51 protein-coding genes (1 of these 51 running past the window's edge) are annotated in these 57671 nt (G+C 28.7%); 21 read left to right on the top strand and 30 right to left on the bottom strand.

Annotated features, from left to right (window positions below; translation table 11 throughout):
• From rsmD to KGF52_RS05460, 12 genes are all read left to right on the top strand, one after another.
• On the top strand, positions 1-287 hold the 3' portion of the coding sequence (gene rsmD / locus KGF52_RS05515) for a 16S rRNA (guanine(966)-N(2))-methyltransferase RsmD (RefSeq protein WP_227839421.1). The gene continues 268 nt to the left of window position 1, outside the view; 287 of the gene's 555 nt are visible here — the last part of the coding sequence; its start codon lies beyond the left edge, outside the window; the stop codon is at positions 285-287.
• Between the two features lies 1 nt (position 288).
• Positions 289-786, top strand: a complete 498-nt coding sequence (gene coaD / locus KGF52_RS05510; protein WP_227432495.1) for a pantetheine-phosphate adenylyltransferase — start codon at positions 289-291, stop codon at positions 784-786.
• Positions 787-789: 3 nt separating this feature from the next.
• Positions 790-1314, top strand: a complete 525-nt coding sequence (locus tag KGF52_RS05505) for a hypothetical protein (RefSeq protein WP_227828134.1) — start codon at positions 790-792, stop codon at positions 1312-1314.
• 264 nt (positions 1315-1578) lie between these two features.
• The gene (locus tag KGF52_RS05500; RefSeq protein WP_413927387.1) at positions 1579-2895 is read left to right on the top strand and encodes an ABC transporter substrate-binding protein; all 1317 of its coding nucleotides are present in this window, start codon (positions 1579-1581) and stop codon (positions 2893-2895) included.
• Positions 2896-2993: 98 nt separating this feature from the next.
• Positions 2994-3911: a carbohydrate ABC transporter permease gene (locus KGF52_RS05495; RefSeq protein ID WP_227839420.1), complete on the top strand. Its 918-nt coding sequence runs from the start codon at positions 2994-2996 to the stop codon at positions 3909-3911.
• 15 nt (positions 3912-3926) lie between these two features.
• Positions 3927-4736, top strand: coding sequence for a carbohydrate ABC transporter permease (locus KGF52_RS05490; RefSeq protein ID WP_227828137.1), 810 nt, complete (start codon positions 3927-3929; stop codon positions 4734-4736).
• A 55-nt stretch (positions 4737-4791) separates the two neighbouring features.
• On the top strand, positions 4792-6540 hold the full coding sequence (locus KGF52_RS05485) for a DUF4091 domain-containing protein (protein ID WP_227839419.1): 1749 nt from the start codon (positions 4792-4794) through the stop codon (positions 6538-6540).
• 260 nt (positions 6541-6800) lie between these two features.
• A complete protein-coding gene (locus KGF52_RS05480) occupies positions 6801-7772 on the top strand; it encodes a glycoside hydrolase family 5 protein (protein ID WP_227839418.1) in 972 nt (323 codons plus the stop codon).
• 4 nt (positions 7773-7776) lie between these two features.
• Positions 7777-10080 (top strand): glycosyltransferase, encoded by a 2304-nt coding sequence (locus KGF52_RS05475; protein ID WP_227839417.1) that lies wholly within the window; start codon positions 7777-7779, stop codon positions 10078-10080.
• A gap of 10 nt (positions 10081-10090) precedes the next feature.
• Positions 10091-11167, top strand: a complete 1077-nt coding sequence (locus KGF52_RS05470) for a hypothetical protein (RefSeq protein WP_227839416.1) — start codon at positions 10091-10093, stop codon at positions 11165-11167.
• Between the two features lie 16 nt (positions 11168-11183).
• On the top strand, positions 11184-12572 hold the full coding sequence (locus tag KGF52_RS05465) for an MBOAT family O-acyltransferase (RefSeq protein WP_227839415.1): 1389 nt from the start codon (positions 11184-11186) through the stop codon (positions 12570-12572).
• Positions 12573-12587: 15 nt separating this feature from the next.
• Complete coding sequence (locus KGF52_RS05460; RefSeq protein WP_227839414.1) at positions 12588-13796, top strand: alginate O-acetyltransferase AlgX-related protein; 1209 nt, start codon at positions 12588-12590, stop codon at positions 13794-13796.
• A 59-nt stretch (positions 13797-13855) separates the two neighbouring features.
• Here KGF52_RS05460 and KGF52_RS05455 read toward each other — a convergent pair whose 3' ends face one another.
• Positions 13856-15244, bottom strand: coding sequence for a cation:dicarboxylate symporter family transporter (locus KGF52_RS05455; protein ID WP_227839413.1), 1389 nt, complete (start codon positions 15242-15244; stop codon positions 13856-13858).
• A gap of 339 nt (positions 15245-15583) precedes the next feature.
• Here KGF52_RS05455 and KGF52_RS05450 point away from each other — a divergent pair, with 339 nt between their 5' ends.
• A complete protein-coding gene (locus KGF52_RS05450; RefSeq protein ID WP_227839412.1) occupies positions 15584-16918 on the top strand; it encodes a CoA-disulfide reductase in 1335 nt (444 codons plus the stop codon).
• A gap of 159 nt (positions 16919-17077) precedes the next feature.
• Here KGF52_RS05450 and KGF52_RS05445 read toward each other — a convergent pair whose 3' ends face one another.
• A complete protein-coding gene (locus tag KGF52_RS05445; protein WP_227839411.1) occupies positions 17078-17995 on the bottom strand; it encodes a ribonuclease Z in 918 nt (305 codons plus the stop codon).
• A gap of 206 nt (positions 17996-18201) precedes the next feature.
• Here KGF52_RS05445 and KGF52_RS05440 point away from each other — a divergent pair, with 206 nt between their 5' ends.
• The 8 genes from KGF52_RS05440 (at position 18202) to KGF52_RS05405 (ending at position 28733) form a co-directional block, all read left to right on the top strand.
• Positions 18202-19086 carry a DUF4846 domain-containing protein gene (locus KGF52_RS05440; RefSeq protein ID WP_227839410.1) on the top strand — a complete coding sequence of 295 codons (885 nt, stop codon included), beginning with the start codon at positions 18202-18204 and terminating at the stop codon, positions 19084-19086.
• Between the two features lie 210 nt (positions 19087-19296).
• Positions 19297-21141 (top strand): 5'-nucleotidase C-terminal domain-containing protein, encoded by a 1845-nt coding sequence (locus KGF52_RS05435; RefSeq protein WP_227839409.1) that lies wholly within the window; start codon positions 19297-19299, stop codon positions 21139-21141.
• A gap of 325 nt (positions 21142-21466) precedes the next feature.
• A complete protein-coding gene (locus KGF52_RS05430; protein ID WP_227839408.1) occupies positions 21467-22174 on the top strand; it encodes a response regulator transcription factor in 708 nt (235 codons plus the stop codon).
• Positions 22168-23478, top strand: a complete 1311-nt coding sequence (locus KGF52_RS05425) for a sensor histidine kinase (protein ID WP_227839407.1) — start codon at positions 22168-22170, stop codon at positions 23476-23478. The genes KGF52_RS05430 and KGF52_RS05425 overlap by 7 nt, the downstream gene beginning before the upstream one ends.
• 115 nt (positions 23479-23593) lie before the next feature.
• The gene (locus KGF52_RS05420; protein WP_227828151.1) at positions 23594-24277 is read left to right on the top strand and encodes an ABC transporter ATP-binding protein; all 684 of its coding nucleotides are present in this window, start codon (positions 23594-23596) and stop codon (positions 24275-24277) included.
• Positions 24270-26654 (top strand): FtsX-like permease family protein, encoded by a 2385-nt coding sequence (locus KGF52_RS05415; RefSeq protein WP_227839406.1) that lies wholly within the window; start codon positions 24270-24272, stop codon positions 26652-26654. Before KGF52_RS05420 ends, KGF52_RS05415 begins: the two co-directional genes overlap by 8 nt.
• Positions 26655-27040: 386 nt before the next feature.
• Positions 27041-28183, top strand: a complete 1143-nt coding sequence (locus tag KGF52_RS05410) for a pyridoxal-phosphate-dependent aminotransferase family protein (RefSeq protein WP_227839405.1) — start codon at positions 27041-27043, stop codon at positions 28181-28183.
• A 25-nt stretch (positions 28184-28208) separates the two neighbouring features.
• Positions 28209-28733, top strand: coding sequence for an ECF transporter S component (locus KGF52_RS05405; RefSeq protein WP_227839404.1), 525 nt, complete (start codon positions 28209-28211; stop codon positions 28731-28733).
• 299 nt (positions 28734-29032) lie between these two features.
• Here the strand turns inward: KGF52_RS05405 and KGF52_RS05400 are convergent, their stop codons facing one another.
• The 28 genes from KGF52_RS05400 to ptb form a co-directional block, all read right to left on the bottom strand.
• Positions 29033-31036 (bottom strand): alpha-amylase family glycosyl hydrolase, encoded by a 2004-nt coding sequence (locus tag KGF52_RS05400; RefSeq protein ID WP_227839403.1) that lies wholly within the window; start codon positions 31034-31036, stop codon positions 29033-29035.
• 162 nt (positions 31037-31198) lie between these two features.
• Positions 31199-31837, bottom strand: coding sequence for a recombination regulator RecX (recX, locus tag KGF52_RS05395; RefSeq protein ID WP_227432519.1), 639 nt, complete (start codon positions 31835-31837; stop codon positions 31199-31201).
• Between the two features lie 182 nt (positions 31838-32019).
• Complete coding sequence (locus KGF52_RS05390; protein ID WP_227839425.1) at positions 32020-33183, bottom strand: transposase; 1164 nt, start codon at positions 33181-33183, stop codon at positions 32020-32022.
• A complete protein-coding gene (locus KGF52_RS05385) occupies positions 33155-33781 on the bottom strand; it encodes an IS607 family transposase (RefSeq protein ID WP_227839402.1) in 627 nt (208 codons plus the stop codon). Before KGF52_RS05385 ends, KGF52_RS05390 begins: the two co-directional genes overlap by 29 nt.
• Before the next feature lie 82 nt (positions 33782-33863).
• Positions 33864-34883 carry a rod shape-determining protein gene (locus tag KGF52_RS05380; protein WP_003425449.1) on the bottom strand — a complete coding sequence of 340 codons (1020 nt, stop codon included), beginning with the start codon at positions 34881-34883 and terminating at the stop codon, positions 33864-33866.
• Between the two features lie 197 nt (positions 34884-35080).
• Complete coding sequence (gene spoIIID, locus KGF52_RS05375; protein ID WP_044212029.1) at positions 35081-35341, bottom strand: sporulation transcriptional regulator SpoIIID; 261 nt, start codon at positions 35339-35341, stop codon at positions 35081-35083.
• A gap of 97 nt (positions 35342-35438) precedes the next feature.
• Positions 35439-36107 (bottom strand): M23 family metallopeptidase, encoded by a 669-nt coding sequence (locus KGF52_RS05370; protein ID WP_227434544.1) that lies wholly within the window; start codon positions 36105-36107, stop codon positions 35439-35441.
• 65 nt (positions 36108-36172) lie between these two features.
• Positions 36173-37237, bottom strand: a complete 1065-nt coding sequence (gene spoIID / locus KGF52_RS05365) for a stage II sporulation protein D (protein ID WP_227839401.1) — start codon at positions 37235-37237, stop codon at positions 36173-36175.
• 86 nt (positions 37238-37323) lie between these two features.
• Positions 37324-38577, bottom strand: a complete 1254-nt coding sequence (murA, locus tag KGF52_RS05360; protein WP_227839400.1) for a UDP-N-acetylglucosamine 1-carboxyvinyltransferase — start codon at positions 38575-38577, stop codon at positions 37324-37326.
• Between the two features lie 20 nt (positions 38578-38597).
• Complete coding sequence (locus KGF52_RS05355; RefSeq protein WP_227839399.1) at positions 38598-39335, bottom strand: YwmB family TATA-box binding protein; 738 nt, start codon at positions 39333-39335, stop codon at positions 38598-38600.
• Between the two features lie 85 nt (positions 39336-39420).
• Positions 39421-40290, bottom strand: a complete 870-nt coding sequence (locus tag KGF52_RS05350; RefSeq protein WP_227839398.1) for a 4Fe-4S binding protein — start codon at positions 40288-40290, stop codon at positions 39421-39423.
• 185 nt (positions 40291-40475) lie between these two features.
• Positions 40476-41777, bottom strand: a complete 1302-nt coding sequence (locus KGF52_RS05345) for a rhodanese-like domain-containing protein (protein ID WP_227839397.1) — start codon at positions 41775-41777, stop codon at positions 40476-40478.
• A gap of 42 nt (positions 41778-41819) precedes the next feature.
• Positions 41820-42560 carry a rhodanese-like domain-containing protein gene (locus KGF52_RS05340; protein WP_227839396.1) on the bottom strand — a complete coding sequence of 247 codons (741 nt, stop codon included), beginning with the start codon at positions 42558-42560 and terminating at the stop codon, positions 41820-41822.
• 135 nt (positions 42561-42695) lie between these two features.
• Positions 42696-43733 carry an ABC transporter ATP-binding protein gene (locus KGF52_RS05335; protein WP_227839395.1) on the bottom strand — a complete coding sequence of 346 codons (1038 nt, stop codon included), beginning with the start codon at positions 43731-43733 and terminating at the stop codon, positions 42696-42698.
• 20 nt (positions 43734-43753) lie between these two features.
• Positions 43754-44548 (bottom strand): ABC transporter permease subunit, encoded by a 795-nt coding sequence (locus KGF52_RS05330; protein WP_227839394.1) that lies wholly within the window; start codon positions 44546-44548, stop codon positions 43754-43756.
• Positions 44549-44556: 8 nt separating this feature from the next.
• Positions 44557-45432, bottom strand: coding sequence for an ABC transporter permease subunit (locus KGF52_RS05325; protein ID WP_227839393.1), 876 nt, complete (start codon positions 45430-45432; stop codon positions 44557-44559).
• Entirely contained in the window at positions 45422-46639 is a 1218-nt protein-coding gene (locus KGF52_RS05320) for an ABC transporter substrate-binding protein (protein WP_227839392.1), read from the bottom strand. Before KGF52_RS05320 ends, KGF52_RS05325 begins: the two co-directional genes overlap by 11 nt.
• Before the next feature lie 23 nt (positions 46640-46662).
• The gene (locus tag KGF52_RS05315) at positions 46663-47259 is read right to left on the bottom strand and encodes a CDP-alcohol phosphatidyltransferase family protein (protein ID WP_227827891.1); all 597 of its coding nucleotides are present in this window, start codon (positions 47257-47259) and stop codon (positions 46663-46665) included.
• Positions 47260-47287: 28 nt separating this feature from the next.
• Positions 47288-48364: a (Fe-S)-binding protein gene (locus tag KGF52_RS05310; RefSeq protein WP_413927388.1), complete on the bottom strand. Its 1077-nt coding sequence runs from the start codon at positions 48362-48364 to the stop codon at positions 47288-47290.
• A 186-nt stretch (positions 48365-48550) separates the two neighbouring features.
• Positions 48551-50383, bottom strand: a complete 1833-nt coding sequence (glmS, locus tag KGF52_RS05305) for a glutamine--fructose-6-phosphate transaminase (isomerizing) (RefSeq protein WP_227839391.1) — start codon at positions 50381-50383, stop codon at positions 48551-48553.
• A gap of 267 nt (positions 50384-50650) precedes the next feature.
• Positions 50651-51997: a phosphoglucosamine mutase gene (gene glmM, locus KGF52_RS05300; RefSeq protein ID WP_227839390.1), complete on the bottom strand. Its 1347-nt coding sequence runs from the start codon at positions 51995-51997 to the stop codon at positions 50651-50653.
• Positions 51998-52167: 170 nt separating this feature from the next.
• Positions 52168-52725: a 2-oxoacid:acceptor oxidoreductase family protein gene (locus KGF52_RS05295; RefSeq protein ID WP_227839389.1), complete on the bottom strand. Its 558-nt coding sequence runs from the start codon at positions 52723-52725 to the stop codon at positions 52168-52170.
• Positions 52726-53478 (bottom strand): thiamine pyrophosphate-dependent enzyme, encoded by a 753-nt coding sequence (locus KGF52_RS05290; protein WP_227827895.1) that lies wholly within the window; start codon positions 53476-53478, stop codon positions 52726-52728.
• The gene (locus KGF52_RS05285; protein WP_227434529.1) at positions 53478-54557 is read right to left on the bottom strand and encodes a 3-methyl-2-oxobutanoate dehydrogenase subunit VorB; all 1080 of its coding nucleotides are present in this window, start codon (positions 54555-54557) and stop codon (positions 53478-53480) included. The genes KGF52_RS05290 and KGF52_RS05285 overlap by 1 nt, the downstream gene beginning before the upstream one ends.
• A gap of 29 nt (positions 54558-54586) precedes the next feature.
• The gene (locus tag KGF52_RS05280) at positions 54587-54802 is read right to left on the bottom strand and encodes a 4Fe-4S binding protein (protein ID WP_227434528.1); all 216 of its coding nucleotides are present in this window, start codon (positions 54800-54802) and stop codon (positions 54587-54589) included.
• 42 nt (positions 54803-54844) lie between these two features.
• Positions 54845-55522 carry an ATP-binding protein gene (locus tag KGF52_RS05275; RefSeq protein WP_227839388.1) on the bottom strand — a complete coding sequence of 226 codons (678 nt, stop codon included), beginning with the start codon at positions 55520-55522 and terminating at the stop codon, positions 54845-54847.
• Positions 55512-56591: a butyrate kinase gene (buk, locus tag KGF52_RS05270; protein ID WP_227839387.1), complete on the bottom strand. Its 1080-nt coding sequence runs from the start codon at positions 56589-56591 to the stop codon at positions 55512-55514. Before buk ends, KGF52_RS05275 begins: the two co-directional genes overlap by 11 nt.
• A gap of 21 nt (positions 56592-56612) precedes the next feature.
• Positions 56613-57515 (bottom strand): phosphate butyryltransferase, encoded by a 903-nt coding sequence (gene ptb / locus KGF52_RS05265; RefSeq protein WP_227434525.1) that lies wholly within the window; start codon positions 57513-57515, stop codon positions 56613-56615.
• Positions 57516-57671: the final 156 nt, after the last annotated feature.

Genomic DNA, 57671 nt, shown 5'->3' with positions numbered 1-57671 from the left:
AAAATGAGAGTTTTATTTTAAACCTTGATTTTAAAACTGCTATAGATAAGCTTAAGTTACAAAATAGTAAATTTGACATAATTTTTATGGACCCTCCATATTATAAAAATATGTTTATAGAAGCTATTGAAAAAATTGATAATTCCAATTTATTGAATGGAGATGGAATAATAGTTGTAGAGCATGATACTAATGATTTATTTCCAGATAAAATATGTAAGTTACAAAAAACTAAAGATAAAAAATATGGAAATACTACATTAACTTTTTATAAGGTGGAGGCATAAAATGGAAAACAAACCTAGAAAAGCTATATTTGCAGGAAGCTTTGACCCAATTACTAATGGACATTTAGATATTATTTGCAGGGCTTCGAAGTTATTTGACGAATTACAAATAGGAGTCCTAAATAATCCTAATAAAAAAGGTCTATTTAGCTTTGATGAAAGAGTAGAACTTATAAAAAAAAGTACAAGCCATCTAGAGAATATAAAAGTTGTAACTTTTGATGGGCTATTAATAAGTTACTGTCAAGAAAATGGAATTGGAGCATTAGTTAGAGGTGTAAGAAGTGGTGCTGATGTTGATTATGAGCTTCAAATGGCTCATATGAATAGAGAGCTTAATCCAGATATAGAGACTATAATTTTACCAAGTTGTACAAAATATTCATTTATAAGTTCATCTTTAATAAAAGAGGTTTTGCTCTTTGATGCTGATATAAAAAATTTGGTTCCAAAAATTGTTTTGGAAGAATTAAAGAAAAAAACTACTGGGGGTAATTGATATATGAAGATAGATTTAGAAATGATTGAACTATTTGATCAATTAGAGGAGATAATTAGAAGTGCTTCTACAATTCCTTTTTCACATAAATGTACTGTAGATAAGGATGAAGTTTTAGCAATAGTTAATGATATAAGAACTTTAATACCAGAAGAAGTAACACAGGCAGTTTGGATAAATAAAGAAAGAAATAAAATAATAAGCCAAGCTAAACAAGATGCTACAAACATAGTTGAACAAGCACAAAAAGAAGCTGAAAGAATACAACAAGAATATCAGGAAAATATAGAAGAATTAAAGAAAAATTCTGAAGATGTAGTAAAAGCATATGTAGAGTCAAGCGAACCTGTTGTTCAAGCAGACCAAAGAGCTAAGGATATAGTTGACAGAGCTGAAAGAATAGCCAATGAGATAAGAATTGGTTCAATTGAATATGCAGAAGATGTACTTTCTAGTGTTGAGTATAATTTAAAAGAAATATTAGAAGAAATAAAAAGAGATAAAGCTGAACTTAGACCTAAAAAATAAATTTTTTTAAGTAGATAAAAACAGACCATATAATTATATGGTCTGTTTTTTATGGAGCAATTTAATAAAAGAGATTTTAAAATCAAAAATTTCACTAAAAAATTCTAGTTTATCTTAACTATATTGATTACTATAAAAAATAAAAATAGCAACGTTGCTATAGAAAAAAACTATAATAAAAAAAAACATATAGAAAAAACTGATTAGACAAGAAATACATGCTTTGATAATATTTTAAATGGAGTAAAATTATGTAGAATTACAATGAAAAAAGAAAAACCAAACAAGATGGAGGGAATGAAAGTGAGTATGTTGAAAAAATTGTGTTCACTAGCTATGGTGGCAATTATAACTACAACACTTATAACAGGGTGTTCAAGTGGTAGTGGAAAAGATGCAAAAAAGGATGGAGAAAAAGAAAAGCTAGTTCTTTGGATGCCACCAGTAGAAGATAATATGAAGGAAGTTTGGGACCCTATTTTAGATAAATTTGAGGAAAAAAATAACTGTGAAGTAGATTTACAGATAATTCCTTGGGAAAATTATTCAGAAAAATTTGCAACAGCCATAAGTGCTGATGAAGGCCCTGATGTTGGGTATATGTATGCAGAAATGTATCCTCAGTTTATACAAAGTGGAGCAGTAGAAGATTTAACTAACTATGCAACTAAAGAAGATAAAGAACAATCTATTTACATAAAAACATCTGAAATGATGGGTGGAATGTATGGAATGCCATTCCAAGCAGCAAATCCAGGTGTATTATACTATAACAAAGATATTCTAGATAAGATAGGAGAAAAACCTCCTAAAACATGGGAAGACTTTAAAAGAATCTGCCAAAAAGCAACAAAGGATACTGATGGCGATGGAAAAGTAGACCAATGGGGATTAGCTCAAGGATGGGGAGCTAAAACTTTTGGTAACATGAACTGGAACTGGTATCCATATTTATGGCAAGCTGGTGGAGACATATTTAATGACGATTTAAAATCAGTTAAATTTAATGATAAGAGTGGTTTAGACGCGGCTAATTTCTTAAAAGAATTACAAGCATATGTACCTGAAGATTCTTTATCTAAAGATAGTAATGAAATGATAGAAAGTGTATTTGGACCAGGAAAAGCAGCATTTACTATAATGTTGTCTTCTGCTGCAACAAGTGTATTTGATAAGTCATTCCCAGATTTAAATTGGGGATTTGTAACTGGTTTAGAAGATAAGAAAGTTGCAACTTTTGGAGCAGTAGACCATTTATCTTTAATGTCATCAGCAAAAGATAAAAAACTTGCATATAAATTAATACAATATATGTTAAGTGTTGAATCAATGACAGAATTCCATAAAGCAATACCAAGAGCACCAATAACAAAAGGTGAACCATATCAAGGTGATGAAAGATTTAAAGAAATGGTTGAAAATGATAAGGATGTATATAGACCATTAGTAGTAGGACCACATGGTGTTGAAATATATGAATATTTATGGAAAGAACTTCAAACTATGATTTCAGGAGATAAAACTCCAAAACAAGCATTAGATGATGCTGCAAAATATTCAAATGATTTATTAGCACAATAAAAGTTTAAGGCTGTAAGATGTTATAAAATACTTTACAGATTAAAATTAGCATTGTATTTATAAGTACAATGCTAATATTTATATTGGAGAGGATAAAAATGAATAACTTAGTTAGAGAGTTTGAAGAAAATTCAACAAGAAAAAAATTAAAACTAAATATTAAACCATATATATACATATTACCATTGGGCATAATTTTAGTGGCATTTTATGTATTACCAATAATAATGTCAATATACTTTAGTTTTACAAAGTACAATATTATTAGTCCAGCAACATTTATAGGTTTAGAAAATTATAAAAAATTATTCACAGATGAAACATTAAAAGTATCTATTATAAATACAATTAAATTTGCTGTTGTAGTAGTACCTTGCCAGACTATTTTATCATTGATTTTGGCAGTTTGGATTACAGGAAAAGGAAATAGTAAAATAGCTTCATTTGCTAAAGGAGCTATATTTATACCTGTATTATCATCTATGGTTTTGATTGGTATGGTATGGAGAGCTTTATTAAATGGAGAAGGTTCAATTATATATCAATTATTAGGTGCTTTTGGAATAGAATCATCTAAACTTTTGGGTGATAGTAAGACAGCTCTTCCTACACTTATGTTTATATCTATGTGGAAAAACATAGGATATTTTATGGTAATTTATATTTCAGCTATAATGAATTTACCAAAACATTGTTATGAGGTGGCAAAGGTTGATGGAGCTACAAAACTTCAAGAATTTATGAAAATAACAGTTCCCTTACTAAAGCCAACTACAATAATGGTTGTGTTTTTAGGAACAATATGGTCGTTACAAGTGTTTGACTTGGTTTATACTGTGACAGGTGGAGGTCCAGGTATATCTACTATGAGTATAGTTATGCACGCATTTAACTTAAACTTTAAAAATTTCAATTCTGGATATGCAATGACTGTAGCAAATGTATTATTTTTGTTGATAGCAGTAGTTTCAATTTTACAAAATAAGCTTGTAAAACGAGACAGTTCAGATTTTTAGAAAGGTAGGTATAATATGAAAACAACAAAGAGATTATTGAGTGATGGGTTGCTGTTATTTATAGCATGTGCAAGCTTAGTACCATTTATATATATGTTGATAATATCATTAAAGGTAACATATAATTCGTACAATTTGGATATATCTTTTTCAACAGTAACACTTCAAAACTATATAGATATATTTACTAAAAAAGGATTTATGCAATATTTTTTAAACACAACTATAGTATCTTTTTCAGGAGTACTGTTAAACTTAGTATTTAGTACATTAGCAGGGTATTCTTTTGCGAAGATGGATTTTAAAGGTAGTGATAAGTTATTTTTATTTATGATAATGACTTTAATTATACCATCTCAAGTTACAATGATACCACTTTATATAATAATGAAACACTTAGGATGGATAAATAGCTATTTGGCTCTTATTATGCCAATACCAACTGCATTTGGTGTATTTATAATGAGACAAGCTATTTTAGGAGTACCAAAAGAACTCTTAGAATCAGCAAAAATAGATGGTTGTTCAGACCTTAGAATTTTAGTACAAATAGTGTTACCTCTAATCAAACCAGCATTAATTACACTAGCTATATTTACTTTTATGGGAGCATGGAATGAGTTTATGTGGCCTCTTATAGCAACAACTAAAGATGCAATGAGGACATTAACAGTAGGGCTATCCACTCTTAAGACATTCCAGATAACGAATTATGGACAAATGATGGCAGGAGCAACAATAACATTTTTACCTCCATTTATTTTCTATTTAATTTTACAAAGTAAATTTGTTGAAGGTGTATCTTTATCTGGTATAAAAGGTTAAATAGTCTATTTTAAAAATACAAAATAAAACTTATAGATGCGGAGGAAATTAAAACATGGAAATTTCATATGTATTGAAAGATTGCACATTTAAACACAATAAATACTCAGTTATAGAAGCTGAAACTTGGGAACATAAGGATTTAAATATTGTAGTAGCTAGAGGTGAAAAATTTGCCTTTCAAATTATGTTGAAAGCTACAGAAGAATTTAATTGCACAATTGATGGTAGTAGTGCTATATCATGGAAAGGCTTGGGAAATAGAGTAAGATTAGGACTAAATGTGTCTGATGGATTAGAAAACAATTTTAGTATAAATATATTAGGGTATGTTCAAGATGATACAAAAGCATTTGTAAATGATGCTATTTTGAGAGATAAAGATGTGCTAGTAGAACAATATTTGCCTCAAACGTTTTGGATTGAAGGGCAAGTACCTGAGGCTTTTTTAGGAAATAACTTTAATATAAGTATTGATATATTTAAAAGCTTTGGATATGAAGATGAAGAAAAAATTTGTACAGTTGATGTGCCAATAGAAGTAAAAAATGTTGTGTTAAAGCCTTTAGACGAAAGTAAATTCTTTTTAGATTTATGGCAACATCCAAGTTGTCTAGCTAGAATGTATAAAGTTGAATTGTGGTCTGATATACATTTTGAGATAATAGATAATTATCTCAAAGAACTAGCATCTTTAGGAGAAAAAGTTGCAACAATTATAGTTTCAGATTATCCATGGGCAGGTCAAAGTTGTTATAAAGTTTATAAAAATCCATCAAACTTATACGAATACAATATGGTGGGTGTATCAAAAGATTTAGATGGAAATATCAAGTGTAATTTTGAAAGCATGGACAAATATATAAGTATAGCTAGTAAGTACAAAATGGCTCAGGAGATAGATTTATTTGGTCTGTTGGGTAATTGGTGTGCTGGAGAGTTTGGAAACCCGATAGAGGGCTACAAAGACCCTATAAGAGTAAGATACTTTGATGAAAAAGACAAAGTGTTTAAATTTATAAATAATACAGATGATTTAAAAGCGTATATAGGATTAGTATTAAATCATTTAATAGAATGTGGTCTATGGGATAGCGTCAGAATTATAGCTGATGAACCAAATAATCCAGAGGTCGTAAAAGAGTGTATCGAATTTATAAACTCTACTGTAAGTACTCATCAAGTTAAATATAAATCAGCAACTCATGACCAAAACTTTTTAGATAGAGCTAAAGATGAAGTTGATGACATGTCAATAAATTTAAAACTTACTATTCAAAATTATAAAGATATAGAAAATCTAAAGAAAAAAATGCATGATAAAGGCGGAATATTGACTTGGTTTGTTTGTTGTTTCCCAGAAAAACCAAATAGTTTTATAAGTTCTCCTTTTGTAGAAAATAGAATAATAGGGTGGTATACTTATTATTTTGGTCTTGATGGATTTTTAAGATGGGATTATAATTTATGGACAGAAGACCCTTGGAAAGACGCAAGTTATAAATTCCCTATTTGGAAAGCTGGAGATATGTTCTTTGTTTATCCTGGAAAAGACTTAAAGCCTGTTAGAAGTGTTAGAATGGAAAACTTAAGATTTGGCATACAAGATTTTGAGTTATTCACCATGTTAGAAAAAGAAAAGGGAAGAGAATATATAGAAGTTGAGCTTATGCAAACTTTGTTAAATAAAAAAGAAAATGCTGAAATTAAAGGTTTTGGAAATATAGAGCTTGGATATTCACTAGATAATTGTGGATATGATAAGATAAAAAAACAAGTTTTAGATTTGTTAGATAAATTATAAAAAATATAAGGCATTATATCAAGAAATAATCAAAATTATTTTAAGATATACTGCCTTATATTTTTTTAAAGTATATTTAAAATAAAATTTATAAAGAAGTATAATTAAAGATATCATGATATAATTTAATTTGTTATAATAGGGTACTAATGATATTAAAGCTTCTATAGATAGACTAAACTTAGTAAAGTAATATTATACAAAAAATAAGTTAGGGGGAGAGGAACATAAAAAGAATAGGTATTAGTATAGCAGCCTTTTTGAGTATAGTTTTTGTTGGCGTTTGTTTTGTAATAAGGGGAAATAGTGATACAGTTACAATGCAACGAGGAATAAATATAGGAAATTCATTGGAATCACCAAAAGATTTTCCTTGGGATGTTAAAATGTCAAATAAATATTTTGATGATATAAAAAAGGCAGGTTTTGATACAGTTCGTATACCAGTAAGATTTTCTGATTACACCTCAGATTCTAATGATTATAAAATTGATGAAGAATTCTTCAAAAAGATTGATGGGCATATAAAGTATGCATTGGATAAAGATTTAGTAGTTGTGCTAGATTTACATCACTTTGAAGAAATTATGCAAGAACCACAAACTAATAAAGAAAAATTTTTAAAAATATGGCAGCAAATAGCTAGTAGGTATAAAAACTATGATAAAAACTTGGTATTTGAATTATTAAATGAACCTAAAGAAAGTTTGTCTTCACAGTTACTAAATGAATACTTTGAAGAAGCTATAAATATAATTAGAAAAACTAACCCTAAAAGGACAATTATAGTAGGTCCATATAATTACTATCAAATTGACTATTTAAAGGATTTGAATATTCCTAAAAATTCTAATATAGTAGTTTCATTTCACTATTATGAACCAAATGATTTTGCATTCCAAGGAAATATTTATCATAAAGGGTTTGAGCACTTAAGTAATATTACTTGGGAAGGAACAAATGAACAACTTGAGTATCTAAAGAAAAGATTTGATACAGTAGAGAAGTGGGCTAATAAAAATAATGTAAAAGTTTTCTTGGGAGAGTTTGGAATAACAAAAGAGGCACCAGAAGCTTCAAGAGTAGCTTGGATAAAAGCAGTAAGAGAAGAGGCTGAAAAACGAAATTTTTCATGGGCTTATTGGGAACTTGCTTCTGGATTTGGAATATATAATCAAGTTGAAGGTACTTGGGATGAAGATATATTGAATGCACTAATAGGAAAGAGGTGATTTGGTGAAGAAAAATTCAAAAAAGGTACTTATAACCTTAACTATTATTACTAATATTATATATATATTGTGGAGAATTTTTTATACAATACCCAAAGAAGAAGGGGCGTTTGCATTAATTTGTGCGATAATACTACTTTCAGTGGAGCTAATAGGAATGATGGAAATGTTTGTACATTATTATGGAATGTCTAATATTGAGTATCCTGAAAAGCCAATTATAAGTGAAGAACTTTATCCGCATATAGATGTATTTATTGCAACATATAATGAGTCTGTTGATTTGGTGAGAAAAACAATAAATGGATGTCTTCATATGCAATATCCTGATAAGAAAAAGGTGCATATATACATATGTGATGATGGTAATCGTGAGGAAATGCGTCTTCTGTCAGAAAAAATGGGTGTCAATTATATAACTCGAACAGAAAGAGAAGGAGCTAAAGCTGGAAACCTAAATAATGCAATGCAACAGACAAACTCTCCTTTAATTGCTACGTTTGACGCAGATATGATACCTATGCATGATTTTTTAATTGATACAGTACCATACTTTTTAAAAAATGAGCAAGCTAAAAAAGATGGAGAAAAAGAACAATACGAAAAGATTGGTTTTGTGCAAACACCACAAAGTTTCTATAATCCAGATTTATTTCAATTTAATTTACACTCTGAAGGTAGAATACCAAATGAACAAGATTATTTTTATAGAGATATTCAGTTAGCTAGAAATAAAACCAATTCTGTAATTTATGGTGGTAGTAATACAGTTATTTCAAGAGAAGCTTTAAACGAAGTTGGAGGATTTTATACTTTTTCTATCACAGAAGATTTTGCAACAGGGATTTTAATCCAAAGTAAAGGATATAGATGCTATGCTATTCCAGAGGTACATGCATCAGGATTGTCTCCAACAGATTTAAAAAGTCTTATTAAACAACGTGAAAGATGGGCACGTGGATGTATACAGACGGGCAGACGATTAAATATTTTGTTTAGAAAAGGTTTAGGATTTTGGCAGAAAATAAGTTATATTTCTTCAATTACTTATTGGTATGCAAGTATAAAGCGCTTTACTTATATAATGGCTCCCATTTTATTTTCAGTCTTTAATGTAATTGTTGTAAAATGCACATTACTTCAAGTATTGATATTTTGGTTGCCTATGTATATTTTAAGTAGTCTATCTCTTAAAATATTTTCTCAAAATATAAGAAATACAAGATGGACTAACATATATGAAACTATAATGTTTCAGTCTTTAATGCCAGCAGTAATACTTGAAACATTTGCAATATCTAAGAATAAGTTTTCAGTGACTAATAAAAATAAAGCAGAAGAAAAAAGAATATATAAGGTCTTGCAGGGAGTACCATATTTTATCTACATAGTGTTATCTATAATAGGAATCTTAAAGATGTTTATATCAATATTTAAAATGAATTCAATGACATACTCAGTTGTACTGTTTTGGTTAATTGGAAATCTTTTTAACCTTATTATGGCAATGTTGTTTATATCAGGAAGACAGCAATTGAGAAAATCTGAGCGTTATGTTGCTGAAATTGATTTTAAACTAAAGCAAAATTCGTACATTCTTTCTTCAAAAACGATTGATATATCAGAAAATGGATTTGCATTTTTGTTGGAAAATCCAGAGTATATTTCTCCAGAAGAATTTGAGATAGAGTTTAGAGAAAAATCAGGAAATGAAATATATATAGCTAGTATGAAGGCAAAAATAGTTAATGTTGTGGAAATAAACTCGAAATGGAAGTATGCATGTTACATTACACACATTGAAGATAATCAATTTGATAATTGGATGTGTATTGTTCATGATAGGATACCTACTTTGCCAATGACAATATCTAATCAATTAGGTTTTTTTGATGACTTGCAAATTAATGTAAAAAAACGTATTGAAAAATCCAAAACTTTATCGCGAAGAAGTCCAAGAATTAATACAGATTTTGAACGCACTATAGAAAATATAGGTAAGGTAAAACTGGTAAATTTTAATTATCAGTATGTATTACTAAGTTTTGAAAATAAAAATATTTATCCTCAAAAAATAGAAATAGAACTTAATGAAGATATTATACTTGAATGTGATTTATGTGAAGGTAAAGCTGATGTGAGAGGTGTTCTATACAAGGTAAATAATATTGATAGTATAATGCAAAATTTATTTTTAAGAGAGGAAATGATGGAGTGGATATTACAACATAAAACAATTATAATTTCAAAACCTAATGAAAAGAAAGACGAATGCACAGATGAGTTTGAGCCCATGAAATATATTTAGGAGAGATAAAATGAAAATTTTAAAAGTGTTTTTGTGTTATTTAAAATATTTTATTTTAGTGTTTATTTTTTTTATAAACAGTATTTTTATAAGTTCAGCAATAAGTAATAAAAATTTAGATTTATCTTTTAAAAAGGTGGAAAGTAATTTAAGTGCTAACATTATACATGAAAATATGAGCATAAAAATAGAGACAGAGAGTTCTAAAAATAATAAAGAACGTTATCTATATATTTATAAAAATATAAAAGAGGACTGGAATGGATTCCATAATTTTTATATTGAGATTCAAAATAAAAATAAAAGTTCTCAGCGAATTAATTTAAATATACAAAGTAAGGATATGCTTGACTTTAAGTTAAAAGAAGGTAGCGAAATATTTATTGAAAATCAAAATATAATATATTCAGATAAAATAAAAGATGGATGCATAGATATACCAGGTGAGTTTGAGGGAAAAATTTATGTAAATTTTAGCAGTTTTATAAATGATAAAAATAATGTCGTGTTAGATTCAAATGTGCTATCAGATATTAATGGGTGGGGAATTACATTTATTCCATCTAATGAAGAACATAATGTTATTACAATAAGAAAAGTATCTTTACTTTTAGAGGAGCAACTTGAATCCTTGCATAATATTAAAATAATTGGTGATGAAGAAGTACAAATACCTGTATTGGGTCAAAGTATAAGTCAATATAAAGTGTCAGGACTAGAAAATAGTTCAAAAATTAAGTACTCATTTGTAGAAAAACAAAACAATGTAAATATATCTCAAGAAGGTAAATTAACATTAAATAATGAAGTACAACCTGGAGAAATTATTTTACAAGTTAATGTTGATGACAAATTTAAAGTTGGAAAGAAGATAGCATTGACTCAGTCTTGGAGTATTAATCAAAAAGATAAAGATGGTGTTCCATATACTTTAGTAGCTCCTAAACAATCACCAACAGTACAAAATATGAAAACAGTAAATTTTATAAATAACAGTTTAAATTTTATTCGCATTTTATTTATATCCTTAGTAGTAATATGTTTAGGTATATACTTATATTGGAAAAAATACTCAAAAACTGAGTAAAGAGAGGAGGTATAGCATGTTATTTTCAAGTTTGATTTTTTTATTTTATTTTTTGCCAACAACTCTGGTATTATATTATTTATTTAGATTTAATCGGACAATCCAAAATATGATATTACTTATTGTTAGTTTATTTTTTTATGCATGGGGAGAACCGAAATTTGTTGTTATTATGATAGCTTCGATAATAATGAACTATATATTTGGTTTACTAGTAGATAGATACAGAAAAAGTAAAGGTAAAGTAAGGCTTATTTTGATTTTGATGTGTATATATAATATAGGTGTTCTATTTATATTTAAATATCTAGCTTTTGCACTAAGAAATATTAGTTCACTTATTAATACAGAACTTGCCATTCCAAGTATTGTTTTACCTATAGGTATTTCATTTTTTACCTTCCAAGGAATGTCTTATGTTATAGATGTTTATCGTAGACATGGAGAAGTTCAAAAGAACCCTTTTTATGTAGGATTATATATAGCTTTTTTCCCACAATTAATAGCAGGACCTATAGTTAGATATGAAAGTGTTGCAGAACAAATTCATAACAGAAAAGAAACATGGAATAAATTTTCTATTGGAACCTGTAGGTTTATAACTGGTTTAGGTAAAAAAGTATTAATTTCTAATAATATGGCAATAGTAGCAGATTATATTTACACTATGAATAGTCAAGGTTCAATAGCTTATACTTTACAAATATTTTTTGACTTTTCTGCGTATTCGGATATGGCCATAGGTTTAGGTCTTATGTTTGGTTTTAAATTTGAAGAAAACTTTAATTATCCATATATTTCAAAATCAATTTCCGAGTTTTGGAGAAGATGGCATATTTCTTTAGGAATGTGGTTTAAGAGTTATATATACTTTCCACTTGGTGGTTCTAGAGTTTTAAATAAAGACATTATGATTAGAAATATGTTTATAGTATGGTTATTTACTGGAATATGGCATGGTGCAGAATGGACATTTGTGATTTGGGGGATTTTGAATTTTGTTTTTTTAATTATAGAGAGATTTATAATGTTTGAAAAGATTGAAAATCATAATCTCATAAAACATATCTATACTTTACTAGTAGTAAACTTTGGATGGGTACTGTTCAGAGCTCCAAATTTAAATGAAGCATATAACTATTTTAAAGCTATGTTTGGTGCAAGTGGAGTTATATGGAGTGACTATACATATATGTTCTTGAAAGAATACTTGATTTTCTTTATATTTGCATTTATTTTTAGTGTACCTATTGCAAAGAAAGTTAATAAATTTGTTGTTGAACATGCTAAATACAGTACATTATTTAATTTATTTTATCCAATTTGTTCTATTTTATTGTTCTTTATTTCTGTGACATATTTAGTAACTGGAAGTTATAATCCATTTATTTACTTTAATTTTTAGCTGAGGAGGAAAAGTATGAATAGATTTTTTAAAGTAAGGCTAATAACTACAATTATATTCTTAGTTGTTTTATTCACCTTCTCTATCTCTAATATCTGTTATTCTGGAAAAGATATGATACAAGAAATAAAAAATTCAATTAATGATAAGAATAGTTTAAAGGATACTATATCGTCTATTGATAATACAGTAAATGACAAAGTGATATATAAAAATACTTTTATTGAAACTTATGGATATTTACAAAAACTAATGGGTAAAAATGAATTTTCAAAGTTTAATGTTGTGAAAGATACTTCTGGAAAAATGCATTACACATATTTTGCTAAATCTCCAAATCAAGTTGATGTATTGGTAGATAGAGTAAGTAAGTTCTCTAAGGAAATGGATAAACAAAATACTAAATTGGTTTATTTAATGACTCCAGATAAATATATAAAAGGAGTGACACAGTTTCCTAAAGGCATACCTTATTCCTATAGTAATGAGACAGCAGATAATTTTTTAAATGAGATAAAAAAGGATAATGTTGACTATATAGATTTTAGAGAAAATATTTTAAAAAGTGGTATTTCAAAAGATGATTTATTCTTTAAAACAGACCACCATTGGAAAGTAGAGACTTCGTTTTGGGCATTTGGAGAATTAATTGAACAGCTTAATAAAAAATATAATATGAAATTAGATGAAAATTATTATTATAGAGATAAAGAAAACTATAATTCGATTGTATATCCTAGGTCATTTCTTGGTTCTATGGGAAGAAAGACAGGAGTTTTATATGGTGGGATAGATGATTTTACACTAATTTATCCTAAATTTAAGACGAATTATACATACTATACAGATTCTAAATCTCAAAAATTTGAATTAAAAGGAAGATTTGAAGAGAGTTTGATATTATCATACCCTTTTAATGCTGACCTTAATTTAATGGATGGACAATCAGATAAATATTTTACATATTTATTGGGGAATCGTCCACTAGTTAAAATTAAAAATATAGAAAATCCAGAAGGATTAAAAGTGTTATTTGTTAAGGACTCATTAATTGTACCAACAGCAGCATTCTTTTCTTCTGTTTGTTCAACTATGGATATGATAGACCCTAGATATTATGATGGAGATATATTAGAATATGCAAAGTCTCAAGATTATGACTTTGTTTTTATATCTGTATATCCTCAAAACCTTACAAAAGAATTTTTTCCATTTTGTAAATAAAATAAAAAATAAATGGCTAACTTTGTACTATGTCAGCCATTTATTTTTTATGATTCTTTTTAAGAAATATTTTTCTTATTGAATACTTCTTTATCAACTTTTCCAAGTGATTTACCTACAGTAATTGAAGATACCATAGCTCCATTGACATTTATCATTGTACGTCCCATATCTAGTATAGGGTCTATTGCAAGTATTCCACCAACTAGTGGGAAATAAGAACCAAGACCTACTCCAGAAATAACAACCGAAACAGCTATTGTAGCAGTTCCTGGAAGTCCTGCTATCCCAAGTGAACTAATTGTTATAACAATTAACAGCATAACATAAAAACTGATATCCATATTTACTCCAGCCATATTAGCAAGAGTAACAGCCATTAAAGCAGGATATATGCCAGCACAACCATTCATACCCATATTTGCACCTAAACTTGCTGTAAAGCTTGATACACCCTCATCAACTCCGTGATTTTGTACTAAACTTTCTATCGTAACAGGCAATGTTCCCAAACTAGAACGTGAAGTAAATGCTAGAAGTAGAGCTTCAGTTGAATTTTTTATATAAGTAATAGGATTTAGACCATTTAAAGTTATAAAAATTAAATGTATAACAAATAATATTGCCACTGATATATAAAGAGCTAATATAAAATATAAAACAGAAATTATTGAACTAATACCTTGTGAAGTTATTGTATTTGCAAGTAGTGCAACTACAGCATAAGGCATAAATTTGATAACAGTCATAGATACACTAACAATTATTTTGTAAGATGCTTCTGTAAAATCTATAAATGGCTTTATAGTTTCAAAATGTTTTTTACTTAATCTCTTTATTGAGGTACCTATAAATGTAGCAAATATTATTGTAGCTACAATATTTCCATTTGCCATAGCCATTACAGGGTTTGATGGCAATAATCCTCTTAAAGTATCTACAAGAGAGTTTATTTCCTTAAGCTCTTGATTTCCACCTAAACTAGATAAGTCAGCTCCTACTCCTAATTTCATTGTGTTTGCAACAACAATTCCAACAATTGCTGCTATAGCTGTAGTAATAAGGAGCATTCCTAGAGATTTAAATGTTAAAGTTCCAAGATTATTATCTTTCATGTTAATAATTACTTTTATAATTGATAAGAAAACCAAAGGTATTACTAACATTTTTAATAAGTCCATAAATCCAGAACCAAATAAACTATACCATTTGCTTACTTCTTGCAACCAAGTGATTTGAGTTGTATCAGTAGGAAAACCAGCAAAAGCTTGAATAATAATTCCTAATATAAGACCAATTATTGTAGCATATATTGTTCTCAATGAAAATTTGATTTTTTTCTTTTCAAATTGTCTAACAATAAAAAATATACCTATAAGTAATACTATGAAAAAAATCGTTTTAAAATCTGTAATCATAAGAAATTGTGATAAGAATGAGCTTTCCAATATTTTTTCTCCTTTGTCTAAAAATAAATTTTTCTAAGTTTAAATGATATCAATATATTAAAAAAATGTCAATATTATATCACAATTTACCGAGATAGAATAAAATGATTTAATTTATCAAAATGTGATTAAATAGATGGAAATGGGGTATAATATATGTTTAAAGACTTTGGATTAGGGTAATAGATGTAAGAATAACTTTTATAAAATTTGATTTCAAATAAAAAAATGTTAAAAAAATAACTAAAAATTATCATGAAAATATATACATAGAATAGATATCAAATGAAAAGTTTAAAATAAGTAGAGAAATTAATTAGACGTCTAAGGAGAGATAAAATGAGAGTAATAATAATTGGTGGTGTTGCAGCTGGTATGAGTGCTGCAGCGAAATTAAAAAGAATTAAACCTGAATATGAGGTTGTAGTTTATGAAAAAACTGAAATAGTGTCTTTTGGAGCTTGTGGATTGCCATATTTTGTAGGTGGTTTTTTTGATGATGCTAATGATTTATTGGCAAGAACACCTGAAAAACTTAGAGAATCTGGTATTGATTTAAATATATTTAGAGAAGTTATTGCAGTTGATACTGAGTCTAAGAAAATAAAAATAAAAAATGTAAAAACAGATGAGATATACGAAGATTACTATGATAAATTGATGATAGCAACTGGAGCAAGAAGCATAATGCCTCCTATAAAAAATATAAATTTAAAAAATGTTTCTACACTAAAAAGCTTATATGATGGAGAATATCTAAAAAAATTATTAAGTGGAAAAGAAATAAAAAAAGTAACTATAATAGGTGCTGGATTTATAGGATTAGAAGCAGTTGAAGCATGCAAGAAATTGGGTAAAGATGTACAAGTAGTTCAATTGGAAGAGAGAATATTACCACAAGTATTTGATAAGGAAATTACAGATGTCTTAGAGGATGAAATAAGGAATCACGATGTCAAATTGCATTTGAATGAGATAGTTGTAGAATTGTCTGGAAAAGATAGAGTGGAAAAAGTAATAACAAATAAAGGTGAAATAGATACAGATGTTGTGATAATTGCTACTGGTGTAAAACCGAACACGGAATTTTTACAAAACACAAATATAAAAACATTAAAAAATGGAGCTATAGTAGTTGATGAATATGGAAGAACTTCTGTTGAAGATATATATTCTGCTGGCGATTGTGCGACTATAAAGAATATAGTAAGCAATGAAAACGCATATATACCTTTAGCAACTGGAGCAAATAAATTAGGTAGGATAGTAGGAGAAAATCTAGCAGGTAAAGAAGTCTCTTATCAAGGTTCTCTATCTTCAAGTTGTATAAAGGTTATGGATATGGAGGCTGCCTCAACTGGAATTACAGAGAAACAAGCTAATGCTTTGGGATTAAACTTCAAATCCAAATTTATTTCTGATTATAATCAAACTCATTATTATCCTGGAAGAAATAAAATATATGTAAAACTTATTTATGATGCAGATACAAAAGTTATTTTAGGTGGGCAAGTAGCTGGTTTTAAAGATGCTGTTCAAAGAACTAATGTGTTAGCAGCTGCTATCTTTGGAAAAATGACTACAAGTCAACTTGGTATGTTAGATTTATGTTATGCTCCTCCATTTGCAAGAACATGGGATGTATTAAATGTAGCTGGAAATGTATCTAAATAATTTTATCTAAGCAATTATTAATAATTACGTAATTATTAATAAATTAAATAATAGTAATAAATACTAAAGGAATGAGTTTACCCTAAAATAATTTTATCTAAGGTAAGCTCATTCCTAAATTTTTATTACGGATAATTTTTACTAAAGCTATAAAATTAATTATTCATCAAAATTTAAGTGTAAACTAAGTCTATCTTCACCAATAATCGTATTTTCAAAAACGTTAGTAGCATTTTCTAAGTACATATTAGGCATATCTAATGATGGGCTAAAGTGTGTCAATAAAAGTTGCTTAACATTTCCTAGTTTTGCAAGATTTGCAGCTTCTCTAAAAGTCATATGCTTGTTTTTGACAGCTTTTGAAATATCTAAATCATCACCATACATAGCTTCACATATAAATAAATCACTATCTTTTATAAAGTTAGGTATTGAGTCTATAGGTCTTGTGTCTGTTGTAAGACTTATTTTAACTCCTTTTCTTGATTCTCCTAAAACCATGTCTGGAGTGTATTTTTTTGAATCTAAAACAATACTTTGACCATTTTGAAGCTTTTTCCATATTGTTTTAGGAACTTTATTTTGAGTTGCTTTATTTATATCAAATTTAGGATTTCTTTTAAAATTAAAACTATATCCTATACACTCTATAGAATGTTCTAAAGGGATTGTTGAAATCTCTATGTTTTTTAAATACTCATTATCTAAAGAAAAACTACCTTGAGGATTTTCTATAATTTTTAAAGTATAGGGTATATATTCTACTAAATTTCTCATAGAACGAATACAATCAATTATTCCAATAGGGCCAACTATAGTTAAATCACTTGTACGACCGCTATTTCCAATCGTTGATAGAAGCCCTAAAAGTCCAAATATATGGTCACCATGTAAATGTGTTATACAAATCAAGTCTATATCTTTAAAGCCACATTTTTTCAACTTCATAGATACTTGAGTGCCTTCACCACAGTCAATTAGTATTTTTCTACCTTTATAATTCATAAATACAGAAGATAGAAATCTATGTGGCATGGGTACATTTCCACCACATCCAAGTAAAGTTAAATCTATCATTTTTTCCCCTTTCTAAAATTAACACAAATCTGTTGTTTGTTTTTATTATGATATCCTATTATAATTATTTTAACATTAAATACAACAATAAATGTGTATTTGAGTCAAGAAATATTAGTAAATAGAAACTTTGTATAATAATATACAAAAAATCTATAAGTATAACTTTAAATTTATTTTTGAAAAATTTATAGGAGGTAAGTCTAATGAAACTGTCAAAAAGAATTACTATTTTATCATTGATAATATTGACTTTAGTTGGATGTAGTAATGGGGAAAGTAAAAAAACAGTTGAAGGTTCTAACAAAATTCAAGGTTCTAAAAAAGAAGATCAAGCTATTGTAGTACATAAAGATGAAAATATATTAAAAGATAGGTATGAACCACCAAAAGGATTTAAAAGGGTTGAGGTAGAAAAAGGTAGTTTTGAAAGTTTTTTGAGGAATACTAAGTTGAAAAATTATGGTGAGAAAGTCAAGTATTACGATGGTAGGAATAAGGAATCAAAAGGAATCTATGATAGTGTATTCGATGTCGATATTGGCGATAGAGATTTGCATCAATGTGCAGATGCAATTATGCTTATGAGAGCAGAATACCTGTATAAGAATAAGAGATATGATGAAATAAGTTTTGACTTTGTGGATGGTTTTAAGGCTAAGTATTCAAAATGGGCAGAAGGTTATAGGGTTTCAGTAAAAGATAGTGGTTCAAGTTGGTATAAAGCAAGTGAATATTCAACATCATATGAGAGTTTTAGAAAATTTATGGATATAGTATTTGCTTATTCAGGTACTTTATCGCTTGAAAAAGAATTAAAACCTGTACAGCTTGATGATATGAAAATAGGGGATGTTTTTATAGTTGGAGGCAGTCCAGGACATGCAAGTATAATTATGGATATGGCAGAAAATAAAAAAACTGGAGAAAAGGTCTTTATGATAGCTCAAAGTTATATGCCTGCTCAACAAACTCAGCTTCTTATTAATCGTAAACAACCAAATTTAAGTCCTTGGTATAACTTGAATTTTGAGGGGGATTTAACAATTCCTCAATGGACTTTTAAAAGAGACCAGCTAAAAAGGTTCTAAAAAAATACATATAAAATAAATGAAAAATATAAGTGTGAAAAAATGTAATTAGATTAAAACTTGTTGGATATGGACAAAATTAAATTTATAGATAAATATTAAAAATCGAAATGATTAACTTTGTATATTTTAATATTTATCTAAAAAGCTTTATCTTAAAATAAGAGTCTTATTTTAAAGCTGAAACTAATTTTAGGAGGATAACTTATATTGAAAATTAGAAGATATTTAATTTTAGTAATTATAATTCTAATTACAACAAGTCAGAGTTTTATTTCTTATGGGCTAGAGAGCTTTAAAGAAATAACAATTTTTCACACTAATGACATACATGGAAGATATGCTGAGGGCGATGAGTATATACAGATAGGTAATCTAGCTACGTTAAAAAAGGAAACTCCAAATTCAATTTTAGTAGATGCAGGAGATTGCTTACATGGATTACCAATAGTAAATATGAATAAAGGTGAAGACGCAATTGAATTAATTAAAAGTGTTGGATATGACTATATCACTCCAGGAAATCATGACTTTAATTATGGAAAAGATAGATTGTTAGAGCTATCTCAAATTGCTAATTCAGGAGATAAAGCTTTAAAATTTTTGGCATCAAATATATTTGAAGATGGTAAGAACGTATTTGATAGTAATGATATAAAAGAAATAGATGGCATAAAAATAGGATTTTTTGGGCTTACAACCCAAGAAACAAAAAGTAAGACAGGCTCTAAAAATGTAGAAGGATTAGAGTTTAGAAATCCTATAGAAAGTGCAACAGAGCAAGTAAATGAATTAAAAAGAAAAGGCGCCGATGTAATAGTTGCAATATCTCATATTGGAACTAATAGTTTAAGTAAGCCAAACAGTATAGATATAGCAAATAAAGTTCATGGTATTGATTTAATTATTGATGGTCACAGTCATACTAAGTTTGAAAATGGCAAACAGGTTGGCAATACACTGATTGTAAGTACAGGACAATACCTAGAACATATTGGTGAAGTAAAGTTAACATTGGATACTAATGATACAGAACATATAAAAATAGAAAATAAATCAGCAAGACTAATTGAAAAAGAAGAAGTATTAGAGTATAAGCTTGATTCTAGTGTAAGTGAAAAGGTTGGTGAAATAAAGAAACAACAGGAAAAAGTTTTAGATAAAGTTATAGGAGTAACAAAAAATACTCTAGATGGTTCATACGAAAATGTAAGGACAAAAGAAACTAATTTAGGCAATTTAATAAGTGATATCTTATTAGATAAAACTAAAGCAGATATTTCTCTATTTAATGGTGGGAATATAAGGGATACAATTGAAAAAGGGGATATAACAAGAAGAAGTGTTGCAGATGTATTTCCTTTTAGCAACACTATAGTTACTAAAAAACTTACAGGAGAACAAATTAAAAGTGTTTTAGAACATGGAGTAAAACTTTATCCAGAAAAAAATTCGGCTTTTTTACAAGTGGGTGGAATCTCATACTATTTTGACCCAAAGCAGAGAGAAGGTGAAAAAATAACTGGTATTATGAAAGATGGAAAATCACTAGATATGAATAAAGAGTATACAGTTGCAACTAATGATTATATAGCATTAGGTGGAGATGAATTTCCTTGTTTGTCAAAAGAGCCAATGTTAAAAGATTTTGGAAGTTTAGAAAGCGCAGTAATTGAGTATATAGAGTATAAAAAAGAAATCTGTAAGAGTGTAGATGGAAGAATTAGTATTAAAACCAAGGAAGAATTGATAATTAACAGTAATGAGAGTAACTTAGTACTAAATCATGATGAAGATAATTTAAATGATGGCGAAGATATCATAAATAATGAGGATGCAAAAAACTCGAATGAGAATAAACGTAAAAATTTAGATAAAATGAAAGTTAGAGAAAGTTCTAATGTAAAAGCATCCAAAGCAGAAATTAAAGAGAAATCTCCTAAAACAGGCGATTTAGGTATAAAAGATAGTATGTTTATATTTGCAGCTTCAAGTGTTTTAATTTACTTATTTAACACTAACCAGATAAATTTAAAAAAGAAAAAATTAAAATGAAATAAATAATAAAATAGACTCAATATCTATTTATTAATAAATAGATATTGAGTCTTAGATAAAATATAAACTTAAGCAAAGGTAATTGGATGTTTGAATACTGGATTACCTTTGTTTTTTTATATTTAGTATAGTAATATCCAATCAATAATTGTACTCTTGATTAAAATAAATATATTATTAACTTATTATTGGTATGTTTATTTTATTATCTAAGTGTGTAAAATCTTCTTGGTGATTAAAAAATATTTATAAATTGTCAAATAAAATGGCTTAGTTAGTATGATATAATTTAGCTAGTATACATAATAATGGAGGGAAAAGCATGAATAATATATTACTTTTAGAAGATGATAAATCTTTAAATAGAGGGATTAGCTTTAAATTAAAAAAAGAAGGATACAATGTTTTTAATACATTTAGTATAGAAGAGGCAAGAGGTATTTTTTTTAAGGAGGATATAAATTTAATTATTTCTGATATAGGTCTACCAGATGGAAGTGGGTTTGATTTTTGTGAGGAGATTAGAAAGAAAAGTGATGTTTACATAATAATGCTTACAGCACTTGATGAAGAAGTGGATATTGTTACAGGTTATGATTTAGGAGCAGATGATTATATTACAAAGCCATTTAGTTTGATGGTGTTAATCTCAAAAGTAAATGCATTTATGAAAAGGGTAAACACAGTAAAGAATTATACTTTATTGGTTTGTGATGATTTGTTTTTTTATTATATAGAAAATAAATTGGTTATAAAAAATGATGACAAAGAAGAAGAAATAATTTTAAGTAAAACAGAAACTAAACTATTAAGATATTTGATGGAAAATTCAATGCAAGCTTTGACTAAAGAACAACTATTAGAATCTTTATGGGATAGTAGTGGTAATTTTGTAGATGATAATACAGTCGCAGTAAATATAAGAAGACTTAGACAAAAAGTAGAAAAAAATCCTTCTGAACCTAAGTATATAAAAACAGTAAGAGGAGTGGGATATATATGGGAAGAAAGGAGTATAAAAAAATGTTAAAAGATATAAATATCAAAGATAATTTGAGCATTAAAGAAGATTATATAATGAAAAAGGTTGTTATATATTCTATTTTATCTATGCTTGTAGTAACACTTGTATTTATATTTTTTGAATACAATAGACTATATGACTTATATGAATATCAAATAAAAAATACTCAAAGTATTGCAGGTATGTTGATTGAAAAATATCCAGATGATGAGGTAGATATAATAAAGTCTATTTATAATTTTGACTATAGCAAGGCAGAGGTTGGAGAAAAAGCACTTGAAAAATTCGGATATGGGCTAGAAAATAAAATGTCAAATGATAAAAACTTTGGCATATATTTAAAATCTTTTTTTAAAGAATCAATTTTTGTTTTTTTAATGATGTTTATAGCTGTTACAGGAATAATATATTATTTTATAAGATTTATAAACAAAAGTTTAAGCAAGATTTATTTTATAGTGGAGCAAATGTCACAAGAAAATTATTTAAAAGAAGGTACCAAGTTAGATAGTTTTGGATATTTAGTAGAATACAATGAGTATTTTAAAGAGGGTACATTTAGTAAGATTAACAACTGTCTGTATGAGTTAAATAGGAGCTTAAAGATAAAGTTTATTAAATTAGAAAAAGAGAAAGAAAGTGTAAAATCATTGGTAACAGATATTTCCCACCAATTAAAAACTCCTTTAGCATCATTAAAATTATACAATACATTACTTATAGAAGAAGATTTAGACGAAGATGAAGCACAGGAATTTTTATTGACTAATAAAAATTCTATAAATAAATTGGAAAACTTAATAAATTCTTTAGTCAACATATCAAGGCTAGAGATTAGTATGATAAGCATAAAAAAAGAAGATAATGACATAAAAAGTACTATTTTAAATGCTATAGAAAGTGTAACACCTAAAGCAAAAAGTAAAAATATAACATTAAAATTAAATGAATTTAATAGTAGAATTATACCTCATGATAAAAAATGGACTGAGGAAAGTATTTTTAATGTATTAGATAATGCTGTTAAGTATACAGAAAGAAATGGACAAGTAAATATATCTATAGAAGAGACTGTAAACTATTTTAAAATCATAATAGAGGATAATGGTAGAGGAATTGCCAAAAACGAATTTAATAATATATTTAAACGTTTTTATAGAGGAATAGATGAAGAAATTGAATCTATAGAAGGTAGTGGTGTAGGATTGTATTTAAGTAGAAAAATTTTAGAAGAACAAGGTGGTAATATTATGGTATCTTCTAACCTAGGAAAAGGAAGTAAATTTTCTTTGTTTCTTACAACTATGTAATGTTTCCTGAAAGGAGAATGTAATCCTCTACATATATTATATAAGTATAAACAGCTCCACAAATTAAAAGTAAATGATTAAGGAGCAACATAACTTAGAGTGAGGGGATAATTTTATGAAAATATTATATACTGAAAGTTTATCAAAACATTATGGAAAAGGAGAAAGCCTAGTAAAAGCTTTAGATGATGTAAATTTAGAAATAAATGAAGGTGAATTTGTAGCTATAATAGGTAAATCTGGCTCTGGAAAAAGTACATTATTACATATGATAGGTGGTCTTGATATACCTACATCTGGCAAGGTATACATTGATAATAAAAACATATTTACATTGAAAGAAGAAGAACTTGCCGTATTTAGAAGAAGAAAAATAGGCTTTATATTTCAAAGTTACAATTTGATTCCATCTCTTAATGTGTGGGAAAATGTAGTATTACCAATAGGTTTAGATGGAAGAGCTGTGGATGAAAACTTTATAAGAGACCTTTTAAAATCTTTGGGACTTGAAAATAAACATGATGTTTTACCAAATACATTATCAGGAGGTCAACAACAAAGAGTAGCAATAGCAAGAGCTTTGGCAACAAGACCAGCTATAATACTTGCTGATGAACCGACTGGAAACTTAGATTCTAAAACATCAGATGAAGTTATGAGTATACTAAAGTCCATGTCTAAGAAATATAGTCAAACTTTAGTTATGATAACTCATGATGATAGTATAGCTCAAATGGCTGATAGAGTTATATTTATAGAGGATGGCAAGGTATCAAAGGTTGGTGACAAAAATGATTAATACTACTAAAATAGCAAAAAATAATGTAAAACAAAATAAATCAAAAAGTATATTAATAATAATCACTATAATACTTTCAACATTGATGCTTTCATCTATAGGTATTTATATTGTCGATACAAGAGAATATCAAAAGGAAAATACAATAAAGTATGCAGGAAATTATCAAGGAGTATTAGCAAATGTAAATGAAAAACAAGCTGACATATTAAGTAATCACACAGATATTGAGCTAACTGGAAAAATGAATGGAGTAGGTGTTGAGAAACTAGAAGATGATACAACTATTTCATTATCATATATGAATGAAGAGGGCTTAAAATTAAATAATTTTGAATTTATAAAAGGAAAATTACCAACAAAAGAAAATGAAATAGTACTAGATAGTGGAGCTTTAAAAGCATTAGGTCATGGTCAAAAATTAGGTGAAAAAATAAAAGTAGCTTATGATGATTATAAAAGCGACAAAAGAATGGAAAAAGAATTTATAATAACTGGAATCTTAGAAACTAGTGAAATATATGAAGCAGGAAAGTATTATTCTGCTATTATATCAGAAACATATATGAAAAATACTAGAGATATGTCACAAGAAGATTTCAATATATATGTTAGATTAAAAGATAAGAGCGATTTATCTATAGAACAGGCAAAAGAAAAATTAAATAAGATTGCTAATGATATAGGATTAGATACTAATAATGTACTTGTAAATGAAAATTATATAAATGCTTTAAAACCAGATATGGAAACAATTATGGGTGGAGTTTTTATAGGCTTAGTAATTGTATTATCTAGTATTTTGGTAATATATAATATATTTTACATCTCAATAGTTACCAAAGTTCAAGAATTTGGAAAACTTAGAGCAATTGGTGCAACTAAAAAACAAGTAAAAACGATAGTGTTTAAGGAAGGCTTTATATTAGCTGGGATAGCAATACCAGTAGGAATAATTTTAGGCTATGCACTTGCAAATATTATAATAAAATCATTTATGGATGTAGATGTAAAATCATCACAATTACCAGTGTTATTATTAGTTGTGGTAATAAGTTTTATATCTGTTGTTTTATCACTTTTGAAACCAATGAAAGTAGCTTCAAAAGTATCTATAGTTGATGCAGTAAGATATACTGGAAATGAAATAAGTGGTAAAAAGAATAGAAAAGGGCATAAAAATATAAATTTAAAGAACTTATCAAAAGCGAATTTAGAAAGAAATAAAAAGCGTACTTATATGACATTGACATCTCTTATATTAAGTGGAACTATATTTATAACAGTATCGACTGCTTTAGAAAGTTTTAACGCTGAGAAGATGGCTAGAGAGCATTTCCCTTATGATATAGAAGTTAGATTTACTGGATATGAAATGAATAGCGACAAGAATCCTGAAAATAATTTGAATATTCTACAAATGAATAATCCATTAGGTAAAGATTTTTTAAATCAAATAAAGAGTATAGAGGGAGTCAAAAAAACTGAATTAGGAAACTCTGTAAAAATTGGAATGGAAGATTATAATGTTGAATTTGAACATGACCTTTTACAGAGCATAAACGAAAATGATGTGAATTCATTAAATAAAAATCTAATAGATGGAAAAATAAATTTTGAAAGGTTACAAACAGGAGATGAAATAGTCATTACTCACCTTGATACAGCAAAAGAAATGGGTGTAAAGGCTGGAGATAAAATAAAATTAACTCTATATGATGGAGATAAAGAGATAAAAAAAGAATTTAAAGTTCAAGCAATAGCTATGGGAACTCCAAGTTTTGGGATAGGAAAAGATTTTATAGATAGAACTTTGAAATATGATACAACAAGTACCATTGGAATATATACTGAAGAAGGAAAGTATCAAGAAGTTAAAGACACTATAAAGAAAATTGCTAAATCTAACGGATATTTAGAAACGGATTTTATAGATAGTAGAATCGAATCAAATAAGGCTACAATCTCATTTATAAAAATAATGGGCTATACTTTAACTGGTATAATAGGTGTTATTGGATTTATGAATCTTGTAAATACAATGATAACTAGTATAGTTACTAGAAAAAAAGAACTTGGGATGCTTCAAGCAATTGGACTTACTAATAAGCAATTAGTAAAAATGCTTAATTCAGAAGCTATATATTACACTTCTAGAATGATGATAGGAAGTATCGTCTTTGGAGGTACGTTAGGATACTTTGCAGTTGTATTTTTAAGAAAAACTGGATTATCATATGCAACATACGCTTTACCAATAGTACCAATTTTATTTATGGCTGTATTTATCCTTATAGCTCAATTTATAACAACTTACTTAATAGGAAGAAGTTTTAACAAAGAATCTCTTATTGATAGAGTAAGATATAGTGAATAAAAATGTATAGAAAGCTATATTTAATTTTTAAACAGAATTAGAGAAAATATAAAAATAGAATTAAATTAGGTTGATAATATATACAAATACAGGGCAAGTGGCTTAAATGTTCATATGTCCTGTTTTTTGTCGTTTTTATTGTTATAAAATTCTTATCAATATAACTTATCAATTTAAGTGGTAAGTGATAGTGTGTTTAATGTTCAGAAGATTGTTATCAGAAAAAATGTATAGATTTAAGTAGTAAATAAGAGTATGTTTAATATTCAGAAGATTGTTATTAGAAAAAATGTATCGGTACAATTTTAAAAAAACTTAAAATTGTACCATAAAAAATGAAAATTTTGTATAATAATCGTATAGAAAATAAAAAGGAGCTGATATATATGAATAATAAAATCAATTATGCACCAGGACCAACAGAAACTAGAGAAAATGTAAGATTAATAAGAGCAGAGAAAACAACTAACCCAGATATAGATGTTGATTTTGTTGAATTTTATAAGAAGACATGTGAAAAATTTGGAAATATAGTTGGTACAAAGAACGATATTTACATATTAAGTGGTGAAGGAATATTGGGACTTGAAGCAGCTTGTGCATCACTGACTGAGAAGGATGATAGGGTTCTTGTAATTGACAATGGTATATATGGAGAGGGATTTAAAGACTTTGTAAATATGTATGGTGGGGAGTATGTGCTTTTTTCAAGTGAATATACAAAAAGTATAGATGTTGATGAGCTAAGAAAGTTTTTAGAAAAGGATAATGATTTTAAATATGCAACAGTGGTTCATTGTGATACTCCAACAGGTGTATTAAATGATGTAAGTAAGATATGTCCACTATTGAAGGAATATGGAATCTTAACTGTAGTTGATTCTGTAGCAGGTATGGTGGGAGAAAGGTTAAATGTAGATGAATCTAAAATAGATGTAATATTAGGAGGTTCTCAAAAAGCTATTTCTGCACCTGCGGGTCTTACTATAGTTGGTATAAGTCAAGATGCAAAGAATTGTATAAAAAATAGAAAAACAGACATAGTAGGTTTTTATTGTAATTTAAGTATATGGGAAGGATATTATGAAAAAAAATATTTCCCCTATACAATGCCAATAAGTGACATAATGGGTCTTGATAGAGCATTAGACAATATACTAGAAGAGGGTGTAGAAAAGGTATTAAGTAGACATGAGAAAATAGCTTCTAGTGTAAGACAAGCTGTTGAAGAATATGGTTTAGAATTATTTTTAGAAGAAGGATATTCTAATACAGTGACAGCAATAAAAATACCTGAAAGTATAGGAGCATTAAAACTTACTGATTATATGCTTGAAAATTACAATACACTTGTTGCAACATCGTTAAATCAATATATGGATACTATTTTGAGAATAGGTCATATGGGGGAAAATGCTAATCTTGATAAAATAGTTCACATATTAAATGTATTAGATAAAAGTTTAAAAGAACTAGAATTTAATGCAAATGGAAGTTTAATAGATTTATTTAATAAATATTATTTTTAGTCACAATATAAAAGGGGGATACGGTATGGAAGTTACAGCTAAACAGAAGTTTACAACAAAAGATTTGGTGGAAACTTCACTATTAATAGCGTTGGTATTTGTTGCAACTAAATTTATAAATATAAGATTGCCAATATCTATAAATGGAGGTCTTGTACATTTAGGAACAGCAATGTTATTTATATCAGCAATAGTATTTGGAAGTAAAAAAGGTGCTTTATCTGGTGCTATTGGGATGGCTCTCTTTGATTTGATATCTGGGTGGACTCTATGGGCTCCATTTACATTTATAGTCAGAGGTGTCATGGGGTATTTACTTGGAAAGATTGTATGGGCAAATGGCAAGAATGGAGAAAATTTTTTGATTAATGTAATAGGAGTAGTAGTTTCATCAATTTGGATGTTGTTTGGATATTATGTAACAGAGGTTATACTTTATGGTAATTTTATAACTCCACTTACTTCAATACCAGGCAATTTAATGCAGGTATTAATAGGTCTTATAATAGCACTTCCTATTTCTAAAGCATTAAAAAAATGTATAAGATAGATATTGAATAGATTAAGGTTTTTGATAGGGCAAATTATATTGTATAATATTAAGATAGAGTATATAATGATAAAAAAATTTAGGATAGAGGTTAATTACGATGTTATCAGTTACAAGGTATAAAGTTAGAAATGCTTTAAAGCCTCAGACTGTTAAGATGAATATAATGCCACAAATTAAAAGTTGGAAATTATAATGTCAACCATAAAAAATAATTAAGTAGCAAGAAAATAAATTAGCCAAATAGCATTTTGTATCAAAATCAAAATTGTTATTTGGCTTTTAGTAGTTATTTATATCTAGATAGTATTATTTAAAAGTACTATTGCTGTGCGAGATGCAATAGGTATTTTAGAAGATGGAGGAGTAGAAGTAAAATAGACATCGTAGTCTACTAAGTTTTCTAGGCTTGTTTTTCCTCCAAATTCTATCATATCAGTACTCAATACTGTCTTGTATTTTTTGTCTTGGAATTTTGATATATCTACTGATTGCATCAGATTAGGATGAAAATTAAATATAAATAAATATTTACCTTTACTGTATACTAAAAGTTTTTTATCATTATCTATATGTACAAGTTCATAACTATTCTGTGTAAAAATATCACTGTATTTTGTAAGTTCAAGCATAGATTTATCAAAGTTTAATAGTTGTTTATATTTTAAGTTATCATTTTCTGAAAGACTCCATTGTCTTCTAGCATATTTATAACTCCAATTGTTTCCTTCACGTGGAAAATCAATCCATTCAGGGTGTCCAAATTCATTTCCCATAAAATTTAGGTATCCTTCACCAGCTAGAGAAAATGTTGCTAATTTAATTAGTTTGTTTAGAGCAATAGCTCTATCAATAATATGATTATTTGAGTTTATTTCCATATTCCAGTACATTTCTTTATCTGCTAACCAAAATATAATTGTCTTGTCACCAACTAATGCTTGGTCATGAGATTCACAATATCCAATGTTTTTTTCACCAGGGCGTCTAGTAGTAAGCTCGTGCCACATTTTGCCTAAATCCCAATTTTCATCATAAGAATTTGAAATAGTTTTTATCCAAAAATCAGGTACTCCCATTGCTAATCTATAGTCAAAGCCAATTCCACCATCTCTTATAGGTATACACATTCCAGGCATTCCACTCATATCTTCTGCAATGCTTATTGAATTAGGTTTGATTTCTTTTATTAGTTCATTTGCAAATTGAAGGTATGTTATAGCTTCCATATCTGTATTTGTACTGAAATACTTTTTATAACTGTCAAATGAAACTCCAAGACCATGGTTATGATATAGCATTGAGGTTACACCATCAAATCTAAAACCATCAAAATGATACTCATTTAGCCAAAATTTTATATTTGAAAGTAAAAAATGAATTACCTCAGGTTTACCGTAGTTAAAGAGCTTTGTTCCCCAAGCAGGGTGATTACCTTTTGAACCTGAATGGAAAAATTGGTGCTCACTTCCATCAAATTCATTTATTCCCTCTAAAGTATTTTTTACAGCATGAGAGTGAACTAAATCTAACAAAACAGCAATTCCCATTGAATGAGCCGTATTTATAAGGTTTTTTAAGTCTTCAGGTGTACCGAACCTAGATGAAATTGAATAAAAGTTTGAAACTTGGTATCCAAAAGAAGCATAATATGGATGTTCCATGATAGCCATAAGTTGAATAGTATTGTATCCAGATTTCTTTATCCTAGGAAGTATGTTTTCAGTAAATTCATTATAAGTTCCAATAGATTCTTTTTCAGTAGCCATACCTATGTGACATTCGTAGATTAAAGGAGAAGTTATGTTTTTTAAGTCAAATTCATTATCAGTCCAACTAAATCGAGTTTTTGGTTGCCATATCTGCCCATTAAAGTTACCAGAATCCTTTTGTATTACCCTCTTTATGTATAATGGTATACGGTCAAATGTTTCACCATTTGCAGTGACCTGTACCTTCACCTCGGATTTATGAGGTAAGCTGTTTTTATCAGGTATGAAAATTTCCCAATTACCAGAATCTATTTTTTTTAGAGGATGGGATTTTCTATTCCAATTATTAAAGTCACCAATTAATGATAAACTATCTGCATTTGGAGCCCACTCTCTATAAAACCATCCATCATTTGTTTGATGGAATCCATAATAAAGATGAGCATTTGCAAAAGAACTAAAATTTTCACAGTTAGTTAATATTTTTGCTTTTACATCTTCATAGTGTTTCATTCTTTTTTTTATGTCAGATTCGAATGGTTGTAGGTAAATATCAACATCTAAAATTTTAAATCTTTTTTGACTTTTCATTTGATTTCCCCTCCATAATAAATATTATCTTTTAATAAAATAATACTTATCTCATACTATCTTCTCTATATAATTGATATATATTATATAATCCTAATAAAAAGCTTAAACCACCAATAATTAGTTTCATAATTTACCTCCTTAGTATATTTAAAAATATACTTATATATCAGATTCATCAAAATTTAAAAGTTTATTTAAAACTCTTTTAATAATATCATAATCAAAGCCTTTATAGGAAAGATGTTGAGAAATTTTTTGATATATTTTCTTTTTATCTTCTTTTTTTACCCTCTCATATCTTTTTTTTGCTAGATACATGGCATTTTCAAATTCAGTATCTTTGTCTAATTCTGATACTGCTTCATCAATTGCACTTCTCTCAATACCTTTATTGTATAAATTTTGTTTAATTCTGTTTTTACCACATTTGTTTAAATTAACGTTGGTATTAACTATTTTCTGAGCTAATATATTGTCATTTACCAGATTATAATTTTTAAGAAAATCTATAACTCTATCAATTGTATCTTCTTCAAAATCTGCTGATAGTTTTTCTTTCATTTTTTTTTCAGACTGGTCAGCACGAGACAAAATATTTAATGCTTTATTTTTAGCTTTTATATACATCTCATCATCTAAAATAGATTTTAATTCCTCTTCATTTACTTCATTTCCTTTTTTTAAATTAAATGTATAAACAAGTTCTTTAAATATAGCAATAAAAAATTTATCATCAACATAAATATTTACTCTATCATCATTTCTTTTTTGTTGTTCTATTTTTGTAATTATACTCATAATTCCTGCTACTCAAAATATGGTCAAATATATCCATATCGAGATTTTTCCTTCTTCACTGAACCTCGCCTTGCCTAAGCTACTACGATTTAGTATAGTTCTCCAAAGGCTTAAATTCCGAAGTTAGCCCTCCGTACATATATAAGTACTTTTAAGCCGCGTGTGGGCGAATCACTTTGATTTTAAGCTATCTTATATTTTTTAGCATTTTTAAGATTAAGACCTGCATTTAAATCTCTATCAATAGATAAACCACAACTACATTTGTACACTCTATCTTTAAGCTTTAAACCTTTATTAACCTCACCACATTGGCTACAAATCTTTGATGATGGATACCATCTATCAGCTACTCTAAGTTCTATATTATTTTGTTTACACTTAGCAGTTAGTTTAGTTCTAAATTCAAAGAACTTTTGACTTGATATAGCCTTTGATAAATGCTTATTCTTCATCATTCCACTAACATTTAAATCTTCAATAGTTATATAGCTTGGCTTTTGCTCTGTTACCTGAAATACTGTTTTATTAATATAATCAGTTCTTATATTAGCTAATCTTTGATGAATTTTTTGTACTTTGGCTATCTGTTTTTGGATATTTTGACGAGTAGCTACTCCTTCTTTTATATTTTTATTTCTTACTTTTAAACTCTCATATTTTCTTGAAAGTTTTCTTTGCTCTCTTTTTAATTTCTTTTCAACTTTTTTGATAGTTGAAGTCTTATTTATATTTTTAAATTTACTTCCATTTGAACATATTGCAAAATCTTTAATTCCTAAGTAAATACCTATTCCTTCATTAGTACATTTAGATACTTGAATATCATCTTCCTCAACTAATATAGATACATAGTATCTATTAGATTTTTGACTTACTGTACCACTTTTAACTATTGAATTTGTTGGTATATATCCAAATTCTTTTAATCTTACCCACCCAAGAGTAGGTATTTTAACTCTATGCCTTTCAATAGTCCAATCAGTCTTATTATTCTTAGGGAAATATGCTTTTACATCTTGATTTTTCTTTTTCTTGAACTTAGGAAAGCCTTTAGCACCTTTAAAAAAGTCTTTAAAGGCTTTATCCCCATTCATAATAGCTTGTTTAATAGCTTTAGAAGATACTTCTTTAATCCATTTCATATCTTGATTATTAGGTACATACTCGTTATTTATCCATTTAGAAAAGTCCATACCACTCACAAATTTTCCGTCTTTTTCATAAAGCTCTTTACTATGAGCAATATAGAAGTTGTATATAAACCTTGATACACCAATAGTTTTGTGTATTTTAGATTTTTGTTCATCAGAGGGGTTAATCTCTATCTTGTATGCTCTTTTCAACATCTTCATCCTCTCTAATCTTTTTCTTGTATTTTTTTAATCCATATATGCGACAACTAAAAATATGAAGTATTGATATTATATCTTGAACTAATTCTTCTTGAGGTGAAAGACTTTCATTATTTACAACTATAATCTCTACATTGAATTTAGTTAAAAATCTTTCAAACCAATCATATCCGAAACGAATAAATCTATCTTTATGAGTTATGATAATTCTACTTACTTCATTAGTCATACAACTATCAATAAGTTTATTCCATTTTTTGCGATTATAATTTAACCCACTTCCATAATCCTCAATGACTTCATCTACTATTATTCCTTTAGAATTAGCATATTGTCTAAGAAATTCAACTTGATTTTTTAAATCATCTTTTTGATTAGAGGTTGAAACCCTTGTATAAATAACTACTTTTCTATTATCTGTTTCTTTATGTATTCCTGTATATTCTAGATATTGTTCATGAGTGTAATACCTTCTATTCGTAGGCGTTCTAAATGCCTTTAATTTACCATCATTATCCCATCTTTGCAGAGTTATAACTGACATATTTAATAATTCTGCAAATTCTTTAGGTTTATAATGTTTACTCATATAATCACACCTTTCTGTGATTATATTATACTATATTTGATTATATTTAAATATATTTTTATTTTCTAATTACAACTCCTAATTATTTTCTTTTGAAAGACCCACCTGTTTCAAGTAAATCTATTGAGCCCAAAGCAATCCCTGTTCCTTTCGCAACACAAGATAGTGGTTCATCTGCTATTGTAACAGTTATTCCTGTTCTCTGTTCTATTATTTTATCTAATCCATATAATAATGAGCCTCCGCCAGTCATTATTATACCAACATCTCCTATATCTGCTGCTAATTCAGGTGGTGTTTTTTCTAAAACAGCATGCGTTGCAACAACTATTTGTTCAACACATTCTCTAAGGGCTTCTAACATTTCTGTTGAGTTTATAGTTATAGAACTAGGAAGACCTGTAATCAGATTCCTTCCTGTTATTTTCATATACTTTTCTTCTTCTCTCTTAAATGCAGAGCCAATTTCAAACTTAATTTTTTCTGCTGTTCTTTCTCCAATAAGAAGATTATGTTGTTTTTTCATGTACTTAACTATAGCATCATCAAATCGGTCTCCACCAACTTTTATAGATTCACTTACAACTGCTCCTCCTAGTGATATTACGGCTATATCTACAGTTCCTCCACCAATATCTATAATCATATTACCATTAGGTTGTGATATGTCTACACCAGCTCCTATAGCTGCTGCTATTGGCTCTTCTATGATATATACTTCTCTAGCCCCAGCTTGTCTAGTTGCATCCTCTACTGCTCTCTTTTCTACTTCTGTAACACCTGTTGGCACACATACCATAATTCTAGGCATGAAAAATCTTCCAAATCCCTTTTTATCAACTATCTTATCTATAAAAGATTTTAACATCTTCTCAGTTACATCATAATCTGAAATTACACCATCTCTTAAAGGTCTTATTGCAACTATATTACCTGGTGTTCTTCCTATCATTTTTTTAGCCTCTTCTCCTACAGCTAAAACAGAATCTGTTCTGTTGTCTATTGCAACAACAGATGGTTCTTCTAAAACGATTCCCTTACCACTAACATAAACAAGTACATTTGCAGTACCTAAATCTATGCCTATATCAGCTCCAGCCATTTTTTCAACTCCTTCATTTATATATTAGATTATATTATAAGCCTATTTATTAATACTCCTATAATAAAGCATATACAAAAATCTCGCTTTAATCAAGAGAAAATAAATGTTTTGAGGGTATTATTCTTTTGCTATTTATAATTATCTAATATATTTCTTATAATAATTTAATGTAATAAAAAAAGTAGGTTTTTAACCTACATTTTTTTATGTTCCTTCTCATACTTTAATTTCGTTGCTAATCCCCCTCTAATATGTCTCTCTGATTTATTTTTGTCTAGCACACTTTTAACTTCTTTGGCAAGGGATGGATTTATTTCCTTCAATCTTTCTGTAACATCCTTGTGAATTGTACTTTTACTTACTCCAAATGTCTTGGCTGTTTGTCTTACTGTAGTGTTTTTTTCAAGTATATATTTTGCTACCACTATGGCTCTTTCCTCTATATGAGATCTCAAAGATTACCCCCCTCACATAATAGCTTTAATGATATATATGTAAAAACACCAAAAAATATAACAAGCTTAACCAAATATGATTAAACTTGTTATACTTTTACTTAATTAGACTCATTGGGTCTATAGATTTTTCTCCATTATATGCTTCTAAATGCACATGTATACCTTCTTCACTTTCTATCTGAGAAGTACTTCCTACAGTACCTAGTGATTGTCCTTCTGTTACTTTCTGATTCTTCTTAACACTAACATTTTCATCTAGATTTGAATATACTACTACAGTATTATTGTCGCTTTTTATTTTTACTGATTTTCCATATTCTTCATCATCAAATACATCTACTACCATTCCGTTTAATAGAGATTTTATTTCTTTACCTTTAGTACAACTAACATCTATACCTTTATGAGTTTCCCAAACATCCAATGTTTTAGAATAACTAGGTTCTTTTTCTGAATACTCTCTTATTATCTTATCACCAATGTAATTTAATTTTGTTGTACTTGACTTATTTTCTTCTTTTGCCTTAGCTTTTTCTAAGTTTTGTTTTGAATCTGTCGCAGTAGGGATAGCATCTTTCTTATCTTTTTCAATTAAATGTATTTCCTCTTCACTATCTTTATTAGATTTTTCTATCATGCCTTTATTAGAAGCTAATTTATCTACATTATTATTTGTAAACCAAACTCCACCTACTGCTAATAAACAAACACATACAAATAAAGATAAATAAAAACCATCTTTTTCTAACAGTTTTTTCTTCATTTCGCACCTCCAAATATATTTCTACATTTGGATTATTGACGTGTTTTTGGTATTTTATACAATTATTAGTATATATCTTTTATTTTTGTATCAGTATAGTAATGTGATAATATATCATAGTATTTATAGCCTTCTTCTGCCATACCTTCAGCTCCCCATTGGCTCATACCAACACCATGACCATATCCTTTTACTACAAAATCTATGTATCCTTCTCCAAATTTTATATCAAAGTTTGCAGAATTTAAGTTAAAAACAGTTCTTACATCTTTACCTGTTACTTCTTTGTTTCCTAATTTTATTTTTTCTACAGTTCCAGCATCGCTTCTTTTAGTTATTGCAACTTGTTTACTCAAATTATTCACATCTATTACAATACTACTATAAGACTTTCTAAGACTCTTGACAAAATCTGTATTGCTGATTTTAAGTGTTGATGCAAATTTTGGAGAATACTTATCATATGGGCTTTCTACAGATTTTAAATAAGGATATTTTGATGCAAATACTTCTTCACTATTCTCTGTTTTCCCTGAAGAGGTAGAGAAATAAAGAGGAAGTATAGCCTTATCATTATAAGTTATTATCTGCCCCTTAGTACCTTTAACTGCGTTTTGAATTTTAGAATACTTATTTTTAATCCATTCTTCACCATTCAACTTTTTAAGAGTAGCATAACTCTTGTACTCTTGACAGTGTTTATAATCAGTACATACCACTGCATTTTTATGTTTACTTGATTTCCCATGTTCTTGCTTATATACTACATACGTTCTAGCTGCTACAGCTTGGGCTTTTAAAGCCTCTATATCAAAATCCGAGGACATCTCACCAGCTAGTACTCCACATAGATAGTTTTCCATGTCCATTTTTTCAACTTTACCTGATATGTGATTATAGACATTTATAACTGGTGTTTTTTTGTCTACAGTTTCATAGTTTACTACCTTTTTCTCTTCTTTCTTACTTTCATCTTTAATATCATTTTTTTTAATGGTTTTGTTTATAGATACTACTTTCTCTGGTTTTTCAGTTAGTTCCACATTTTTGTAAGAAACTAAAGTTATCAATGAAGGGACTAACACAGAGCAAGTTACAAATCCTAACAAAACAACCAATGGGTTCTTCATATACTCTCCTCCTTAGCTTTTAAAACCTTGTATTTAAGTATATGAACAACCCTATCAATTTATAACTTACTTATCTAAACCAATTATTAATCTTCTACTATTTTGATTTGACCACCTAATGCTGTTATCTTTTTATCTATATCAACATAACCTCTTTGAATATGGTATATTTCTCCTATTTGAGTTTCTCCTTCTGCTATAAGACCGCATAAAATAAGCGCTGCTCCTGCTCTTAAATCAGTAGCATTTACTGCTGCACCGTGTAATTCATCTACTCCATTAACAACCGCACTTCTTCCATCTATTTTTATATTAGCACCCATTCTATTGAATTCAGCAACATGCATAAATCTATTTTCAAAAACAGTTTCTATAACTACACCAGTTCCATTAGCTACAGTAAGCATAGCCATAAACTGAGCTTGCACATCTGTAGGAAACCCTGGATGTGGTAAAGTCTTTATGTCTATTGGCTTTAATACCTTTGGACCTACTACTCTAACAGAATTGTCCATCTCTGTAATTTCACAACCTGCTTCTCTTAATTTAGCTACAACTGGCTTTAAATGCTCCATTAAAACATTTTCAACTGTTATGTCACCTTTTGTCATAGCTGCTGCAACCATATAAGTTGCTGCTTCTATTCTGTCTGGAATTACGTTATGTTCTGCTCCTTTTAACTCCTTAACACCTTTTATCTTTATAGTGTTAGTACCTGCACCTTTAACATCTGCTCCCATTTCATTTAAGAAATTAGCTAAGTCAACTATTTCTGGTTCTTCTGCTGCATTTTCTATTATTGTAGTTCCTTCTGCTAAAGAAGCTGTCATCATTATATTTTCAGTAGCTCCAACAGATGGGAAATCTAAATACAATTTATTTCCTACTAATTTTTCTGTTGCAGCTTCAACAAAACCATGGTCCATTTCTATTTTTGCACCTAAAGCTTTAAATCCTTTTAAATGTAAATCTATAGGTCTCGTTCCTATAGCACATCCTCCTGGCATAGAAATTTTTGTACTATTAAATCTAGCAAGTAATGGTCCCATAACCAAAAAAGAAGCTCTCATCTTTCTTACAAGCTCATATGGAGCTTCACAAGTTTTTATATTACTTGCGTCAACAGTAAGTACATTTTCTTTATATTCAACTTCTGCTCCTACATGTCTCAATAAATCTGATATAACATGAACATCTCTCAAATTTGGGACTCCATTTAAAGTTGATTTCCCGTTTGCTAATAAAGTTGCTGCTATTATTGGTAAAACTGCATTTTTTGCGCCATCTATTTTAACACTACCTTTAAGTGGATTACTCTTTTTTACTATTATCTTAGCCATATTTTCTGATCTCCTCATAATTAATAATCTAATTTTATAATTGGTGTGGCAATATATATGAGTGTTTTTCCATCGTCCTCATTATATTTAATTCCTATATTTAAATTGATTTTTTCCCCTAAATATTCTAAATCATCATCATTTAATACTTTACTATATGCTGTTATAGATAAAAAGTTTACGTCTTTCACTTTATCTATTTGCTTAGCACTCATATTATATAATATTTTTTGTAAAATATCATCATATTTGTGGTTTTGTAACCTTTTTGTGTATTCTCCAACAACACAAGCAGATACATCTACTTGAGATGAATATTTATTTAACACATTTTCTACACTACTATAAATATCCTCTTTATGTTTATATACTTTGTTGTCCAATATGTCAACTATTATGTAGCTTTCTTTATTATTTTTATTTATTCCTTTTATAGAAATTTCTTTATCGCTATCTTTTATAGTAGCACATAATTGTATTTTATCGCCATACCCTTTTTCATTCCAATTTATTCCTTTTTCATCTAGCTTTAGATTGTTAATTATTTCTAGAAAAATATTATGTAATTCTTTATTTGATAAATTATAATTTATAACAGAATTAATTTTCATATTATAATATTTAAAATCAGCCTCTGAAGTTTCAAGAGCACTAATTAGTTTATTATATCTAGTATTTATGCTTGTATCCGCATAAGATATTGTCATGCCTATAGCCATTAACATAAAAAAACTTACAACTAATTTTATTATCTTCATAATAAAAATCCCCCTTAAATTTGTTTTTCTCTATAACAGAATTATTAACAAATTTAAGAGAGATATACTTCATCATTATGTATTTTTATGCATTTTGTAATTTTATATTCAATAAATGTTTTTCAAACTCTTCAATTCCAATTCTCTCTAATACTTTACTTATTCTTTCTCCTGGACTTGCTAATTGTTTATATGTATAAAATACATCTTGCACTAATTCTTCTATATTATCTTCTGTATACAAATTACTAAGTCTATCTCCAAATCTATAGCCTCTTCCCATTCTACCACCAAGATAAACAGCTAGTCCTTTTTTATCAACTTCCATAGCTCCAAATGGACATGCTTGAGCACACTTTCCACAATTTACACATTCTTCTTTATTCCACACTAATTTCTTATCTTCCATATAAACTGCTTTTTGTCTACAGGATGATGTACACAATCCACAATTTTTACATTTCTCTTCATTAAATTTTACATATACTTGACCTACTATACCCACATCATTAGTATTCGCCTTTGCACAGTTATTTGGACATCCAACTAATGTAATTTTAGTTTTAGATGGTAAATCATATCCAAAATATGAATCATGTAACTTTCCACATAATTCTTGTGTATCATATATTCCATGTTGGCATACAGTACCCTTACATGCGACTAATGGTCTTACTTTTTTACCCGTACCACCATGCTTTAGCCCTACAGCTTTTAAATCTTCCTTCATTAAATCTATATCTTCATACTTTATCCATGGTATTTCAACAGCTAATCTAGTAGTAACACCTAAATAACCTCTACCATATTTTTCAGATAACTTTGATAAGTTGATAAGCTGTTCTGCTGTAAAGTTTCCTGCTCTACTCAATATTCTTATTGAGAAATACCCTTCTTGGCTTTGAGCTAATATACCTTCAGCTTTTAACCTTGCTTTTTCATCTTTACTAATCATATTTCACACCTCATAATATATAAATTTATAATTCTATATTGCTAATAATATGTTTAAATAAGTGTACATCTATATAAGCATATTCTAACTATGTTTATATTTTAAAACATAACAAAGGTATATTCAACTTAATAAACTGAATATACCTTCATTTTAAACAATTATATTGTATTTTTTACAAAATTCTATTTTAAATCTCCTATTTCAATTGGATTTGAATCATCAAGACTCCATCCCATCCATCCATCACTATAGAGAGAAGTATTTTCAAATCCCATAACATTTGCATATGTTAATACCTCTGCAGCACGCCATCCACTGCCACACATAAATGCAAGTTGTTTATTAGTATCTATATTTTCTTTATCCCACATTTCCAATATCTCATATTGATTTCTCATTGTGTTATCTATATTACGATACTCTTCTAGTGATACACTGTCACTACCTGCATAACCATATAAGGCTCCTGGTATACGCCCTTTTTTATCATAATAGCTATATCCAGATATTTTACCTATATGTTCATCCCAAGAACGATTGTCCACTAACGTAAATTTATTTTTATCTCTTAGCTTTTGCTTTAATTCTGGTATACTAACAATTAGTTGTGGATTAGCTGGTATATTTGCCCCAAAAGTAGTACATGAACTCTTTGGATTGCTAGTTAACTCCAACTCATATCCTTCTGATAACCATGAGTTTATTCCGCCATTCAAAACTCTTACATCTCTTACTCCTATATATCGTAATATAGTAGCAATTCTATAAGAAGCCATAGATGCACTACTTGAAACTATCACAGTATCATCTTTTGTAAATCCATAGTCTAAAGCAAATTTGGCCAAATTATCATCATTAGTAAGCATCCATGTTGGAGGAGGTTCTATAATATCAGTATTTATATGAACACTTGTAGGTATATGCCCTTTTGCATAAGATTCTTTTTCTTCTCCCCAACTTGCTTCAATCATTTTTATATTCTTAGAATGTTCAAATGTCTCTGGAATTTTTCCATCCAAAATATCTTTTATTATAGAAGCAGGTACTATCATTTGATAATTCTTATATCTTTCCATTGGAAGATTTTCATTATTTGCCCATTGTTTAATATCATATTTATATAGATTTTTATATCCTTTTTTAGATAAGTAAGTAGCTACAAGTAAAGCATCTTTTCCATTAGCATCATATAGTACTATATTTTTATCTAAATCAATACCTTTTGTTTTTAGTGCTTGTTCTAGTACCTTATCTTTTTTATCTGAGTCTACATATAACCAATTCGCAGAAAAATCTACTGCTCCTCTTATATGTCCTCCTCTTTTTACTCCATCTAATTTCCAGCCATTATATGCATCATTTAAGCGAGTATCAACTATAACCCAAGATTCTTCTTGTACTTTCTCTTTCAAATCTTCTGTAGAAATTGATTTAACATTAACACAAAAATCTTCTTCTATTTCTTCTCTGAATTTTTTTGACATAATTTGTACTCCGATTTCTAAGCAATCTTTTATTATTTTAATCTATTTAACTAAATCAAAATCATATTCATCTACACCATCAATTGAATTATATACTTTTGTAAATCCATTCTCTGAAAGTATTTTAGCTGCTTGTCCACTTCTGTTTCCAGTTCTACAGTATAAGATTATATCCTTATTTTTATCAAGTTCTCCCATTTTCTTTTCTGTGTCTTCTAATGGTATATTGATAGCTTCTTTTAAATGTCCAGTTTCAAATTCCTTTGCCTTTCTAGCATCTATCACTATAGCATCTTTATTTTCGCTTATTAACTTTAACATTTCAGGCGCAGTTATATCATTATATGTAACTAGTCCATAATCAAAATCTTTTACACCTTCTGCATTATAAACATCTTTAAATCCATTTTTTATTAATATTTCAGCCGCTTTTGCACTTTTTTTACCTGAGTTACAATACGCTAATATAGTTTTATCCTTATATCCTTCTAAATCACTTAATTTACCTTCTAAATCATCCACTGATATATTTATACCATTTATAATATGACCTTTAGCATAGTCGTCTGCACCTCTTACATCTAATATCAATAACTCTTTATTTTTCTTCATCATTTTTACAGCCTCTTCTCCTGTGGCTTCTTTATAACTAGTCTTATCTTGACTTTGAGAAGATTCTTTTGGTTTTTCTGATTCTTTAGAATCACAACCAACTACACTCCCTAATGTTAATACTAAAGTTAAACCAATAGCTAAAACTTTAAATCTTTTACTAAATTTCATAAAATTACCCTCCAAATATTAAAAATATTCCCTTTTTTGATATAAAATCTTATTTTATTATAGTATTCGAATTCATTATAACAAAATTAAAATATATTTGATACTTATTTACTTGATTACAGTTATAGTTTTTTTCTATAATTCAATAGGAAAGAATAGAATTTTTCTTTGTTCTATAAATACATTTACCTTTTCATTTATTTCATATAAATTATTGTTACTACTAGCTTTTAATACAGTTCCGTCAATATCTACATCATAGTAAATTTTATCTCCTGCATATCTCTTTCTTAATATAATCCCTTCTCTTCCTACATCATTATTAATCGCTTTTAGGATTATACTTTCTTTTGGTATCATTAATTCTACATTATCTATATTTATATTTTTATATTTATCTAATTTAATAGAAATTATATCATTTACAAATTCTCCGTTTCTTATATTTCCTATTAAATAATTTTTTTCTCCAAATATATTTGCAACTTCTTTACTTTTGGGATTTTCATAAAGGTTATCTGGCTTGTCGAATTGTTTAACCTCACCATTTAACATAACTGCTATTCTATCACTCATCATCAATGCTTCTTCTTTGTCATGTGTTACTAATACCGTTGTTATCTTTAGATGTTTTTGTAATCCTAATACAAATTCTCTCATTTCATTGCGTAAATTAATATCTAAATTTGAAAATGGCTCATCTAATAACAGTACCTTTGGATTTATTGCTAAAGACCTTGCTATTGCAACACGTTGTTGTTGTCCTCCTGAGAGTTCGTTTGGATATTTATTTTCATATCCTTTTAGCTTAACTAAATTTATAAGCTCATTTACTTTACTTTGTCTTATATTCTTGTTTATTTTTTTCATTTTAAGACCAAATTCTATATTTTCATATAAAGTCATATGTGGAAATAGTAAATAATCTTGAAAAACTATTACAGTATCTCTTTTTCCTATAGGTATATCTAATACTGATTCATTATTTAAAAGTATGTCTCCGTAATCAGGATGTAGAATACCAGCAATTAATTTTAGAGTAGTACTTTTTCCACAACCTGATGGGCCTAAAAGAGAAACTATTTCTCCTTCTTTTATATCCAAATTCATATTGTTTAAAACTTTTATTTTGTTAAAACTCTTACATAAATTTATAAGTTTAACTGATGACAATTGTTACACCTCCAATCGTACTAAAATAGCCTTGTATTTTGAATATGTTTATATTTCTTTTTTACATTGTATTCTATTATTATCAAGATAAATAAACTTATTATTAAAAAAACCATACTATACAAAGATGCTATTGTCCTGTCTCCACTTTGTATATATGGAAACATAATCATTGGATAGGTTATGACACTACCTCCACCTATAAGAAGAGTCAAAAAATATTGACTAAATGATATTATGAAAGACATACTTGATGCACCCAATATCCCTGGCAAAATCAAAGGGAAAGTCACATATCTAAATGTATTAAATCTACTTGCTCCAAGTACTCTCGCTTGTATTTCTAAATTATCACCTATTAATTTATAAACATCTGTTATTATTCGAACTGAATATGGTATGCATGGAAGTATATTTATAATAATTACTCCCAAAATATTATTGGCTAGACCTATTCTTATAAATGCTATATGTATGCCCATAGCAACAGATATTAGTGGAATTATAATTGGAGACAATATCAGTAACTCACAAAACCTTTTTCCTTTAAAGTTATATAATGCTAATGCTTTGGATGCTGGTATGCTTAATAAAATAGTGACTAAGACTACAGTTATTGATATTATAATACTTCTCAAAATAATATTCAGATTACTTATATCTAAAATATATCTAAATCCTCTTAATGAAAATTCATTAGGTAAAAGATTTGGAAATGGCCATGTATTTACAACTCCCCATATTGTCAATAATATTATAGGAGTTATAATAACTACAAACAGGATATTAAGAATTATATTAAATTTTTTACTCATAGATACTCCTATACATTATATTTTGATATTTTATTAAAAAATCTATCATAAATTATTAATAGTATAAAACTTATTCCAGATAATAAAACATTGATACACATTGAGATTGGTCTTTGCATTAAATCTGAGCTAGCATAACTCAGATATGCTTGAACTGGTAATGCTTTTGGAGTTGATGCTCCTATTAAAAAAGGAACTTCAAAAGAACCAAACGAAAAGGCAAAAATTATTATAAATGAAGAAATTATTGTGGGCATAGCAAGCGGCAACACTATATATCTAAAAGTTTGAAGTTTACTTGCACCTAAATTTATAGATACGTGTTGTAGATTATCATTTATATTTTTCAGTATATTATAAACCATTAGTGTTATATATGGTATTCCTTTCCACAGATAAACTAAAATTATCCCTATTCCATTTTTATCAGAAACCATTGGTATAAATTCAGATGAATCCTTTATTATATTGAAAAAGTAAAATACTCTTGAAATTATACCTGTTTGAGAAAATATTATAAATACCAATAATACAACTATTATATGTGGAACTACTAGTGGAATATTTAGAATCATATATCTAACTTTAGAAAATCTATTTTGAGACATTATGTATGCTAAAAGTATACCTATAATAACAGCTAAAATCGATGACACTAAAGAAATCTTCAAACTAAAGATAAGAGATTCTAAAAAATTAGAATCTCTAAAAATTTCTCTATAATAACTTAATGTAATTTGCTCAAGACCAATCTGAGGAAAAAATCCTAGACTTTGCGAGATGCAATTTATAATTCCTACACCCATTATAAGTATCAAGATGATAGATACAGGTGCTATTAATAAATATGGAATTATTTTATCATTAATTATTTTACTTTTCACTTTCTAGTACCTCTTGAGTCCATATTTTTTCTATTATTGGAACTATTCCTGCTTTTAATTCTGGAACTGAATTTTTTAATACTATAGTTTCACTAAATTTCTTAACATCTTCACTTGGAATCTTTTTCATATCTAAAACAGATGTATCTCCCCAATTTTTAGTTTCTGTCTTAGAGGATTGTGCATCTATACTCATCAAGAAATCTATTAACGCTATTGCACCTTCTTTATTTTGAGAATTATCTGGTATAGCAACAAAGTGTGTGTTACTTATATTTCCTTTTTCAAATTCTATTGCTTTTGTAGATTTGCTAAACTCTCCATTTTCTATTCTTCCTAATAATACATTTGGAGCATAAGTCATTGTAAAATAAGTTTCATTATCTGAATACATATTATCTAACTGGGAAGATGTCGCAGGATAAGTTTTACCTTTATTCCATAAGTATGGTTTTATTTCTTTAAGATAATCCATAGCTGGTTGTATGGCTTGTTTTACTTTAGCTTCATCTTCTGGTAAATTTTTTACTTTATCATATCCTACTACATCATATATTATATTTCTAACAAATGCACTTCCTGTAAAATCTGGTGGAGCTGGATAAGTAAATTTTCCAGGATTAGATACAATTGCTTCTTTTAGTGTTTCTGCATCAGTTATTTTTGTATTAATCTTAGATGTATCTGTTACAACTGCAAATTGAGATTTACCCCAAGGAGCTTCCATCCCCTCTACCTTAACTCCGAAATCTGTAGTAATATCTTCAGAAGATGAATCAACATACTTTTCATAATTAGAAAGTTTCTCTACAAAAGGTCCAAATAACAATTTATTCTCTTTTGCTGTTTTAAAGTTTTCTCCATTTATCCAAACCACATCTATAGTACCCTTAGCACTTCCAGCTTGTTTTTCTGACAATAGTTTATTAAGAATGTTTTCTATATCCATTCCTACTCTTTTTACAGTTATGTCATAGTCTTCTTTCATCTTTGGAATTACATAACTATCAAACCATTTATTCATTACTTCATTTCCACCATATCCATAAAAGTTAACTGTTGTACCTTTTGCAGATTTTAAAATCTCTTCATTGCTACTTTCTAATATGTCTTTTTGAGGCTCTTCTTTTTTATCGTTATTTGAGCACCCTACCAATCCAAATATAAGTCCTAAACATAATAGTATTGTTAATATCCTTTTTTTCATTTTTTCCCCTCTCGAAAATTAATTTATAATATTTTTTTTGCTTCTAATAGTCTTTGAACTGCTGTAAATAAAACTACTATAGAAAATAGATTTGCTATCATCCCAATATAACTTTGAAATAAAATCATCAAAGTAAAAAGTATAAATCCCTCACTCCTTTCAGCTACGCCAGCTTGATAATAAAATGATTTCATACCTTTTTTATCAGTTAAAGCACCAACAGTTAAAAATATAGTCATTGACATAAGAATACTACTTAAAAGAATCATTAGATTTAATCTTACATCAATCATCTTCAAACCAAATACTAAAATCATACTTATTTCTACTATTCTATCAAAAGTAATATCCATTAATGTTCCAAATAAGGATGTTTTATTACTACTTCTAGCCATATCACCATCTACAGCATCTAAGTATCCTGAAACCCATAATGTAATTATTGCTAGCACTTTCATATCGAGATATATAAATAAAGACGTAGATATTCCAACTATAAGCGCTATTATTGTTACGTTATTTGGGGTTAATTTAAGTTTTAAAAAGAACTCTGCTCCTTTGCTTATAAATGGCTCTACATATTTTCTTGCATGTGTATCTAACATATCATTTCCTTTCATTAGCTTATATACTTTTTATGTGCATTTATTAAGTTTCTATATTCATCTTCTTTGCTAATGCTATTCCTTTATACCTTGTGCTCCATTTTTTAATAGATGATGTTTTTTTCTGGGTTAATTTATTTTTGTTTATAACATCAACATCAAAAATAAAATCTAATACATGTAGTACTTTTTTATCTGCCATTAACATAGACTCACAACAAGATTGACAGTATGAGATTACATAATCTGTTTTTTCATTATTTGCTCTACTTTTGGTCTGGTTTATAGCAACTTCATTATTAGTAACCCTTACCATACCTCCAGAGCCACAACATTCTGTGTTTTCTCTATTTTTTTCAAATTCAATTATTTTTATTCCCATAAAACCCAGTATATCTCTGACTGACTCATGTATATTATGCTCATTTCTTATAGGGCATGGGTCATGTAATAAAAATTCCTGATTTAAATCATCATAATGATTTTTTAGATTTTCTGGAAGCCCATATTCTTTTATCACCTCCCATATTGAAATCACTTTTATATCACTGTTATTTCTTATAGTATTAAAACAATTTGGACAAGCTACGATTACCTCATCTATATCATTTTCTCTAAATAGCTTGTCTATTTTAGAATAATATTCATCAAATTTATTTGTATCTCCCATAGCTAAAGTTGGCTTGCCACAACATTCAAAAGCTAAAGATATATTTTCTATATGATTTTCTAAATATTTATATGTTTCTAATACTAAGTCACTACTATAGCTAGAAAGGCTACATCCTGGGAAAAAAATCTTTTTAGTGTTTTTTTTAATAAATTGTTTTGAGAATAATGGAGAGAAACTATTAGTTTGATGAAATTTTATTGTTCTATATCCTATATCATTTAATTCTTTTTGATTATCATGGAATATTTCTTTCCTTACATCAAAAAACATTTCTTTTAAATCTATATCTTTTGGACACTCCACCTTGCATATTCCACATAACATACAGGAATATGGCATATTTTTATTTATTGATTTATTTTGTAAAATATCTATCATAAGTGCTCTTGGTGAGTCTCCAAATTCTTTCATCATAGGACATACTTTAAAACATTTTTTGCAATTTATACAATCATTGTTATTTTTTTCGATTTTTTTTAATGTCTCTAGTTTTAGCTTTACTTCTTTTATACAAATACACCTCCAGATTGATTAATAGTTTTTTTCTATAATAAAAAACTCATTCTATAAAATTATAACAAATAGAATGAGTTTTTTCTAATAGATATTATCTATGCAATTTTTAATATATTTTTATTCAACTGTTACTGATTTAGCTAAGTTTCTTGGTTTATCTACATCGCAACCTCTTAGTACAGAAACATGATAAGCAAGTAATTGCATTGGTACAACTGCTAATATTGGTGATAAAATATCATCTGAGTTTGGTATATATATTATTTTTTCAGCAGCTTTTTCAACGTCTTTGTTATGACTTTGAGCAATTGCTACGACATAAGCTCCTCTTGCTCTTACTTCTTCCATATTAGAAACCATTTTTTCAAATAATTTTTCTTGAGTAGCTATAGCAATTACAGGAGTTCCTTTTTCTATTAATGCTATTGTTCCATGTTTTAATTCTCCTGCTGCAAAAGCTTCTGCATGTATATATGATATTTCTTTTAATTTCAATGAACCTTCCATTGCTAAACTATAATCTATACCTCTTCCTAAATAGAAAGCATGGTCAGAGCTAACAACTGTTTTAGCAACTTCTTTTATATATTCCTCATTGTCTAATATTTCTTGTATTTTTGATGGTATTTCTTTCATCTTAGAAATCATACTATCATAAAATTCTCTAGTTATTGTTCCTTTTTTAATAGCAAAATCTAAAGCTATCATATATAAAGAAGTTATTTGAGTTGTATATGCCTTAGTTGATGCAACTGCTACTTCAGGTCCTGCCCAAGTATAGAAAACATCATCTGATTCTCTTGCTATAGATGAACCTACAACATTAGTTATTGAAAGTATTCTTGCTCCTTTAGCTTTTGAATCTCTTAATACTGCTAAAGTGTCTGCTGTTTCACCAGATTGGCTAACTAATATTACTAATGAGTTTTCATCTACAAATGGGTCACTATATCTAAATTCTGACGCTATATCAGTTATTACTGGTATATTTACAAATTTTTCTATAGCATACTTACCAAGTAATCCAGCATTATATGCTGTTCCACAAGCTACTATATAAACTTTATTTATTTTATCTAAATCTTCTTTAGAAATATTTATGCTATCTAAAATTATATTTCCATTATCATCAAGTCTTCTTTCTAGAGTATCTCTAACTCCTGTTGGTTGCTCATGTATTTCTTTTGACATAAAGTAATCATATCCACCTTTAGATGCAGCTTCTACATCCCATGTTACATGGAATACTTCTTTTTCTACAAGATTTCTATTAGAATCATAAATTGTTACATTTTCATCTTTTAGGTGAACTATCTCTCCATTGTCTAAGAAATAAACATCTCTAGTATATTTTAATAAAGCAGGTATATCTGATGCTATAAAGTTTTCGCCTTCACCCACACCAACTACAAGAGGACTATCTTTTCTTACTGCAACTAATTCATTTCCATGATCTTTACATATAACACCTAATGCATAAGCTCCTCTTAATTTTGATATAGTTTTATATACAGCGTCTAATAAGTTACCTTCATAGTATTTATCTACTAAATGTGCTATTACTTCTGTATCTGTTTGAGATTCAAATTTAACACCTTCAGAAATTAATTCTTCTTTGATTTCCATATAATTTTCTATTATCCCATTATGAACAACTGCTATTGTTTTAGCTTGATTAAAATGAGGATGTGAGTTTACATCAGAGGGTTCTCCATGAGTTGCCCATCTTGTATGTCCTATTCCCAAATTTCCATCAATAGGATTTTTTTCTAAATCTTCTGCAAGCACAGAAAGTCTACCTTTGAACTTTCTAATATTAAGTTCATCACAATTAGAACCATTAACTGCTATTCCTGCTGAGTCATAACCTCTGTACTCTAACTTAGAAAGCCCCTCTACGATAACTTCTGCTGCCTTTCTACTTCCTAAATATCCAACTATTCCACACATTATTTGTGTCCTCCTAAAAATATTATTTATATATTTTAAGAGTTAGGTCATATAAGTTTACTTTGGCTTCCCTTTGTCCATAGGATTACTCCTATTATTTAAAGAAGTCTTTCGATGGTAAACACACCGCAGAGCATCCGCCGACAATTCGATTAACTCTGACCTCGTCAACTTAGTTCCAATAATACTTAATTCTTGTGCCTATAACTAAGTTCTGGCGCTTAGAAAGGTGTCCTCAGGGTTTATATCTGAGAATACCCTTATAAATTACGATAATTTTTCTTGTATAAGATTAGCTAAATTTGTTGCTAATTCTTTTATTTGACCTTCCTCTTTACCCTCTAACATAACTCTAACCAATGGTTCAGTTCCTGATGGTCTTATTAAGACTCTACCATTTCCATCTAAAATAGATTCTATTCTTTCTATTTCAGTTTTTATTTCTGGATATTCCATATATTTGGTTTTATTTTCATTTTTTATTGTTGCATTCACTAATACTTGTGGATATTGACTCATTATTGATGCAAGTTCTGATAAAGGTTTCTTTTCTTGCAATATTATATTTGCAAGTATTAAAGAACTAAGAACTCCATCTCCTGTAGTATTGTAATCTAAGAATATCATATGTCCAGATTGCTCTCCACCAAGATTATATCCATTTTTAACCATATCTTCTAAAACATATCTATCTCCAACTGCTGTAGTAGATAATTTTATTCCATTTTCTTTTGCAGCTATTGTTAATCCTATATTACTCATAACTGTAACTACTAAAGTATCTTGTGCTAATTTATTATTTTTCTTTAAATTTAAAGCACTCAATATCATTATATGGTCTCCATCAACAATTTGACCCTCTTCATTTACTGCAATTAATCTATCAGCATCTCCATCATATGCAAGACCTAAGTCAGCATTATGTTCCAAAACAGCCTTTTGAAGTTGTTCTGGATGTGTAGAGCCACATTTATAATTTATATTGTTTCCATCTGGTGAACTATTTATTGAAATTACACTTGCTCCTAATTCATCAAATACTATTGGTGCTACTTTATACGATGCACCATTAGCACAGTCCAAAACCACCTTTAATCCTCTAAAATCAGTGTTAATTATTGATTTTAAATAGTCTACATAGTCTCTTTGTGCATAATGCTCATGTAATCTTCTTCCTACATTTTCACCAACTGGCATACAATCTACTTTATCTATATCATCTATATATTCTTCTATCTTTAACTCTATTTCATCATCCAATTTATATCCATTTTTATTAAAGAATTTAATTCCATTATATTCAACAGGATTATGAGATGCAGATATAACCACACCACAATCAGCACCATATTTTCTAGTTAAATATGCAACTGCAGGGGTTGGTATTATTCCAACAGTAATAACATCACATCCAACAGACATAAGACCTGCTATTAAAGATGCCTCCAACATATCTCCAGATATTCTAGTATCTTTGCCTACTACTACTTTTACTCTATGGTCTCCTTGAGCTAAGACAAATCCACCAGCTCTACCAAGTCTATATGCTAAATCACATGTTAATTCTGTATTTGCTACTCCTCTAACTCCATCTGTTCCAAAATACTTTCTCACTAAATATTCTCCTTTCATAATTGAAAAGCTTGTAATTTGTATTATATTTTTATAATTCATAAAATACTATTATATTCTTAATTTCAGTCATAAAAATATTTTAATACTTCTCAGCAAAAAAGACAATAGAAATAATTCTATTGTCTTTTTTTTGACATCTTTTTTCTTTATTAGTTAGTTGCTCCACAACATGCAGCATCCATACCTTTTTGTAAAGCTTCTCTGTTTAATGGAACAAATTTTTCTTTTCTAGGTCCAAAAACTTTTTTAAATGCTTCTAATACAGATTCTATATCCACTGTATCAGCTACTTTTAAGTAAGCTCCTAGCATTATCATATTAGCAACTTTATCATTACCTAATTCAACAGCTAATTCATTTGCTGGGATATAATAAACATCTACATCTGTTCTTTCAACTTTTTCTTTTATTAAAGAACTGTTTACTATTATTTTTCCACCAGGTACAACATCGTCTTTAAATTTTTCAAATGCTGGTATATTTAATAATATAGCTGCAGTTGCATCATCTGTTATAAGTGGAGAACCAACAGGTTCACTAGATACAGTTACTGCACAGTTTGCTGTACCTCCACGCATTTCTGGTCCATAAGATGGTAACCAAGAAACTTCTTTTCCTTCTAACATTCCTGCATAAGTAAGTAATTGTCCCATAGACATAACACCTTGGCCTCCGAAGCCTGCACATATTACTCTAGCTGTAGACATTTACTTCACCTCCTCAACTTCAACATTTTTGAAATTTCCTAATGGATAGTATGGTATCATATTGTCTCTTAACCATTGTAAAGCATCATTTGGAGCTAGTCCCCAGTTTGTAGGACAAGTAGATAATACTTCTACTATTCCAAATCCTAATCCTGCTTGTTGAACTTGGAATGCTTTCTTTATAGCTTTTTTAGCTTGTCTAACATGAGCTGGAGTATCAACTGCTACTCTTTCTACGAATACAGCTCCTGTTAATGTAGCTAACATTTCACTTACTCTTATTGGATAACCTTGAGTTTCAGCATTTCTTCCTGATTGAGCAGTAGTAGCTCTTTGTCCAACTAATGTAGTTGGAGCCATTTGTCCACCAGTCATACCATATGTTGTATTGTTTACAAATATAGTAGTTATTTTTTCTCCTCTAGCAGCTGCATGAACTATTTCAGCAGTACCGATTGAAGCTAAGTCTCCATCACCTTGATAAGTGAATACTGTGTTTTCAGGATGAACTCTTTTTATTCCTGTAGCAGCAGCTGGTGCTCTACCATGAGCTGCTTCTTGAGTGTCACAGTTAAAATATTTATATCCTAAAACTGAACATCCAACTGGAACAACACCTACAGCATCACCTAATACTCCTAATTCTTCTAATACTTCACCAACTAATCTATGGATTATACCATGTGTACATCCTGGACAGTAGTGAGTTTGAGTATCTTGTAACCCTTGAGTTTTCTTAAATACAACAGCCATTATCTAGCACCTCCTGCAACCAATTCTCCGGCAATAATTTTTTTAGCTTTTTCAACTATTTCTGCTGGTGTTGGAGTCATTCCTCCTGGTCTTCCATGGAAGTAAACTGGTAATTTACCTTCTACTGCCATTTTTACATCTTCCACCATTTGTCCCATACTCATTTCAACAGTTAATATGTTTCTAGCACTAGGGATTTGGTCAAATGCTTCAAATGGGAATGGCCATAATACTTTAGGTCTTATAAGACCTGCTTTTATTCCTTCTTCTCTTAATATATCAATTGCACTTTTCACTATTCTTGAAGTAGTTCCATAAGCTGCAAATATAAATTCAGCGTCTTCTGTTTTGTACATTTCATATTGTACTTCATTTTTTTCCATTTCATTGAATTTAGCTTCTAAGTGCCAACAGTGATCTTCTAATACTTCTGGCTCTAAGTATAAAGAGTTTATTACATTAGGTACTCTTTTTCCTTTAGTTCCAACAGTTGCCCAATCTTTAGGAGGCAATTCTCTTTTCTTTTCAGGAGCTTTGAATTCAACTGGTTCCATCATTTGACCTATCATACCATCTGCAACTACCATAACAGGTGATCTGTAGTAATCTGCAACATCAAAAGCTTCCATTATCATATCAACAGCTTCTTGAACTGTAGCTGGTGCGAATACTGGAGTTCTGTAGTCTCCGTTTCCTCCACCTCTTGTAGACATAAAGTAGTCAGCTTGTGAAGGTTGTATACTTCCAAGTCCTGGACCACCTCTCATTACGTTAAGTACAACACAAGGAACTTCTGCTCCTACTGCATATGTTATACCTTCTTGTTTTAAAGCAACTCCTGGTGAAGATGAAGAAGTCATAACTCTTGCTCCTGCACCTGCTCCACCATAAACCATGTTTATCGCAGAAACTTCTGATTCAGCTTGAACGAACGCTCCACCTATTTTAGGTAACTCTCTTGATAAATATTCTGGTAATTCACTTTGTGGAGTTATTGGGTAACCGAAGAAATATTTGCAACCAGCTTCTATAGCTGCTTTTCCAAATGCTTCGTTACCTTTCATAAGTATCTTAGCCATTAAAATTCCCCCTTAAATATTAATTTAAATTAATCTCTTTCTACTGTTATAACTACATCTGGACACATAGTTGCACAACTTGCACATCCTATGCATTTTTCCATTTCAGAAACAGTTGCTGGGTTATAACCTTTTTTGTTTATTGTGTTTGAGTCTAATTGTATGATTTTTACTGGACATGCTTCAACACATAATCCACAACCTTTACAACGTTCTTGATTAAAAGATACTTTTCCTTTAGCCATTTACCTAAGCCTCCTTAAACTTTCTATATATTTGAGCCCAAACTACATCCAGTCTTCTCTCATATATAATTTTATCGGAAAAATTTCTCCCTCTAAATCTTTTGGTAATTGTTCAACAAGATTTTCTAAGCATGCAACATATCTTATTGGTATATTACATTCCTTAGAAACTTCTTCTGCAACTTTTTGACCTCTTAAAACATCATCAATAGTAGTAAACCTAATAAGATGAGTATTATTAATTAGACCTGTTACCTTTAGTTTAGAAGATTTCTCTATTTCCTTTATATATTGGATAACTTCTTCAGAAGTTTGAGTTTTCTCCCTATTTGCATTTATTACAAAAAGCATGTCATAGTCGCCTTCTTTTAATAAATGACTAAATCCTCCTATAACTCTAGCACCTACATTATCTCCGCCTAAGTCTATAACAGAATTGTATGAATGGTCAACCATAGGTGACATTACCTCTGCTGATACTGCTGGTAAATCTAATGTTGGAGCATTAATCGAACTATCTATTGGTTGTATACCTAAAGATTTCATTAGCTCTTTCTTTTCTCTAGTTCTAAAATATACATTCACCACATCCAAATCGGATATAGCAACTTTGCCAGAAACCATCTCTCTTAATTTAACAACATAGTTCATCGCAAATTCACTTTTACCACTTCCATAGTGACCTGTTATGATTCTTATTCTTTTATCATTAGTTATCATAAACTTGAGCCTCTTCTTCACCAGTTAAGACTCTAAGTCCACCTTGAGCTAATGCAATCATTTCATCTTCACCTGGATAAACTTTTACATCTGCTATGAATTTAACTCTATCTGCAATCATATCTGTAAACATTTTTGAATATGCGATTCCACCAGTTAATAATATTGCTTTTACATCTCCCTTAAGAACTGCAGCATTAGCTCCTATTTCTTTAGAGATTTGATATGCCATAGCTTCGTATACTAATTTAGCTTTTTCATCACCAGCTTCAATTCTTTCTTCAACTTCTCTAGCATCATTAGTATTTAAGTATGCAACTAATCCACCATTACCTTTTATTTTCTTTTTAATTTCATCTTGAGTATATTCTCCACTGAAGCACATTTTTACTAATGCTCCTACTGGTAATCCACCACTTCTTTCTGGAGAGAAAGGTCCTTCTCCATCTAATGCGTTTGCAACATCTACTATTCTACCATTTTTATGAGCTCCAACAGAAACTCCTCCACCCATATGTGCAACTATAAGATTTATATCTTCATATTTTGTGTTTATCTCTTTAGCATATCTTCTTGCTATTGCCTTTTGATTTAAAGCATGTACTACACTTGCTCTACTTATTTCAGGCATACCAGAAATTCTAGCAATCTCTTCTAGTTCGTCCACAACAACTGGGTCTACTATGTATGAAGGAACATTAACTTCATCACCTATTTGTTTTGCTATTATACCACCTAAATTTGAAGCATGTTCTCCTAAAACTCCTACTTTTAAATCTTCTATCATAACGTCACTTACTGAGTAAGTTCCACCTTTTATAGGCTTAAGAAGACCACCTCTACCTACTACAGCATCTAAGTCAGATGTTTTTACTCCACCTTCTTTTAGTGCTTCTTCTATTACTTGTTTACGAAATTCAAATTGGTCTGAAACCTTCTCATATTTTCCTATTTCTTCAGAAGAGTGTCTTAGTGTTTTTTCAAATACTAAATCCTCATTATCAAATACAGCTATTTTAGTTGATGTCGAACCAGGATTTATTGTTAAGATTTTAAATATTTTGCTCATTTGCCTATTTCCCCCTTAAATTTAAGCCTTTGCTGCCATTAAAACGCCCAAAGCTATTGAGTTAAGTTTAGTTTCTTCACTATCTGCTCTAGAAGTTAATATTATTGGTGCTTTAGCTCCAACTATAACTCCTGCATTTTTTGATTTTGAGAAAAATACTAAAGCTTTATATAATATATTACCACCTTCGATGTCTGGAGCCAATAATATATCAGCTCTTCCTGCTACAGGATGATCTATACCTTTATGTTTAGCTGCTTCTAAAGACACTGCATTATCTATTGCAAAAGGTCCACCTACCATACAACCTTTGATTTCTCCTCTTTCATACATTTCTTCAAGTTCTTTAGCTTCAACTGTATCTTTCATTTTTGGATTTACTTTTTCTTTTGCGCATATTGCAGCAACTTTTGGTTCACTTATATCTAATGAATGTGCTACTGTGCAAGCATTTTCTATGATTTGCTTTTTAGTATTTGTATCAGGAGCTAAGTTCATAGCTGCATCAGTTACGAAAAATAATCTGTCATACCCCTCTACATCAAATACTGCTACGTGGCTTAATACATTACCAGTTCTAAGACCTACTTCTTTGTTTAAAACTGCTTTTAGTATTATTGATGTGTCTACTAACCCTTTCATTACCATATCGGCTTTTCCTTGTGAAACTAATTCAACAGATTTTAGAGATGCTTCTGCTAAATCTTTTATATCTATTACTTCATAATTTTCGATATCCATGTCTATGCTTTTTGCAATTTCTTTAGTCTTTTCTATATCACCTATTAAAATGGCATTTGCTATTTTTTCTTTTCTAGCCATTTCAACTGCCATTAAAACTTCTTTATCTTGACAACATGCTACTGATATAGTTTTAGGTCCTCTTTCTTTTGCAAACTTAATTACTTCTTCAAAACTTCTCATGCATTTCCACCTCATCTTGAATTTTTTGAAATAGAATTTTTATATCTCAATTAAATTATAACTCGTTCAGCAACGTTTTCCTAGGGATAATTGAAATATTTAATTCAAAAATATTTATTTAATCTATTTATCAGTCTTTTTTCATATATCTAACAC

This window comes from Clostridioides sp. ZZV15-6597 (genome assembly GCF_020657815.1).
GTDB lineage: Bacteria > Bacillota > Clostridia > Peptostreptococcales > Peptostreptococcaceae > Clostridioides.
This window is presented reverse-complemented; position numbering and strand designations above follow the sequence as displayed.

Bases quoted from the DNA above. Each gene is read 5' to 3' on its own strand.
- coaD (WP_227432495.1), top strand. From the start codon at position 289: ATGGAAAACAAACCTAGAAAAGCTATATTTGCAGGAAGCTTTGACCCA.
- KGF52_RS05505 (WP_227828134.1), top strand. From the start codon at position 790: ATGAAGATAGATTTAGAAATGATTGAACTATTTGATCAATTAGAGGAG.
- KGF52_RS05500 (WP_413927387.1), top strand. From the start codon at position 1,579: ATGAAAAAAGAAAAACCAAACAAGATGGAGGGAATGAAAGTGAGTATG.
- KGF52_RS05495 (WP_227839420.1), top strand. From the start codon at position 2,994: ATGAATAACTTAGTTAGAGAGTTTGAAGAAAATTCAACAAGAAAAAAA.
- KGF52_RS05490 (WP_227828137.1), top strand. From the start codon at position 3,927: ATGAAAACAACAAAGAGATTATTGAGTGATGGGTTGCTGTTATTTATA.
- KGF52_RS05485 (WP_227839419.1), top strand. From the start codon at position 4,792: ATGGAAATTTCATATGTATTGAAAGATTGCACATTTAAACACAATAAA.
- KGF52_RS05470 (WP_227839416.1), top strand. From the start codon at position 10,091: ATGAAAATTTTAAAAGTGTTTTTGTGTTATTTAAAATATTTTATTTTA.
- KGF52_RS05465 (WP_227839415.1), top strand. From the start codon at position 11,184: ATGTTATTTTCAAGTTTGATTTTTTTATTTTATTTTTTGCCAACAACT.
- KGF52_RS05460 (WP_227839414.1), top strand. From the start codon at position 12,588: ATGAATAGATTTTTTAAAGTAAGGCTAATAACTACAATTATATTCTTA.
- KGF52_RS05450 (WP_227839412.1), top strand. From the start codon at position 15,584: ATGAGAGTAATAATAATTGGTGGTGTTGCAGCTGGTATGAGTGCTGCA.
- KGF52_RS05445 (WP_227839411.1), bottom strand. From the start codon at position 17,995: ATGATAGATTTAACTTTACTTGGATGTGGTGGAAATGTACCCATGCCA.
- KGF52_RS05440 (WP_227839410.1), top strand. From the start codon at position 18,202: ATGAAACTGTCAAAAAGAATTACTATTTTATCATTGATAATATTGACT.
- KGF52_RS05430 (WP_227839408.1), top strand. From the start codon at position 21,467: ATGAATAATATATTACTTTTAGAAGATGATAAATCTTTAAATAGAGGG.
- KGF52_RS05425 (WP_227839407.1), top strand. From the start codon at position 22,168: ATGTTAAAAGATATAAATATCAAAGATAATTTGAGCATTAAAGAAGAT.
- KGF52_RS05420 (WP_227828151.1), top strand. From the start codon at position 23,594: ATGAAAATATTATATACTGAAAGTTTATCAAAACATTATGGAAAAGGA.
- KGF52_RS05415 (WP_227839406.1), top strand. From the start codon at position 24,270: ATGATTAATACTACTAAAATAGCAAAAAATAATGTAAAACAAAATAAA.
- KGF52_RS05410 (WP_227839405.1), top strand. From the start codon at position 27,041: ATGAATAATAAAATCAATTATGCACCAGGACCAACAGAAACTAGAGAA.
- KGF52_RS05405 (WP_227839404.1), top strand. From the start codon at position 28,209: ATGGAAGTTACAGCTAAACAGAAGTTTACAACAAAAGATTTGGTGGAA.
- KGF52_RS05400 (WP_227839403.1), bottom strand. From the start codon at position 31,036: ATGAAAAGTCAAAAAAGATTTAAAATTTTAGATGTTGATATTTACCTA.
- recX (WP_227432519.1), bottom strand. From the start codon at position 31,837: ATGAGTATAATTACAAAAATAGAACAACAAAAAAGAAATGATGATAGA.
- KGF52_RS05385 (WP_227839402.1), bottom strand. From the start codon at position 33,781: ATGAGTAAACATTATAAACCTAAAGAATTTGCAGAATTATTAAATATG.
- KGF52_RS05380 (WP_003425449.1), bottom strand. From the start codon at position 34,883: ATGGCTGGAGCTGATATAGGCATAGATTTAGGTACTGCAAATGTACTT.
- KGF52_RS05370 (WP_227434544.1), bottom strand. From the start codon at position 36,107: ATGAAGAAAAAACTGTTAGAAAAAGATGGTTTTTATTTATCTTTATTT.
- spoIID (WP_227839401.1), bottom strand. From the start codon at position 37,237: ATGAAGAACCCATTGGTTGTTTTGTTAGGATTTGTAACTTGCTCTGTG.
- murA (WP_227839400.1), bottom strand. From the start codon at position 38,577: ATGGCTAAGATAATAGTAAAAAAGAGTAATCCACTTAAAGGTAGTGTT.
- KGF52_RS05355 (WP_227839399.1), bottom strand. From the start codon at position 39,335: ATGAAGATAATAAAATTAGTTGTAAGTTTTTTTATGTTAATGGCTATA.
- KGF52_RS05350 (WP_227839398.1), bottom strand. From the start codon at position 40,290: ATGATTAGTAAAGATGAAAAAGCAAGGTTAAAAGCTGAAGGTATATTA.
- KGF52_RS05345 (WP_227839397.1), bottom strand. From the start codon at position 41,777: ATGTCAAAAAAATTCAGAGAAGAAATAGAAGAAGATTTTTGTGTTAAT.
- KGF52_RS05340 (WP_227839396.1), bottom strand. From the start codon at position 42,560: ATGAAATTTAGTAAAAGATTTAAAGTTTTAGCTATTGGTTTAACTTTA.
- KGF52_RS05330 (WP_227839394.1), bottom strand. From the start codon at position 44,548: ATGAGTAAAAAATTTAATATAATTCTTAATATCCTGTTTGTAGTTATT.
- KGF52_RS05320 (WP_227839392.1), bottom strand. From the start codon at position 46,639: ATGAAAAAAAGGATATTAACAATACTATTATGTTTAGGACTTATATTT.
- KGF52_RS05315 (WP_227827891.1), bottom strand. From the start codon at position 47,259: ATGAAAGGAAATGATATGTTAGATACACATGCAAGAAAATATGTAGAG.
- glmS (WP_227839391.1), bottom strand. From the start codon at position 50,383: ATGTGTGGAATAGTTGGATATTTAGGAAGTAGAAAGGCAGCAGAAGTT.
- KGF52_RS05295 (WP_227839389.1), bottom strand. From the start codon at position 52,725: ATGTCTACAGCTAGAGTAATATGTGCAGGCTTCGGAGGCCAAGGTGTT.
- KGF52_RS05290 (WP_227827895.1), bottom strand. From the start codon at position 53,478: ATGGCTGTTGTATTTAAGAAAACTCAAGGGTTACAAGATACTCAAACT.
- KGF52_RS05285 (WP_227434529.1), bottom strand. From the start codon at position 54,557: ATGGCTAAGATACTTATGAAAGGTAACGAAGCATTTGGAAAAGCAGCT.
- KGF52_RS05280 (WP_227434528.1), bottom strand. From the start codon at position 54,802: ATGGCTAAAGGAAAAGTATCTTTTAATCAAGAACGTTGTAAAGGTTGT.
- KGF52_RS05275 (WP_227839388.1), bottom strand. From the start codon at position 55,522: ATGATAACTAATGATAAAAGAATAAGAATCATAACAGGTCACTATGGA.
- buk (WP_227839387.1), bottom strand. From the start codon at position 56,591: ATGAGCAAAATATTTAAAATCTTAACAATAAATCCTGGTTCGACATCA.
- ptb (WP_227434525.1), bottom strand. From the start codon at position 57,515: ATGAGAAGTTTTGAAGAAGTAATTAAGTTTGCAAAAGAAAGAGGACCT.